Raw genomic sequence first — 57,671 nt, forward strand, 5'->3', positions numbered from 1 at the left:
TATTCACTCCAGGAGGGGCTTTAGAAAGTCTTGTATTTAAGTTTGAAATTCCAGGTCTGCATAATCTAGTAATGAAAGCAGAGCCAATTGTAAATAAACCAACGCCTTACGAGGCAATTTTGAAGTTTGATGTATTATCGGCAACCGGAACAGCGATTTTAATTGCGTGTATCATTTCCATGTTTATTTTGAAAATGAATGTAAAAGATGCAGTAGTGACATTTAAAGAAACGTTAAGCGAATTAAAAATGCCAATTCTATCTATCGGATTCGTACTAGGGTTTGCATTTATCGCAAACTATTCTGGTCTATCTTCCACGTTAGCGTTAGCATTAGCCGGAACTGGCGGCCTATTCCCGTTCTTCTCACCATTCTTAGGCTGGATTGGCGTATTCCTAACAGGGTCTGATACGTCTGCGAATGCACTGTTCTCAAATTTACAAGCCATTACAGCGCAGCAAGTCGGCGTATCTGAAGTGCTTCTCGTTGCAGCAAATACAACAGGCGGTGTAACAGGTAAAATGATTTCCCCGCAGTCGATTGCGATCGCTTGTGCAGCGGTTGGTCTTGCTGGAAAAGAATCGGATTTGTTCCGTTTTACAGTGAAGCATAGCTTATTCTTCGTAATTATTGTTGGTATTATGACGTATGTGCAGGCGTATTATTTAACGTGGATGATTCCGTAGAGAGCAAAAGAAATAAACTTTGAATTTTTCAGATTATGGTGTATGATGGGAAAGTATTGAAAATTAAATCAGTGATAAACTAGGGGTGCCTAACGTATGCGTAGGCTGAGAGAGAAGCGCGTGAACTTCTTAACCCTTTGGACCTGATCTGGCTCGTACCAGCGTAGGGAAGTTAACGGCTTTACATAATGATGTCTTTATGAGCCAGGTCCTTATTTTTTTATGGACCTGGCTCTTTTTATTTTGGCATGCGCTGGCCATATCTCGTCCTTGTCACGAACAGGGGGGCAATAAAATTTATGAAACAATCTGTTTCAGCTGAGCAAATTGAATTGAAATCGAGTTTACCAGGGAGTAAGAAAGTATATGTGGATGGACCACGAGAAGGCATGAAAGTACCGATGCGTGAGATTGAACAAAGCGAAACAAATGGCGTTCCAAATCCGCCAATTCGTGTGTATGATACGAGCGGCCCTTATACGGATCCTGAGTATAAAGTGGAGTTAGAAAAGGGGATTCCAACGCCGCGCCATTCTTGGATTATGGGGCGTGGTGATGTAGAAGCATACGAAGGGCGTGAAGTGAAACCAGAGGATGACGGTGTGAAAGTGGCTTCGAAACATACACCTGTTTTCCCGCAAATGGATCGCCAGCCACTTAGAGCAAAGCAAGGTGCAAACGTTACGCAAATGCACTATGCACGTAATGGCATTATTACTTCTGAGATGGAATATGTTGCGATTCGTGAAGGGGTAGAGCCGGAGTTTGTTCGTAAGGAAATCGCAGAAGGCCGCGCTATTTTACCAGCGAATATTAATCATCCAGAAGCTGAACCGATGATCATCGGGCGTAACTTCCATGTGAAGGTAAACGCGAATATCGGAAACTCAGCTGTATCTTCTTCGATTGCAGAAGAAGTAGAGAAGATGACGTGGGCTACTCGCTGGGGTGCAGATACGATTATGGATTTATCTACAGGTAAAAATATTCATACGACGCGTGAGTGGATTATTCGTAACGCGCCTGTACCAGTTGGAACTGTACCGATTTATCAAGCACTGGAAAAAGTAAACGGAATTGCAGAAGATTTAACGTGGGAAGTATATCGTGATACGTTAATTGAGCAGGCGGAGCAAGGCGTTGATTACTTTACAATTCACGCTGGTGTATTGCTTCGTTACATTCCAATCACGGCAAAGCGTACGACAGGTATCGTTTCGCGCGGTGGTTCGATTATGGCGCAGTGGTGTCTATTCCATCATAAAGAAAACTTCCTATATACTCACTTTGAAGAGATTTGTGAAATTATGAAGCAGTACGATGTTTCGTTCTCTCTTGGAGATGGATTACGTCCAGGGTCTATTGCAGATGCAAATGACGAAGCACAGTTTTCTGAGCTTGAAACACTTGGCGAATTAACCAAAATTGCTTGGAAACATGATGTGCAAGTTATGATTGAAGGACCTGGACACGTACCGATGCACTTAATTAAAGAGAATATGGAGAAAGAGCTTGATATTTGTCAGGGCGCGCCGTTTTACACACTTGGGCCGCTAACGACAGATATTGCACCAGGTTATGACCATATTACATCTGCAATTGGAGCTGCTATGATTGGCTGGTTTGGAACAGCGATGCTTTGTTATGTAACGCCGAAAGAACATTTAGGTTTGCCAAACAAAGATGATGTACGCACGGGTGTTATTACGTATAAAATTGCAGCGCATGCGGCTGATCTTGCGAAAGGACATAAAACGGCTCATCAGCGTGATGATGCACTTTCAAAAGCACGCTTCGAATTCCGTTGGCGCGATCAATTTAATTTATCTTTAGATCCTGAACGTGCGATGGAATATCATGATGAAACGTTGCCTGCAGAAGGGGCAAAGACAGCTCACTTCTGTTCAATGTGTGGACCGAAGTTTTGTAGTATGAGAATTTCGCATGATATTCGTGAGTATGCAAAAGAAAATGATTTAGAAACGACAGAAGCAATTGAAAAAGGAATGAAAGAGAAAGCAGAAGAATTTAAAGAAGCTGGTAGTCATTTATATCAATAATATGTTACACCTCTTTACTTGATTGATCACACTGTAGTACCTAACTTTATTATAGAAGAAGCCCCATTTGCTAAGACGGTAGCAAATGGGGCTTCTGTTGTTTATAAGGCAAAGAAGAGATGTACCCAGTAGAATAAGAGGAATAGTGTGACGACTGTTGTGAGCGGGATAACGATAAGGGATACACTTAAATAGTCTTTCCATTTTACTTTAATTTTGTTTTGTTTCAGAATATACATCCAAATGAGTGAAGCTAGTGTACCAATTGGTAGTAATAGTGAACCGATGTCACTACCAATGATGTTTGCAAGATAGATTGTTTTTAATGTGACTGGATCTAGTCCCATTTCTGTTAATGTGATTGTACCAATCATAAGGGCAGGATGGTTATTGAAGACGTTAGAGAGGATGGATACAAGTCCGCCCATTGCAAAGCTAGCATAGAGTAGATGCTGATTCACAATTGGCTCGAGCCATTGTACAAGTGCAGCTGTTAATCCTGCGTTGTGGAGTCCGTAAATAATGACGTACATAGAGAAGGCGAAAATTAAAATGTGCCACGGTGTCTTTTTCAAAATGTCGACAGGATTTGTTCGTAAGTAGTACCATCTCCAAATGAGAAGAACGAGTGAACCAAGTACTGCAACGATTTCAATTGGGATGGATAAGAAGGATGCAACGAATAGAAGACAGCGCATCAGGAAGACGAAACCTAATACTTTTAACATGAATCTTGTCCGTTTTTGTTTCGTATCAACAGAATTATTTCCTTTTAGTGGATGGAAGTTTTTCGTGAAGAAAATTTCTTCAATATCATATGAAGAAACAGGTAATTTTTTCGGAAGTTTTTTCTTCAAAACTGTATACATGAGCCATGACATAAATAATAAGCCTAATGTTGCAGGTACAAACATCATAGCAGTATGCATATAAAGAGTCATATTAACGATATTTAATGCAATTAAGTTTACGATATTACTTACACCAATTGGTGCACTAGATGCGGTAGCGATTAAAGCTCCGCTTAATAAATAAGGAATTTGTTGATGTGGTTTTAATTGAAGGTTTTTTAGAAGAAGAATTAAAATGGGAGTTGTAATTAAAATACTACCGTCGTTATTAAATAAAAGAGTCATAAGAAAACATAATAATTGAATATACCAGTATAGACGGCGTCCAGAACCTTTCGCTAGATTTGCCAGTTTCGCTGCGGACCAATGGAAGAAGCCGAAGCTTTCTAATATAACTGCCATAACAATAGTTGCTAATATTGTTATGGAGGCCCCTCCTATTTTACTAACAATATCTATGACGTCTGGTTTTGACACAAGTCCAGTAATTAGGATAATGCCAGCACCGATTGCTGCTGGCCACGCCTCATTCAAACCTCGAGGCCGCCAAAAGATAACAATCATCGTTAAGAAGAATACAATAATAGTAATCCATATTTCAATGCTCATATTTTGCCTACCTTTCTATTTTCCCTTGAACAGATGTAGCTTGTCTCAAGTTTATATTGGTAGTATATTCAGCAAAAAATAAGAAGAACTAGACGTATAACGAGATGAACCGAATATGTGTTTTTCATGCTAAAGGACAAGTGTCACGAATAGTGAAATAACTATTATGAGAGGAGTCTATAAATTATTGGGGCAGTAAAATAGTAAATGAAATTTATATGGGCAATTATGGAGATATATTGGCGCAACTTAAAATATATCAGCGATTATTGAAATATATTGGCGATTTTTAAAATATATCGACTTATCAACAAAACATGACAAAAGGAGTCTATTCCAAAATGCCTTTTGGGACAGACTCCAAGACTATATTATTTTTCCTTCAAAAAAGTACGATCCTTCAAGAATAAATTCCAGAAGAAAATAAATCCTGGTAATAAAATTGCAATCCCAATTGCGTATAGAATGAGCAGTGCATAGAACGTTTCTGTCGTTGTGAAGCTTGTAAATACAGTTACGTCAGGATAAATAATATACGGTAAATGCGCGACGCCGTAAGCGTAGCTTGCAAATGCATATTGAGCGACGACAGCTAAAACGGCAATGCGAGGGTATCCTAGTGTATTGTATTTTTTGTTTGTCCACCAAAGGGACGAGTATCCGATAACGAATAAAACAATAGAAACTGTAAACCACGGGAATTGCTTTATTAATCCTTGCATAAGCCAATGTGTTTCTGGGTCCATTACAACGAGGGCGATGATTGCTGTAACGAGCGTTGCAGGACCAAGAATGATAGCATTTCTTCTATAAATTCTATACGTATCTTCTGAACTTTGTTCTCTCGCAAAATCAGCAAGAAAGAGAGAGGAGAGAAATAGTTCAGACGTTAGTCCGAAGAGCATATAACAGTAGATAACCGGGCTAGAAAGAAGTTTTCCATACAGGAGTACTTCTTTTCCTTCAGACATTGTAATATAGGCTCCCTCTGTAACGGGTAAAACGGTAATTAATAGTGCTGGAATTAAGAGACCAGTAATACCTGAAATAACCCGAAGAAGGTACTGATATTTTGGTAAGGAGTAAGCAAATACCATAAACGTACTACGTACTGCAACGAGCACTAAAATTAACATAACTGGTACGAACATTACTGTCGCAAGAGTAAAGGCCGCTTTCGGAAAGAAGCCGAGAAATGCGACAACGACGAAAACAAGAAACGTATTTGTTACTTCCCAAGTGGGTGATAAGTACCGATTCGCAAGTTTGGCAGCGAGAGTTGGATGTTTGGCGTATACCATGCCCCAAAAACCAGCTCCAAAATCGATGGACCCTAATATACTGTATACGAAAATAAGGGCCCATAAGATGATGATTGCAATACTTTCCTCATGCATGAGAATCGCCTCCTTGGTGTTGTAAATCATTCTTTAATGGATGTCTTCTAAAGAATGTCCGTAGAACAATGACTGTTAAAATAGCGAGTCCAATATATAAAATGATGAACAAAACAAATAAAGGACCGACGAAATCGGCGCGTGTAGATGCATCGACGGTACGTTGCATACCATAAATTGTCCATGGTTGACGACCGCTACAACTGAAAATCCATCCGAATTCAATACCGAGCATCATAATTGGTCCGCATGCGGCAGCCCCCCAAAGTAGCCACTTCGGTAGTTCTGTTCCCTTTTTTCGGTAAACGAAGTACCAATATAAGAGTGCAATTGCTGCAACTGCAAAGGTAAACGCAGCGGTGCCGACCATTAAGTTGAATAGTGTATGTGTATAAAATGGTGGCCATGTTTCTTGTGGGAATTCATTTAGACCTTTTACGACAGTGCTAGGGTCTAGTCCCACTAATAAGCTAAGCATGTTTGGGATTTCAAGTGCATAGTTTAGTTCAAGTGTATTAGGATCCACAACCCCGCCAATGGATAGCGGTGCGTGTGATGTCGTTTCAAATAAAGCTTCAGCAGATGCAAGTTTTTCAGGTGAGTGTTTATGTAGGGCGATTGCCGATTCGTGCCCTGAAAGCCACATCGTAGCGCCTGTAATAAATGTCACGACAAGCCCTAATAGTAGCCCCTTTTTATGATAAGCAATTTCACGTGTACTTAAATTTTTCTTCAATAATTTAAATCCAGCGATAGAAGCAATGACAGCCGCACCAGTTGCATAAGCCGTAATAACGACATGGAATGCACTTGTGCCAAAACTCGGATTAAAGAAAGCTTTCCAAGGATCAACGTTAAAAACAGATCCATCTGGATTCATTGAAAAGCCTGCTGGTGTATTCATCCATGTATTTGCTGATGTAATGAGCACGGCGGATGCCGTGGCACCAAGCATGACGAAAAATAGCGAGATTAATCTCATAAATGGAGGAAGTTTATCAGCTGCATATACGTAAATCGACATGAATAAAGCCTCCAAAAAGAAGGCAAAAATCTCAATTTGGAAGGGAACAGAAATAACTTGCCCAACAATTTTGGCGAAACCAGGCCAAAGAAGTGAGATTTGCACACCAACAATTGTTCCAGTTGGAATTGCTACACCGAGAAGAATAGCAAACGCCTTTGTCCATCTTTTCGCCATAATGGCATAGTCGGAGTCTTTCTTCCAGTGATAGAGTATTTCGCTTATAAAAATCATCAATGAAAGACCGACCCCAAGTGTTGCAAAGATAATGTGGAATGCTAATGAAGAACCAAAAAATGCTCTTGCTAATGTTACCGTATCCATATGTAAACTCCTCTTCTTTTTTGCCATTATTTTCTGATTGAATTGGAAGATTTATTCAAAAAAACTACCAAAAATATATATGTATTTAAAAAGTGAATATGATAATATAATGTTGTAATATTTTGAATAGAAAGAAATAAATAGTTGGTCATGTTTTGTTTGTTTTTTGCTCAGGAATCTTTTATAATCTTTTATGCGAACATAAGTTCTGTTTTTCGGAATCAAGAAGTTTATGTGAAATGGAGAGGGTGTTTTATGTATCCTGAAGTCATTAAAAAGATGGCATTTTCAAAAGAGCATAGAGATTTATTATTGAAGCTATATAATAAAGAAATTACACGTCGTGAATATGATCGACTTGTACAATCGCTATATAAACCTTCTAAAGAGGTTTGCGGGGGATAGAAATGCGGGAGACAATCTAATAGATTGTCTTTTTTAAATTTATGTATGTTCTGATAAAATTAAGGTTAGCCTTACTAGGGAGGTGAAAAGATTGCGGAAACGTTTATATATAGGGATTGGAGTTATCTTCTTAATCGCTTTAGGTGGAATTGTATTTTGGTCAGCTTTACAAGGAAACCGTACAGAAAATTTTATTTTAAGACATATGGTGAATGACAATGGAACACTTGCCACGTATCGTTTAGTAGATACTAAGGCAGGTACGGGTGAAGCTAAGGGACGTGAAGCTTTATCAGAATCGGCGGGATTATGGTTACAGTATACACTTGATAAAGATGATCAGGCGTTATTTGATGAGCAAGTAAAGGTTATTCAAGATAATTTCATATATAAGAATCATATCGTTTTATGGAAACTCTCTGAAAAGGGAGAGAGGCAGTCAGCTACAAATGCACTTATAGATGATCTTCGTATTATAGAACAATTATATCGTGCTTATGAAATGTATAAGGAAGAGCGTTATAAAAACCTTGCCGATCAATTAAGTGATGCTGTACTTCGTTATAATAAAAAAGATAATTATTATGTTGATTATTATGATGCAGATGCAGGAAAACAAAATAATTTTGTAACAACATCATACATAAATCCGCGTGCATTCTCCTATATGAAGAAGTACGGCAAAGTTTCTGCTCAGCAATATCAGGAAGTCGTTCAATTTTTAGCAGATTATCCAAGGCATGGCTGGGCATTCCCAAAAGAGTATAAAGAAGATGGTACATTTACGTACGATAAAGAAGTGAATCTTATTGACCAATCATACGTTGCATATCATCGAAGTTTAGGTGGTCTTTCATCAGCCGCTTATTTGGAATTTATAAAGAAGAAGTTCCAGGAGGATGGAAAGCTATACGGTCGTTACAATTTAGAAACGGGAAAACAAACTGTGAATTATGAATCGCCGGCCGCGTACGGACTAACGATTTTGTACGTACTACAAACAGGTGATACAAAGTTTGCGAAGGAATTGTATGATCATATGGCCACATTCCGAAATGACAATGTATTTAGTAGATATTACGGTGGATATGTAACAGGTGAAAATAATAATACGCATATTTTTGATAACGTATTGCCGCTTTTAGCTGAAATGGAATTAAAAAAGAGTGAACAATAAAAGGTGCCACCATATGAGGGTGGCACCTTTTATTTGTTCATATAATTTTATGTCCTAATATTAGAGAAGTAGTCAATCACGAATTCACGGAATTGCTGAGCTGTTTTTGATAAGTAGCGTTTTTTTGACCAACTTAATCCGATGGTTCGCTGACAAGTGGGTTCAATAATACGCAACTTGCTTGATGCTAAAGTAGAGTTTTTTAATAAAGTTAAACTTGGAACAAAAGCGATGCCGAGACCTTGCTTAATGAGGTCGCTAATTACGGTCGGTTCATCGACTTCAAAAGCAATATGCGGAGTGAAACCAGCTTCTTTACAAAATTCATCTGTTAAGTGCCGAAATCCATAGCCAGTGTTCATACTAATGAACGGTTCGTCCTTTACTTCATGGAGGTGGATATTTTCTCGGCCTGATAAACGATGGCCTGAAGGGACGACTAAGAAAATTTCTTCTGTAATAAGTGGTTCCCAAACAATTTCTTCTCCTTCAATTGGCACAGAGGAGATACAAAAGTCAATTTCTATATTATCTAGTTGTCGTTTCATAGAAGGAGTGGATGCCAGAAATTGTTGGAACCGAACGTTAGGATGTTCTAGTAAAAAAGAGCCAAGTAGTTCTGGCAATATTCTCGGAATAGAAACGGCTAGTGTAATAGAGCTTTGTTGTAATTCGGCTAAATCTTTAATTTCTCGTTCCCCTTCGCTTAATTCATGAAAAATACGCTCTACTCGTTTCAAAAATACTTTTCCGAAAGAATTTAAAGTAATCTGTCGACCTTGGCGATCAAATAAAGGGACGCCTAAATCCTTTTCGAGTCTAGCGATTGTTTTGCTGAGTGAAGGTTGTGCGATATGCAATTCTTCAGCTGCCTTTGTCATATGTTCTAGTCGTGCCACTGTCTGAAAGTATTTTAACTGGAGCAGTTCCATTTCGAGTCTCCTTTCTATAGACCAAAAGGAATGAATTAATAATTAAAGATGTATTATACAGTATGGAAAGTGACGTGTATAGTAAATCTGTTAAACCATTCTAATAGTGTTAAATTCGGAGAAGGAGTATGTTTCATGAAGGGAATTCAACTTGTATTTAAAGATTGGAAAGCGATGTGGCACCATAAACATGGACGTATCGCTTTAATTTTTTTATTAATCGTTCCGTTAATTTATTCAGGATTCTTTTTAGCCGGATATTGGGATCCGTACGGAAAATTAGATAAATTACCTGTTGCGGTTGTGAATTTAGATAAAGGTGCTGCGATGGATGAGAAAACAATTCATGCAGGAGACGATTTTGTAAAAAATTTAAAGGAGAATAAAGAACTGGCTTTTCATTTCGTATCAGAAAAAAATGCTGATGAAGGGCTAAAAGAAGATAAGTACTATATGGTTGTTACGATTCCAGCTGATTTCTCTAAAAAGGTAAGTACACTTATGGATGAGAAACCAGAACCAGCACAATTGCAGTACAAAGTAAATCCGGGTAAAAACTTTGTAGCAGCGCAAATTGGAACGACAGCTGTTGAAAATATGAAAACAAAAATTTCAAATAGTATTACGAAATCTTATACAGAAGGTGTGTTTTTAAAGTTTCAAGACTTAGCACAAGGGTTGAGTGATGCAAGTAATGGTGCTGGGAAGTTACATGAAGGAACGACAGATGCAAGAAATGGGGCAAATCAGCTTGCAGATGGTATTCATCGTTTAAGTGACGGGACATCAAAAGTGAAAGAGGGAAGTGAAAAACTTGCTTCTAGCAAATCAGCCTTAACTGACGGAGCGAATGAGCTAAGTCAAGGAGCAACTTCACTTCATAGCGGTATGGAGTTATTAGCACAAGGTGAAAAAACGTTACAATCAGGGGTTAGTGAATTAAGTGCTGGTACAAATGAATGGGTGAGCGGAAGTGAGAAGCTTGCTGAAGGCCAAGTAAAAGCGGATGGTGCAGCTAATAGTATAAAACAACAATTAGAAGAGTACGTGAAAAATCATCCAGAAGTGCAGCAAGATCCCGCTTTTCAAAAAATTGTTGCTACGTCTGATGGACTAGCTAAAGCAACAAATACTTTAAATAATAGCCAACAACAATTGACACAAGGTGCGAAGAAGATTGCTGACGGTCAACATAAGATTGAAGAAGGCATGAATACATTCGGAGTTAAGTTAAATGAAGCTACTGCTGGAACGAAAAAGGTAGCAGATGGTGCATCGAATTTGGCTGATGGATTTACGAAGTGGGGAAATGGGTTTACATCATTGCAAGAAGGTGTAAATCAGCTTGCGAGTGGTGGAACGGAGCTGAATAACGGTGCTGGTAAATTAACAAATGGACTTGTTAAACTTGATGATGGTGCGAAAGAACTTTCTACGAAATTGGGAGAGGGCGCAGAGAAGATAGCGGATGTTCGTAATGATGATGCACGTAATACGATGTTCTCAGAGCCAGTTCAGTTAGTGAAGTCAACAGTTTCTGACGTGCCTAACTACGGTTCAGGCATTGCGCCATATTTCTTATCACTTGCATTTTATGTTGGCGGAATTATGGCATCGAATATTTTACCTCTTGGCCGCAGACAAAATATGAAGGTAAGCGGAACGGTACATTTTATTAATAAACTAGGATTGGTATATTTAATTGGACTTATTCAAGCGCTACTCGTAGATGTAGTTGTGCTAGGTGTTATGAAATTAGAAGTCGCAAGTGTGCCACTCTTTGTTTTATCAAGTATTGTTATTTCCTTTACGTTCATGACATTTATTCTTATGTTAGTAACAGTATTTGGTCTTGTTGGAAAGTTCTTAGCGGTAACCCTTCTTGTCCTGCAATTAGCGACGAGCGGAGGTACTTTCCCAGGAGAATTAAACATAGCTGTTCTTAGCAAAATTGGACAGTTTCTCCCAATGTCTCATTCTCTTAGAGGATTACAAGATGTTATCTCTTTAGGAGATTGGTCGCAATTACAAATGCAAATTTTAATGTTGTTATGTTATCTCGTTGTTGCCGGTGGAATTGCTTGGATCACGAGTCATATACAGCATAGAGAAACGAATGTAGAACAAGTTTCTTAAGATGAAATAAGCTATCCGATTTTTTCGGATAGCTTATTTTTTATTTACGTTCCATTACTGCAAAGTAATTATTTTCATTATCAGCAAAGTTGAATGCTCTACCAGTAGGTAAATCTACAACCTGTCCAACTGTGACATTTTTCTCAGAAAGATCTTTATATAGACGGTCTAAGTCATTTGAGAAGAACATAAGTGAAGGTGTATTTAGGTTTAGTTCAGGTTGCATCTTCGCGATTAACGCTTTATCGTGAAGGACGATGCTTGTTCCTGCTTCTTTCGCCGGTGCAATTTCAATCCAGCGGAAGCCATTTCCGTTATTTTCTTCCGCAATGATTTGGAACCCTACTTTTTCTGTCCAAAATTGTACTGTTTCGTCTTGGTTATTTACATATAGCATAATTTGTCCAACTTGATTAATCATAGGTGTCTCTCGCTTTCTTTTTATATGCGTATCATTATATCAAATATATGGCTTGAATAGTTTTTTATGATTTTTTCGGAATACAACCTTCGTCCATTTCATCTTTGTTGTAGGAGAAGGACCTGTAATCCAAGTATGAAATGGTATTGTGCTACAAATGACCATTGTTGAAATAGAGATAATAGCCGTTAACACAAATAGTAATAGGCTATATAATATAGTATTTTCTTGCAGTGTGAATAAAGAAAGAAACTTTGTGCATAGTTGCAAGAAGAATAAGTGAGCTAAATAAGCACCATACGTGTAATTTCCAATGAAACGTAACGTTTTATATAAGAAACCACGACGCTGTACTATCATAATAGATAACACATACAGTATGATAATTTCGCATACGATATATAAAAACATAGATGGTTTTAAATAGGTAGAAACAGTTAAATGAATAGAGTTTGCTCCGTAAAAACTAAACAACTCATAATTGATGAATAAAAATAAGATGAAAAATAATATTGTTATAAGCGGGATATGTTTCATGACGAATAGACGCCAAGTTTTTAGTGCTACAGCGGCAATGCCACCCATAACGAAATAGAATGAGTAGAATAGAAATGATCGATCTGTATAATGTAAAATTGTTGAGCTTGTTAATTTTTCTCCATTAAAAATATAGTGAGAAGAGAACCACATTAATAGAAAATATAGGCAAGCGAAAAAGGTCATATATTTATATATGTCTTTTTTATTTTCTGTTCGTTTTTGAAACCAATAAAAAAGTGTGCATAGTAAAGGGAACAATAAGTGAATTTGGAACATCATAATAACGTACCAAAGATGGGGCGCGGCTGTTCCGAGTAATAAACTTTTTATTCCGCCTTGTAATGTAATAAGATCATTTGTTGTTAATAAGTAAAGAATAGACCAAAAGAAATAAGGAATGAGTAAGTGTGTCGCTTTTTCAGAAATATATTCTTTATATACTAATTGCTTCGTATAGTGACGAATTAAGTGAAATCCAACGATAAATATGAATGCTGGTGCTGAGAATTTTGCAAGATTAAATAGCATGCCCATAATGAGGGATTGCTCAAGTAAGACATTTCCTTGATTCATTGTATATAATAAGGAACTTTGCAAAACGACAGCGAGAAATGCAATGCTTTGCAAAACTTTAAATTCAGGTGCGCTTTGTGTCATCGTTTCCATCTCCTTTTCCATACATGATTATAGTACGGAGAATGGATAATGGATGTGGAATATTTGTGAAGATTTTAACAAATTTGTGGCGAGAGAGAATGAGTGGTATCGACTAATCAATAAATAAAGACAAAAAGAGGATGCTCTAAACGAGCATCCTCTTTCTATTAAGCAAATTTGTTTTTGATCCAATTCTTACCTTCTACAAGGCGAGCTGTCATTACCGCACAAGCGTTATCTGCTGTTACGTTTAACATCGTTGCAGGTGGATCAATGATTGTACTAATTGCTGCGATAATTGGCAGTGCTTCTGGCGGGAAACCGTATAGAGATACGATTAACATTTCACCAATCATACCACCGCCTGGAATAGCACCCATTACTGTTCCTACTAATAAAGAAACAACAAGTGCGATTGCTAATGTTTTCGGCCCTTCGAATTCCATGTTGAAAATACCGAATAAGAAAGCAATTTTTAATACGCCACCTAAAACAGAGCCGTCTTTATGAAGTGTAGAACCAAGAAGGACAACTGTTTCACGAACGTCTGAAGAAATACCCATTTTCTTCGTTGCTTCTAAGTTCGCTGGAATACTTGCGGCACTACTACAAGTTGCAAGTGATGTAACTGTAGGAGAGACCATGTTCTTCCAAAATACTTGTACACCTTGCTTGCGACCTGCAAGGTATGCATAGAATGTGAAGAATACAAAGAAATAAATTAGAGAAGCTGGATAGTATACCATTGCCGCTCGGAAGTAAGTTCCAAGAAGTTGTGGTCCGAATTCACCAACTAATGCTGCGAAGTAAGCAGCAAGTCCGATTGGGGCGTAGTACATAATGAAAGATACAACCTTCATTGAAATCTCTGCACCAGCCTGTAGGAATGTAGCGAATGGCTTTCCTTTTTCGCCAACTGCTGAAGTTGCAATCCCCATTAAGATAGAGAAGAAAATAAGAGCTAACATATTTTCACGAGATAGTAACTTCGAGAAGTCAGATACTGTTAAAATACCGACGATTTGATCTGCAACACTAACAGCTTTGCCGGCTTTGTCAGGTTGTGTTAGTTCTAGTACAACACCTTGTGCTGGCGGGAATATTTTCACAACAATAATCATAAAAATAGCAGCTAAAATACTTGTAAATAAGAAAGTCCCAGCCATACTAGACATAATTTTACCGAAACGTTTTAATCCATCCATATTAGCAATAGACGATGCGATGCTAAAGAACACTAGAGGTACAACAATCGTAAACATTAAGTTTAAGAAAATGTCACCAAGCGGCTTTAAAGCAACTGCATCGGCACCCATGAAATAACCAATGAAACCACCAATTAGGATAGAAGATAATAAAATAAGTGGAAAGCGATATGCCTTCATAAATATATCCTCCTATCAATTAAAAAAAGTCATACTGAATCATTATAGCGAGTTAGAGTTCTCTTTACTAGGAGAATACGGATAGATGGAATAGCGCGAAAACCAAGAAATTTTTGTTTTTAAGCTCGGCATACAGCAGGAAATCTAGACATATATATTTGTAACCTAGTGGTGGCAAGGAGTGCACCATAATTTAGGTAGAGAAAAAAGGGGAGGGAAGCGGGATGAATATTTTACTTTGCTGTGCAGCGGGAATGTCTTCCAGTTTGATTGTTACAAAGATGGAGAAAGCAGCAGAGGCAAGAGGGATAGAAGTGAAAATCTGGGCAGTATCAGGTTCTGAAGTGAATAGTCATATTGATAAAGCTGATGTCCTTTTACTTGGACCGCAAGTACGTTATTTATTACCGAAAATGAAAGAATTATGTAAGGATAAAGGGATACCTGTTGATGTCATTCAATCCGTTCATTACGGACTTTGTAATGGAGAAGCTATCTTGCAAGCAGCTTTGTCAATGAAACCATGAGGAGAGTGGGATAGATGATACGGTTTTTAGAGAAGTACGTGATGCCAGTAGCAGGGAAGGTTGCAGAGCAGAGGCATTTACAAGCAATTCGAGATGGAATTATTTTAACGATGCCTTTCTTAATTATTGGATCGTTTTTCCTCATTATTAGTGCACTGCCAATACCCGGATATAACGAGTTTATGGCAGGTTTGTTTGGTGAGAATTGGCAGAGAGCTTTAGGGTATCCAGTTAGTGCAACTTTTAATATAATGGCTTTAATAGCTGTTTTTGGAATCGCTTACAGGCTTGGAGAGTATTATAAAGTGGATGCTTTAGCATCCGGGGCATTGTCGCTTGTGACGTTTTTACTTGCGACGCCATTTCAAGTTGCATATATTATACCAAGTACAAAAGAAAGTGTACTTGTAGAAGGCGCTATCCCAGCTGCATTAATGGGAAGCCAAGGGTTATTTGTAGCAATGATTATTGCACTTATATCTACTGAACTTTATCGATTTATTGTACAAAAAAAGATAATCATAAAGATGCCAGAGACAGTTCCACCAGCTGTCACGCGTTCATTTGCGGCACTTGTTCCAGGATTTATTGTTGTAACAGTTATTTGGATTTTACGCTTAATTATAGAAAATACTTCTTTTGGCAGTATCCATAATATTGTAGGACAAATTTTACAGGAACCACTTAGTGTACTTGGTGCTAGTCTTTGGGGCGCAATAATAGCAGTTATTCTCGTTCATGTTCTTTGGTCGTGTGGAATTCATGGTGCTACTATTGTTGGTGGTGTAATGAGCCCCGTTTGGTTGTCGTTAATGGATCAAAACCGAGTCGCTTTTCAAGCTGGGCAAGATGTACCAAATACGATTACGGCACAGTTTTTTGACTTATGGATTTATATGGGCGGTTCTGGTGCAACGCTTGCTCTAGTTGTTGGAATGTTACTATTTGCACGAAGTCAACAATTAAAAAGTTTAGGGAGATTGTCAATTGCACCTGGTATATTTAATATTAATGAGATGGTAACTTTTGGTATGCCGATTGTGATGAACCCACTTTTACTAATTCCATTCATATTAGTTCCAGTTGTGTTAACAATTGTTTCGTACTTTGCAATGGAATGGGGATGGGTCGCACGTCCGAGTGGGGCCGCTGTACCTTGGACGACACCTATTCTTTTTAGTGGATATTTAGGATCGGGCGGGAAAATTTCAGGTGTTATTTTACAACTTGTTAACTTTGCGCTAGCATTCTTCATTTATTTACCGTTCTTAAAAATATGGGATAAACAAAAACTGGCGGAAGAAAAGGGGGAGTAAAGAACTAAAATGGATACGATAGAGACGAAAGCTTTTCATTTAATCTTGCATGGGGGAAACGCGAGAAGTTGTTCAATGGAAGCAATTGATTGTGCGAAGCGTGGGGAGTTTACAGAAGCTGAAGCTAAATTACAAGAAGCACTAGAGGAATTAAAAGAGGCGCACCGTGTACAAACGGAGCTTATCCAGAAAGAAGCTGGTGGTGAAAAGACCGAAGTTACTCTTTTAATGGTACACGCACAAGACCATTTAATGAATGCAATTACGGTGAAAGAATTAGCGAGTGAGTTTGTAGAGTTATATAGGAAGATGTCGGCGGATGAATGAACCTTGCTTATGCAAGGTTTTTTTATCTCGAATTAACGGGCAGTAAAACTCCCACTAATTAAAATTTCATTTTATGTATGTGCCTGTACCATCAGTGGAATGTTCATCCCACTGATGGTATTTTACAATCCTCCTTTTTTCGGATGAGTAAGAGTTATAATTAATCGGCAGTAACAATTTCTCCTATACCACGAATTAATCTTTTTATATGCATCCGTTCCGGTTTTAATATATTTACGATATAATCAATCGCTATTTGTGGTTCAACGGTTGTACCGCAAGTATAACAGTCAATAGCCGCAAAATTTTGTTCCGGGTAAGTGTGAATGGAAAGATGGCTTTCTGATAATAACACTAATACAGTAACACCATATGGCTGGAACTCTTTTTTACTTACGTTTAAAACATGGGCACCAGAGCAATCTGCAGCGTTAACTAAATGGTATTCTAAAAAGTGAATATCATCTAATAGGGAAAAATCCACTCCCCATAAATCCACTATTATATGCTTGCCAAAGGTAGAGTATTCCATAGGGCAGCACTCCTTACTATTAATATCGTCAAAACTTCATTTCCTGTTTGTAGCATTGATGTAAGATAAGATTTGATTCTGAATTTAAAAGAGCGAGGTTACGTTGTTCTAGATGTTCTTCTTTAAATTGAAATAAAGGAAAAAGAATAGCAGGCAATGTTCGAGGAGTTGTTACTACATATAATTGTTCAATTTGATCGAGTACATGTGCAGAATTAGCAGCGATATGAAATCCCCAATCAGTTCCGAAAGAAGGGACTATTGTATGATAGCTTTTTACAGTTAATCCAGCGTGTTCAATTGTATTACCGATACTCCAATATACTAGAGGTGCATCAGCAGGTGAATTAGATTGACAGACAAAAGCACCATCTTTTGTTAAGAATGTAGCTATACGAGCAAATAGTTCGCTTGTATATAAAGTACTTAACAACTCTGTCGCTGGATCTGGAAAATCAATAATGATTACATCGTATAAAGATGAAGGTGAATTTAGAAATTCTTTTGCATCGCATACGTGTGTATTTACACGATTATCAAAAAATGCACTTTTGTTTAAAGAAACTAATTCTGGAACATTACGAGCCATATCAATCATCAATCCATCTAAGTCAACAAGGTCTACATGTAGTACAGTTTCATATTTTAAAACTTCTCGCAGGGCAAGACCATCGCCACCGCCTAATATGAGAACACGTTTTGGATCAATTACTTTTGACATAATTGGATGTACAAGTGCTTCATGATAAATTTGCTCATCGACGGAGCTGAATTGTAGTTGCTTGTCCAAGTATAAGCGAACATCGTTTACTTGGACTAAATTAATATTTTGGTAATTACTCTTTTCTTTAAATAAATTTGTATGTTCACCAGCTTGTATTTCTTTTAAAGAAATTTCATCCCATACATCTAAGTTGTGTGAACTTGTTTCTATTATGGGTTCCAACTGTTCTTGTTTATTTTGTTTTTCCTGTTTACCATGTTTGTCTTGCTTATTTTCTGTTTCCTGCTGTTCTAGTTTAAATTTGTCAGAGTCTAATTCAGAACGCTTGTCCTTTTTATAGCTTGTTATTCTATAAATCTTTATTTTGCTTTGTTTTCTATGTTTTGGCATAGGAATCCCCTTTCGAATTGTGTTATTTTATTCTATTTTATTTTATGTAATCTAGTAGAGTTTGCTTGGACAATAGAATAGATGGAAGACTGAGCCCAAGAAAATGTTGTTTTTTACTAGATTCCTACGATAAAAAAGTTTTTTTAGTGTTTTTTCATATTAAACACAACTAGACAACTAAACACTAATCTATTTTCATACAGTTATGTGTTAAAAGCGTGTTGTTTTATAACACACTGTGTGTTTTTTGAACGACACACTAATTGAAAGCGTTAACACACAAAGAAAACAGTCGAAAAAGCACTGATTTTAGTGGTTTTAAAAAGTTGGCACGCTAATTGCATTAATAAATAGCGTAAAGAAAAATAAATAAAACATAAATTTTTTATACTACACAAGGGGGATTTTCAAATGAATATTTTATTATGTTGCTCAGCAGGGATGTCTACAAGTTTACTAGTTACAAAAATGGAAGCGGCTGCAAAAGCTCGCGGTCTAGAAGGAAAGATTTGGGCTGTATCTGGGGATGCAGTAAAAACAAATATCGATCAAGCAGATGTATTATTATTAGGACCACAAGTTCGTTACATGCTTTCTTCAATGAAAACGCTTGCTGATGAGAAAAACGTTGGAATCGACGTTATCAATCCAATGCACTACGGCATGATGAATGGAGAAGCAGTTTTAGATCACGCATTAACACTTAAAAAATAATTAGGGGGGAAGCGAAATGCAAAAGTTTATTGCATTCATGGAGAAATATATTGTTCCTGTCGCTGGTAAAATCGGGTCGCAACGTCATTTAGCTGCGATCCGTGACGGATTTATCGCAGTTATGCCACTTATTTTAGTTGGTGCACTGGCATCACTAATTAATGGTTTTCCATCTGAGGCTTTCCAAGATTTCATGAAAGGTTTGTTTGGTGAAACGTGGAAACAAGTTGGCGGTGGAATGTGGACTGGTTCTTTCGCGATTCTAGCACTAATCATAGCATTTACAACAAGTTATAACTTAGCAAAATCTTACGGCGTTGATGGTTTGTCAGCAGGTATTATTTCATTTGGTGCGTTAATTATTCTTACGCCAACAACACCGAAAGAAGGCGGATTGAACTTAGCTTGGACAGGTGCACAAGGGTTATTCGTAGCAATTATTGTGGCACTCCTTGTTACTGAAGTATTCCGTTTCTTCGTACAAAGAAACATTACTTTTAAAATGCCTGATGGAGTACCACCAGCAGTTTTAAGATCTTTCGCAGCTATAGTTCCAGCATTTGTTATCTTAACAGTAGTTGCAGGTATTCAATTAGCAGTGAAATTAGCTGGTACAAGTGTTCATGAATTTATCTTTAATACGATTCAATCACCACTGCAAAGTTTAGCAGGGACATTACCAAGTGCAATTGTCATTGTACTCCTTGTTCATCTTCTTTGGTTCTTCGGTTTACATGGTCCAAATATCGTTGGTGGTATTATTGAGCCGTTATACTTACCAGCATTAGAGAAAAATATGAAGTTATTCCAAGGTGGCACATCTGCATTTGATGTTCCAAACATTGTTACAAAACCATTCTTTGATACTTTCGTATATCTTGGTGGTTCTGGTGCAACATTAGCGTTCTTAGTAGTTGTATTACTTGTAGCAAAAAGTGCACAATTACGCGGTGTATCCCGCTTATCAATTGGTCCAGGTGCATTCAACATTAACGAACCAGTAATCTTTGGTACACCAATTATTTTAAATCCAGTTTTATTCTTGCCGTTTATCATAACACCAATTGTATTGGTAATTACTTCTTATACAGCTATATCTATTGGTTGGGTACCAAAAACAGTTGCAATGATTCCATGGGCAACACCACCAATTATTAGTGGTTATCTTGTAACAGGTGGGCATCTTTCAGGTGCAATTCTACAGTTATTCAACTTTGTAATTGCGATGGTAATCTACTATCCATTCGTTGTATTGTGCGATCGTTCTGTTGTTCGTACTGAAAAAGCAGCAGCACAAGGAAATAACAACTCTGTACCTATGTAACACAGTAATTGTTCTCACAGATAACACTATCTGTGAGGACAATCACCTTTATATCATGTTCAAAAAGATGAAACTCATCTACAAGAACACCAAACTATCATTCATAAAATAATAATGTAATAGAAATGTTCAAACTGAAGGGGTATTTAAATCGGTTGAACCTTATAGAGAGGGCGGTAATTATGATGACTACAGCAGAACAAATTCCATTCCAATTGATTTTAAATAGTGGTAACGCACGAAGCTTTGCGATGGAGGCACTTCAATTTGCCAAACAGGGGAAAATGGTAGAAGCAGATGAAGCGATGGTAAAGGCAAAAGAAGCGATTAATGAAGCGCATCATTTCCAAACAGAGCTCATACAATCAGAAGCAAGAGGAGAAAAAACAGAGGTTAGTGTTCTTTTAATTCACGCACAAGATCATTTAATGAATGCGATTACAGTGAAAGAATTAGCAGCAGAGTTTATCGATCTTTATAAAAAGCTTGAAGCGAAAGGGGAATAAAGCATGACTGGAATTAAAATTGCTACAATCGGCGGTGGATCTAGTTATACACCAGAGTTAATTGAAGGATTTATTAAGCGTTATGATGAACTGCCTGTTCGTGAAATTTGGTTAGTAGATATTGAGGCAGGAAAAGAAAAGTTAGAAATCGTTGGTAACTTAGCGAAACGTATGGTGAAAAAATCAGGTTTACCAATCGAGGTACATTTAACACTTGATCGTCGCGAGGCATTAAAAGATGCTGACTTCGTAACAACACAACTTCGCGTTGGTTTATTAGAAGCACGTGCAAAAGATGAAGCAATCCCATTAAAATATGATGTAATCGGTCAGGAAACGAATGGTCCTGGTGGTTTATTCAAAGCGTTGAGAACGATTCCTGTTATTTTAGATATTTGTAAAGATATGGAGGAGCTCTGTCCGAATGCATGGTTAATTAACTTTGCAAATCCAGCTGGTATGGTAACAGAAGCTGTTCTTCGTTATACAAATATTCAAAGAGTAGTTGGTCTATGTAACGTTCCAATCGGAATTCGTATGGGTCTTGCAAAATTACTTGAAGTAGATGCGAGTCGTGTTCACGTTGATTTCGCAGGTTTAAATCATATGGTATATGGATTAGACGTATATTTAGATGGCGTGAGTGTAATGGACCGTGTGTTAGAGCTTGTGACAGATCCAGAAAAGCAAATTACGATGGAAAATATCGCAGCGCTTAACTGGGAACCAGACTTTATTCGAGGACTTCGTGCAATTCCATGTCCATACCACCGTTACTACTACAAAACACGTGAAATGTTAGAAGAAGAGAAAGAAGCTTCTGTTGAAAAAGGTACACGTGCAGAAGTAGTAAAACAATTAGAAAATGATTTATTTGAGTTATATAAAGACCCGAACTTAGATATTAAACCACCACAATTAGAAAAACGTGGCGGAGCTTATTATAGTGATGCAGCATGTAGCTTAATTACGTCTATTTACAATAATAAAGGTGATATCCAGCCTGTTAATACACGAAACAACGGAACAATTGCAAGCTTACCACATGATTCAGCTGTTGAAGTGAACTGTATTATTACGAAAGAAGGCCCAAAACCAATTGCAGTGGGAGATCTTCCAGTACCAGTTCGCGGTTTAGTACAACAAATTAAATCATTTGAGCGCACAACAATTGAAGCTGCTGTTACAGGGGATTATCATAAGGCGCTGCTTGCTATGACAATCAATCCACTTGTACCATCAGATAAAGTTGCAAAACAAATTTTAGATGAAATGTTGGAAGCACATAAAGAGTATCTTCCGCAGTTCTTCAAAAAGGTAGAGAAGTAAAAGCGGCGCTATTTAGCCCGCTTTTTTTATTCTATTAGGAGGTATTATGATGATTAAGTTAATTGTAAATGCAGATGATTTCGGTCTTACAGAAGGTACAAATTACGGCATTATTGATGGGCATATAAATGGACTTGTAAATTCAACGACGATGATGATGAATATGCCAGGAACAGAGCATGCGGTACGCTTAGCGAAAGAGTACAACCTACTCGGAGTAGGCGTACATCTCGTATTAACGGCAGGAGAACCACTGTTAAAGGATGTACCGTCACTCGTAGGGGAAAACGGATCGTTTCATAAACAAAGTGTTGTAAGGGAAGGGAATATAAATCCAGAAGAAGTTGAGAGAGAATGGACTGCTCAAATTGAGAAGTTTTTATCTTACGGATTAACACCAACTCATTTAGATAGTCATCATCATGTGCATGGTTTACCGATCTTACATGATGTTCTTGAGAGATTAGCGGCTAAATATAATGTTCCGATTCGTCGTTGTGAGGAAGATAGAGCGGTGCATCCATTTTCTGATGTGTTTTACAGTGATTTTTATGCGGATGGTGTGACGGAAGATTACTTTGTGAAGTTAAAAGAAAGAGTACAAGGTGAACAAACGGTAGAAATTATGGTTCATCCAGCATATATTGATCCAGAGCTTGTGAAGCGTTCTTCTTACGTAATGGATCGTGTGAAGGAATTGCGTATTTTAACAGAGAGTGAGTTGCCAGAAGGCATAGAGCTTGTGAAGTTTTAATAGAAAAAACGACGGCTACATCATGCCGTCGTTTTTTATTTATAAAATGGACAGAATATATCCGCCAAAGGCTCCCAGTATAACGATAACCCAAGGTGGTGTTTTCCAAAAAGCTAGTAAGCAAAAAAGAAGCGAAGCGAAAACGAAATCTGAAGCATTTATAACTGTACTTGTCCAAATAGGATCGTAAAAAGCGGCAATTAAAATACCAACAACTGCGGCGTTAACACCAAGTAGTGCGCCTTGTATGAATGATATTTTTCTCACACTGTTCCAAAATGGTAAAACACCAATAATGAGTAAGAAAGCAGGGAGGAAAATCGCAATTGTTGCGAGTGTTGCCCCAAGCGTCCCGTTTAATACTGCTCCTATATAAGAGGCGAATGTAAATAGTGGTCCTGGTACTGCTTGTGTTAATCCGTATCCAGCTAGGAACTGTTCTTTCGTCATCATTCCGTTTTGTACGAACTCACCTTCAAGAAGGGGCAGCACGACGTGTCCTCCTCCAAATACAAGTGCGCCAGAACGATAGAAACTATCAAATAAAGCGATGTAATAAGAAAACGGTCTTAATATCGGTAGCAGCAGTAATAGTCCAAAGAATAAGACGAGACAAGAAACTGCTATCTTTTTTGAAATAGGTACTTTTATATTTTGTGATTGGCTAATTGGTTGGTTGCGATATAAAAACCAGCCGATAAAGCCACATATTATAATAAGGATGACTTGTGTCCAACTACTTGGCCATAATAAGGCAATTGCGGCAGTTACAATCGCAATCGTCGCACGGTTGCGATCTGGAGTTAACTTTCGCGCCATTCCCCATATGGCATGAGCGACAATAGCTACTGCTACAAGTTTTAGTCCATGAATCCAGCCAGCACTTCCAAGATCGAACTGATTAAGGAATGAGGCGAAGAAAACCAAAACAAGTACAGACGGTAAAGTGAATCCAATCCATGAAATAATAGCTCCTAATAGTCCGCCTCTTAATAATCCAACCCCCATACCGACTTGACTGCTGGCAGGACCAGGAAGGAATTGACATAGCGCTACTAAATCTCCATAGCTTCGTTCATCCATCCATTTTCTTTTTTGCACGTATTCGTGGTGAAAATAGCCGAGATGAGCGACAGGACCGCCGAATGAAGTAAGTCCTAATTTAAATGAGACGAGAAAAATCTCTAATAATGTGTGAAAGATGTGTTTGTTTTTTTTCAAAATAACCTCCTATAATGTTTTTCTATGTGCATTATACAAGAGACTTTCAATCTACAGGAACGATTTTAATGTAAAGATTTTGTGAATCTTTTCTTTGTAATTAAAAATTGAAAAAGTCATAAATGATTATGTCTAAACCATAAAGTAGTAGAAGTAGTGCTGGGAAATTTATATAAGGAGAATGCCTTATGACAACACATTTCTTTGCCAGGTTAACAGGTAAGAGGGAAGTGCCTCCTGTAAATACAGAAGCTTTTGGGGTAGCAGAGTTTATTTTTAGTGATGATTTAACGAAATTGCATTACAGAGTAATACTAAAAAATATAGAAAAGGTTACATCGTGTCAAATTCATTTAGGGAAGTCTACTCAAATTGGTCCTGTTGTTTTATATTTGTATGGTCCACTGGAGCAAGGGATTAGTTTGAACGAGGGAAGTATTACTGGTGTAGTGAATGTAGAGGATTTTGAGGGACCTTTACAAGGGAAATCATTTGTACATTTACTTCAAGAAATTATTCAAGCAAATGTATATGTTAATGTCCATACGAAATCACAAAAAAGAGGAGAAATAAGAGGGCGAGTTAGAAAAGTAAAGAAGTAGATGAAAAGGCTGTCCATATGTTGGAACAGCCTTTTCTCATTATATAAGGTGCTAGTTTTAGCGATTATTGTCGGTAAATCGATATGTTTTGAAAATCGCCGATATAACTCACGTTACGGTCGATATTTTTAAAAACGGCCTCAATTAATTTTTAACAGGCTGATTTTTAATAAAGAAGTCCATAACGTAAAATACTTCGTCATCAGGTATTTGTATTTCAAATGTATTTTCAATCGGTTGCAATGCTTTTTTTACTTTCATATACATCCAGTATTCATCTTGTCTTCTTTTCTCTTTATCAGGGTGAGGAAGAAGGCTTTCTCCTTTTTGAAGACGGTCAACCATACAGCTCATATGCAGAATAACCCCCATTAAGCTATCAGGAGTTAGCTGTAAGGAAATTAATTCTTGAATTGTATTTAATGCGTAACGAATTGTTTTAATAAGTAATGCCCCATCGTTACGCTGCATTTGTTGTTCAAGAATATCCGCCATTTTTGCATATGTTTCTTCATACGTAATTAATTCTTGAATGGGCTGAATTGCTGTGTAGTTTACGATGTCTTGGAAATGATATGTTAAGCACGGCACTTGCACATCGAAATTCGTGACGATACAAATGATATTACGCTCTTTTTTTATGTTCTCGATCATTTTCGTTAAATCTTTTTCATGGACGATACTAATCGGAATAATTTCAATTAAGTCTTTATCAAATCGTAAATAGTTCTCTAACATTTTTTGAATAGCTAAAGCACTTCCTTCACCAGTTAAACAAGCTGTTAAAATAACAGATTTCATTGGAGAGAGAGGTTTTTTCTTTTCTTCTTGTACGTTTAAGTAAAACGGTGTTAAATTTTTTACTGTTTCATACAGCGCATCTAATGAATAACCGAGCTGAGCTTTTCGAGCTGCTTCTAGTGCATGTGGTGTGCTCGTCATCGAGAGAACACGTACAGGGATTTTGAACTCAGTTTCTAATATGTCACCGATATAAGCAAGTGACCCCATATCGACAAGTAAGAGAAGCCCATTTACATTTTGTAGTGTTTTCATATACACTTTCACACGTTCCAAGAAATCTTTCGGTGATTCGTGTAACGGCATATCAATACCGGTTACTTCCTCAATACCGAGAAGTTCGTTTGCAACGTTTGCCATTTCAGTTGCGATGCCATTACCGTGTGCTAATATTAATACTTTTACTTCTGTTTGTGAGGCAGGAATTGGATCAACAACGAAGAACATTGTTAAAAAGCCAGCTTCATCAATAGGCATTGTTATTTGTAATTCTTCCTCCAATAGTTGAATGCATTGCATAGCTACGGAAAAAGCTTCTTTATATTTCGTACGAATTTGATTTAATTGTGGGTGATGTATTTGTTTTCCGCTTTGTAAACGTTGTAGAGTTGTCTGTACATGTAAACTTAAAGCAAGAAATACTTTTTCATCAAACGTCTTAGATAAATGCTTTTCAGCAAGTTCCGCTATTTTTTCACATACGGAAACGATATTACGATCCACAATTTTAAAAACATTTTCATGGCTTGTTTTTTTGGATATTTGGTTAAAATATTGTACGAAAAAGCTTTGAACATCATTTTCTATTAGTAATTCTAATTCTTCCTCTTCAATACCACGTGCTTGAAGTTCTTCGTATTTATAATCAATATAATCGTAAATAGAAGAGCGTTTTTCATCTTCTGTTTTATGATTACTCCAACCTTCCTCACCTGTAAATACAAATGTTTCATTTGGTATTTGGTATAAGTGACGGCTCTTTCTTTCAATGAACAACCCTTCTTTCATATACCAAGGTAAATCTGTACTTGAAACATAGACAGAATCACGTTTCTTTGTGACCAAATCAGAATAGGCTTTCGCACATGCAATTTGAACATCTGTTTTTAATTGACCGATGTTATTGGGACAATTGTAAAAGACGAAAGCACGCATTGCATTTGGGCTAACGTGAATGTCTTTTCGCAGACGAATTGCTTCATTTGTGAAAAATAGCTGTAGTAAAGCAAAGCGCTCTTTATGTGTACGCTCACGAAGTGGTGGCAGCGTAACAGTCATCGGTATACGTCTTGTAAATGTTTTTAATAAAAATGAATTTGGTTCTTCTGTTGTTGCAGTAATGATTAATACTTGTGCTTTACGTTCGTTCTCTGTTTCTCCAAGGCGGCGGTATACTCCGCGGTCAATAAAGGTGAAAAGCATTTCTTGTCCCTCTGGAGGCAGGCGATGTACTTCATCTAAGAAAAGAATTCCTTCATGTGCTTTTTCAATTAACCCTTTTTGATCACTTGCTCCTGTATAAGCTCCTTTTTTAATCCCAAATAATTGCCCGAGTAGTAACTGGGGATTATTTGCATAATCAGCACAGTTAAAGACGATAAATGGTGCATCTTTGGGAAGCTGTTCAACTTCAATTGCATATTCGTGCATTAAAGAAGCAAACATAGACTTTCCGACCCCTGTTTCTCCCAGTAGTAAAGTATGCATACCGTTTGGAGGATAGAGAATAGAAGCTTTCGCTTTTTCAATTGCAATTTTAAGGCTCGTATTTTCAATTGCAAATGTATCTAATGAAGTTATGCCTTTTGAATGCGTTTCCAACGAAGTGTTCGTTTCTATGTAAAAACGAACAGGTCGCGTATTTGTTTTTAATAAACGTTTATCTTTTACAAGTTTGTTTAAATCGCTACTTACATTGGCGCGATCTAGTTGCAGAAATGTAGCGAGTTCTGATGCGGTTACACCTTCTGTATAATTGCCTTTTTGTATTGCGTTGAAAATGAGATCTATTCGTTTCATTTCTATTCACCTCGAAACTTCATCACTATTTAAAATTTTACACAAAAATGGGAAGGGTGGGAAGAGAAAAATAAAACAGCTTTAGCACATAGGCACTAAAGCTGTTACAATCTTGTGTCTTTCCAAAAATTTACCTTGAGATGAGAAGAAGGATTATAGGGAAGAAGTTTGTATCCTTGTGACTGTAAGTAATCAATTACTTTTGGCAGTATTTGTACGGTTACACTCGAATCATGCATTAAAATGACTTCGACTTGTTCATCACTTTGATTACGTACTCTTTCGAGTATGGCAGAAGGATTGTCATAGCTTTTCCAGTCGTATGTATCGATCGTCCAATCCCACATTTTATACTGGGCCGATACAAGTGCGTCACGGTAATTCTTCTTTAAATAAGGCATACTACCATATGGAACGCGAACGAGATGTGTATTTAATTTCGTAACTTGCTGGACAATGCTTTGTGTTTGCTCCATTTCTGCAATTAAAGTGGAAGGGTCACCAGTGTAAAGGCGTTTTACATCATGTGACATACTGTGAAGTCCGATATAATGTCCGTCTTTAATTAATCGTTGCATTGTCTTTTTATAATGTGGTACTTTTCCACCAATAACAAAGAAAGTTGCTTTTCCGTTCTTTTCTTTTAAGATGTTTAAAATTTGTGTAGTATATTTGTTTGGTCCGTCATCAAATGTTAAGTACGCAATTTTTTGTGTAGGAGAAGTTGTTTCAGTATTTGGATGATATTCAGCAGGAATAACAGTTGTTGCTTCAGTATTAGATGATACGTACATAGTAATCGTTAAAAATAAAATAATACATTGAAATACTCGCTTGATCATAACATTCACCCTCAGTTTCACAATCAAGATGTAAAAAAGAAAACTTGATACTTTTCTTATTATGTATATCTTTCTCCAATAGAGGAACTCTCAAACAATCTATATTTTGGAAATATAAAATGAGAATAAAAAATAGCATCCTCTTATAAGAAAGAGGATGCTATTTGAATATTTCATAATTGAAAAGGCTATACTACAATTAGTCTTCGCGTTTTTTCACTTTTTTATAAAAGGAAATGATTGGTTTGTAGCGTTCATGTACAAGCCCGATTATTTCAGCGATGATTTCTGTGAAGAAAATCAAAGCGAAAAGAAGAATAATGGATAACCATAACGTTGCAGTAGTAAAAATAATGGCATTTACACTAAAGAAAATACCGAATGCGTATATAATTAGTACCGTTTTGCGATGAGAGAATCCCATTGCAAGTAAGCGGTGATGTAAATGCGATTTATCTGGTGCTGAAATAGGTTTTTTATTTACGATACGACGGATGATTGCAAATATCGTATCAAATATAGGTACACCTAAAATGATAATTGGAACGATAAAACTGAATAACGTTACACTTTTGTATAATCCAAGTAACGATATAACAGAAATACAGTATCCTAAAAATAGTGCTCCTGTATCTCCCATGAAAATTTTTGCTGGATGGAAGTTGTAGAATAAAAATCCAATTGTACTTGCTAATATAATTAATGCAAGTGGCAAGATAATAGCTGTTCCAGTACCCCATGGGCTAGTGAAGGCCATATATGCTAGCGTTGCAAGTACGATAGATGAAATCCCAGCAGATAATCCATCTAAGCCGTCAATTAAGTTGATTGCATTCGTAATACCTACAAGCCAAAATACTGTAATTGGATAAGCAAGCCATCCAAGTTCAGTATCCCCAATGAATGGGATATATAATACTTGCACTAATAATCCACTTTTTACAATCATAATGGCAACTAACAGTTGTCCACCGAATTTTACTCTCGCAGATAACTCGTACATATCATCTAAAATTCCGATGATTACAATGATAATTGCACCTAGCGTTATCGATAACATTCTTTGCTCATATAAGCCACCGACAACAAATCCTACAGCTACACCAATAAATATTGCTAACCCGCCAAGACGTGGCATAATCTTTTGGTGCACTTTACGTGCGTTTGGCTTATCTGTCGCTCCTATTTTAAAAGCTAATTTAATAACTAAAGGAGTAACGACAAGTACAGTGATGAAAGATGCCAAAATGGCATAAATCACTTGTGAGTCCATTAATACCCCACCCTTTATAGTCTAACGTAATTTTTTTTTTTGAAAATATATTTATCTGAAAATTATGATGTTTGTTTACAGGCTCATAACATATGGTATCACAAAAAGATTAGAATTCAATCTTTTTTTCTTTTTACGGTTAATGGAAGCGAATAAAATATATGACAATTGTATATAGAATGTTGAATCATATAAGAAGGTTAATCGTACTGGACTTCGGAATGTGACATTTTCTCTTTTTCTTCGATAGTGAATACTTTTATTTCAGTATTATAAGTGTTGCACGTAGAAATGAGTAAGTCTCGTGTTAAAATGTGGGAATTTATTACGCGTAAACTGGCAGCCTCATTCTTACTGATTAAGTTTTACTTTATAGTGCATTTAATTTTACAAAAACTTTAAAAAAAATAAGAGAAGTAATTCATATAATGAAAAAGGAAAAGGGTTTTCTCATTTTTAATATGAGAGGGGGAAGCGCAGGGAGAGTTCTATATTTCATATCTTTTCTATTGTAAATTCCTGTGCGAAAAAGAAATGAAAATTACGATAGTAGGTACTGGATATGTTGGATTGATTACAGGAGTAGGATTGGCAAAATTAGGGCATTCAGTTACATGTTTTGATATAGATGATGAAAAAATTGAACGGATAAAACAAGGGGATTTACCTATTTATGAGGTTAGATTACATGAATTAATAAATTATGCATATGAGAATAATGCTTTAATTTTTACATTAAATAAAGAAGAGGCATTTGATGATGTAGAGTTTATATTTATTGCAGTTGGAACACCACCTTTATTAGATGGGACGGCAGATTTAACGTATATTCAGAGTGCTTGTAACGATATTGGATTATACGCGACGAACGATATTATTGTTGTTACGAAAAGTACAGTTCCAGTAGGTACAAATGATGTAATGAAGGGATGGATTGAGGAGAAGTTAAAAGGGAGGCATACAGTACATATCGTATCGAATCCAGAGTTTTTGCGTGAAGGTTCAGGTATTTATGATTTCTTTCATGGAGATCGTATTGTAATTGGAGCGGATAGCGAGGAAGTAGCAAGAAGAGTAGAGAGTTTGTATAGTGAATTATATTTAGAAACGTATGTTACAGATATTAAAAGTGCAGAGATGATTAAATACGCGTCGAATGCCTTTTTAGCTACAAAGATTAGTTTCATTAATGAAATTTCAAATATATGTGAGAAGGTAGGCGCGAATGTATTGGATGTTGCCAAAGGGATGGGAATGGATAAGAGAATTGGTGCATCTTTTTTAAATGCGGGCATTGGCTACGGAGGGTCGTGTTTTCCGAAAGATACGAAAGCGCTGGTGCAAATTGCGGGAAATGTTGCTCATGATTTTCGTTTGTTAAAAGCGGTTATTGAAGTAAATAATAAGCAACAGCTGCTATTGATTGAAAAAGCGAAAAAAGTTATGAACATGAGTAAAAAGCGGATTGCAGTTCTTGGCGCATCCTTTAAACCGAATACGGATGATATTAGAGAGGCATCATCTCTTATTATAATAGAAGCATTACTTAATATAGGTGCAGAAATTGTTCTTTACGACCCAAAAGCAATTCAATATGTAAAAAATATATTTGGAGATGCTATACAATATAGTAGATGTATAGATGAATCGATTAGAGATGCGAGTGCGGTTTTTATCGTAACAGAATGGGAAGATATTCAAACTTATCCGTTAGAAAAGTACGTACAACTTATGAGGGAGCCTATTTTATTTGATGGGAGAAATTGTTATACTGATGAAGATGTTAAGAAACAAAAGATAGATTATTACTCGGTGGGAAGAAAAAGTATTTGTAATAGACATGTTTCTATTATGCGTTAAAAAGGGATGTACTCATGCATATTTTTATATGTCATAATAGAAGCTGTAATTAGTGAAAGAAAAGAGGCAATCACATGACTGAACGTTTAAAAGTAATGACAATTTTCGGGACACGTCCAGAAGCAATTAAAATGGCACCTCTTGTATTAGAGTTGCAAAAACACCCAGAAAAAATTGAATCGATTGTGACTGTAACAGCACAGCATCGCCAAATGTTAGATCAAGTATTAAGTATCTTTGGAATTACGCCAGATTTCGATTTAAATATCATGAAAGACCGCCAAACTTTAATTGATGTTACAACGCGTGGTTTAGAAGGTTTGGATAAAGTAATGAAAGAAGCGAAGCCGGATATTGTACTTGTACATGGTGATACAACAACAACATTTATTGCAAGCTTAGCTGCTTTTTATAATCAAATTCCAGTAGGTCATGTTGAGGCGGGCCTTCGTACGTGGGATAAGTATTCTCCATACCCAGAAGAGATGAATCGTCAATTAACAGGTGTAATGGCGGATCTTCATTTCTCACCAACAGCAAAATCAGCAACGAACTTACAGAAGGAAAATAAAGATGAGTCACGTATTTTCATTACAGGAAATACAGCCATTGACGCGCTACAAACGACTGTAAAAGAAACATATAGTCATCCTGTACTAGAGAAACTTGGAAATGATCGTCTTGTACTTATGACAGCTCACCGCCGTGAAAACTTAGGTGAACCGATGCGTAATATGTTCCGTGCAATTAAGCGTCTTGTTGATAAGCATGAAGATGTACAAGTTGTGTACCCTGTTCATATGAACCCTGTTGTTCGTGAAATAGCAAATGAAATTTTAGGTGAACATAACCGTATTCATTTAATTGAGCCGCTAGATGTAATTGATTTCCACAATGTTGCAGCTCGTTCATACTTAATGTTAACGGATTCTGGTGGTGTACAAGAAGAAGCTCCATCACTTGGGGTACCAGTTCTTGTTCTTCGTGATACAACAGAGCGTCCTGAAGGTATTGAAGCAGGTACGCTGAAATTAGCAGGAACAGACGAAGAGACAATCTTTGGTCTTGCTGATGAGTTGTTATCAGATAAAGAAGCTCATGATAAGATGGCGAAAGCATCTAACCCTTACGGTGATGGTCGTGCATCAGAGCGTATTGTAGAAGCGATTTTACAACACTTTAATAAGTAAATAAAAAAAGGCTCAATCGGATAGATTGGGCCTTTTTTTACGGCTGATTGCGCATAATCCACTCTGCATGAGCATTTGTAGAAGGTGGCGGATCAGTTGGTGTTTTATTTTGGTTTGTCTCTTTTTTTGTTTGTTCGTTAGAGTTAGAACTTGAATCAGGATTTGAGTTGTTTTTTGTAGTTGGATTTTTTGCTTTTTCTCCTAATTCTTTTTCAATTTCGTTACGCACCGTTTCTATACTGATTGGATCTGGAAGGAAGTAATAAATACCGCCTATCTTTTTGTCTTCGCCTTCAAGCTTTAACGTTTGCATTGTAGAAGGATCAAATCCAGAAAGTTTATTGTAAAGAGCAAGTCCGTCTGAAATAGGAATGTCGGTTTTTATATATTTTCCAACGACAGCTGTTAAATCTTTAATTTTAAATACAGTAGAGGTAGAGTTTAGTTTATGAGCAACAGCGGCCAGTAATTGTCTTTGTCTAGCAGCTCGACCATAATCGCCATTTGGATCTTGCTTTCGCATACGGACGTAAGCAAGTGCTTCTTCACCGTTTAAGTTTTGCTGTCCTTGCTTAAATTGAATTTTTTTGTAGTAATCCACGTCAGAGCGCTCCCAGAAATCGAAGGGTACGTCAACGGTAACGCCGCCAACAGCATCAACGATACCTTTAAAGCCTTGGAAATCAATTTTCAGATAATGGTCTACAGGAACTTTTAGAAAGTCTTCGACAGTTTTGATTGCCATTTCTTCTCCGCCGTAAGCATGGGCAGCGTTAATTTTGTCTTCCTTATTTTTGCCAACAATTTTAACTCGAGAATCACGAGGAATACTCATAAGTGAAATCTTTTGCGTTTTTGGATTGACTGTTGCAAACATTAATGAGTCTGTACGACCATTTTGACCATCTGTCGCATAATCTTCTATACCCATAATGAGAATTGTAAAAGGTTCTTTTGTAATTTCTACATCTTTGTTTCTTAAATCTGATTTTTCACGAGTAAAACCACTATACATCCCCATAAGAGAAGAGTAAGAATTTAACACATAAACTCCTATGCTGCCAAATAAAAATGCGAAAATAAGGAAGAAGAAAAGTTTCCTTCTTCGCTTCTTTTTTATTCTGCTATTTTGGAGATGATAATAACGTTCTTCCATATATAATCTCCTTAGTTCGTTAGTTCATTTGTAGGGAAGTAATTCACTACATTAATCTTTGAAGGTGATAAATGGGTTATGCTTAGATAACATCTTGTTCTAAGTACAACATATCTCCTTCTGTAATTGTACATTTCCCGTTTGTTAATTCAATCATCCAATCTGTAAATGCTTGTTTGCCGTCTTCTTCTACATACGTATCAAATGTGACATTTTCTAGATAATGAATATCTTTAATGGCATATTTTGAATTGCGTAATTCATTTTCCACTTTGCCAAGTAATGTGTAATCAATCTCGGTTTGCATCACACGCATTAGTTTTCGCTGGACAACACCGACATGATTAATGCCTTCGCTTGTACACTTTCCATATGCACGAATTAATCCACCTGCACCAAGTTTAATGCCACCAAAATAGCGTGTTACAACAACAACGGTATCTTTTAGTCCACGTTTTTTAAGTACTTCCAGCATTGGTACGCCAGCTGTACCGCTAGGCTCGCCGTCATCATTTGCTTTTTGAATATGATCTTGTTCGCCAATTAAATAAGCGGAACAATTATGTGTTGCATTCCAATGTTGTTTTTTTATTTTTTGTATAAATTCTTGAGCCTCTTCCTCAGTCGTTGCTCGGCTAATATAACAAATAAATCTTGATTTTTGAATGACGATTTCGTGTTCGCCGTAGTCTTTGATTGTTAAATATTGTAATAGCACTTGTGTACGCCCCTATCTATCAAAATGACTAGTACTATCCATTTTAAAAGCGAGCCTTTTTATATTCAAACATTTTTTCTAAATATGCTGAAGTTTTTGGTGAGTATTTTATCTTTTTGTTGTAATTTGTCGAGATGGTAGGTATAATTTCAACCGGCATTTTCATGTATGGATGCACCATTTGTAGTTTTCGTGTAAAATTAGGAAATAAAACTTTTTATAAGGCAGGTACGAAAATGAAAATAGCTATTGTTACTGATAGTACGGCATATATACCGAAGCAAATTCGTGATGAACTCAATATATATATGATTCCATTAAACGTTGTGTTTGGAACAGAATCTTATCAAGAAGAAGCTGAAATTTCAGCAGATGATTTTTATGTGAAAGTACGTGAACAAGAGGAACTTCCAAAAACTTCTCAACCAGCAATCGGAAAGTTTGTTGAGCTATATGAAGAACTAGCTAAAGATTATGATGCAGTTATTAGTATTCACCTATCAAGTGGAATTAGTGGTACATATCAAACATCAACGACAGCTGGACAGATGGTAGAGGGTATTGATGTATACACGTATGACTCTGAAATTAGTTGTGAAGTACAAGGATTTTATGTGCGTGAAGGTGCAAAGTTAGCAAGTGAAGGAAAGAACCCAAAAGAGATTATCGCTCGTTTTGATGAAATGAAGAAAACGATGGACGCCTATTTTGTAGTTGATGATTTACATCATTTACAACGTGGTGGTCGATTGAATAGCGCGCAAGCTTTCATCGGCAGTCTGTTACAAGTGAAGCCAGTTTTATATTTTAGAGATAAAATCATTATTCCGTTTGAAAAGATTCGTACACGTAAAAAAGCATTAAAACGTATCATTGAAATTTTTGATGAGCAAGCAAGTAAAGGTGTACCTATGGAAGCAGTTATCATTCATGCGCAACGTGAAGAAGAAGCGAATGAATGGAAGAAAGAATTAGAAGCAAAATATCCTCACGTCACAATTCGTACAGGTTATTTTGGAGCTGTAATTGGTACGCACTTAGGTGAAGGTGCATTAGGTCTTGGATGGTATACGAAGTAATAAAGATATAAAAAGCTCTCTTTTTAAGAGGGTTTTTTTACGGGTATGTTACGTTTAGTTGACAAGTTAATATTTGGAAATGGTAAAATGTACGTAAAATAAAATAATGAGGAAAGTTTTATAACTTACTTTTTACAAGAAACTATATTATAATAGAAGAGAGGTGAAACATATGGAGCATAATTCTTGTTTATGTCCAAAGTTTGAGTCAGCTTTTACTCTGCTTAGTAAGAAGTGGACTGGCTTAATTATTAAATCTTTGCTTGAAGAGTCGAAACGTTTTAGAGAAATCGCAGATATTATCCCAAATATGAGCGATCGTATGTTGTCAGAGCGTTTGAAGGAATTGGAAAGCGAGGGCATTGTAGTTCGTAATGTCTATCCAGAAGTACCAGTTCGAATCGAGTATGGCTTAACTGACAAGGGAAAAGCGTTAGAAAGTGTTATGGATGAGGTCCAAAATTGGGCTGAGAAATGGATGAAGTAGCATTTCATTTGTATTCGTATATTTAATAAAACGTAAGGGATTCCTTACGTTTTTTCTTTGTTTATAGAAGTGAGAAAAGTATGTAAATTTCTACACATACATACAAAAATATACGCATTTTGCGCTAGAGCTACATATAATATTACATTTGTTTTACAAAAACGTAACATTAGCAAAAAAAATCCCGAATTATGGTATAAATTTTATAGGTTATATACGGAAAAAGAAAAAAGAAAGCGGTGTAAAAAATAAAATGAAAAAGCTAAAAATGGCATCTTGTGCATTAGTTGCAGGATTAATGTTTTCTGGGCTAACACCAAATGTATTTGCAGAAGATAAAATTTCTGACGTGAAATCACAAATTAACACACAAAATGACACTTTACATAAACAACAACAAGAACGTGATGAATTACAAAAACAAATGAATGACTTAAACAAAACAATTCAAGGTTTAGATAAATCTGTTCAAGAGAATGCTGCAAAGCTTGATGAAACAACGAAAAAAGTTGCTGATACTGAGCAATTAATTGAAAAGAAAAATAAAGATATTGCAGAATTACAAACAAAGATTGCAAAACGTGAAGAACTATTAAGAAAGCGTTTAGTTGCACTTCAAGAACAACCAAATACGAACGTTGTAACAGAAGTTCTTGTAAACTCTAAAAACGTTGCAGATTTAGTTGATCGTTTAACTTCTGTTTCTAAAATTCTTGAGTCTGATGAAGATATCATGAAAACACAACAAGAAGACCAAGCTAGTGTGAAAAAAGATGTTGCAACGGTAAAAGAAAAACAAAAAGAATTAAAAGAAGCGCAAGCTCAAATTGAAACTGCTAAGAAAGAACTTGACGCTGAAAAAGAGAAAAAAGCAACAGCGGTAAACGATTTAAGCGGTAAAATGGATACAGTTGTAACTTCAATGACAAGCACGGAAGGTCAATTGAAAGAGCTTGAGAAACAAGCATTACAATTACAACGCATTGCCGAAGAAGAAGCACAAGCAAAAGCTGCACAAGAAGCTGCTGCTCAAAAACAAGCTGAGCAAGCTGCTAAAGCTGCGCAAGCTCAACCAGCACAAGCACCTGCAGAGCAAGTTGCACCAGCAAACAATGGTGGACAAGCTCAAAAAGAAGAGCCTAAAAAAGAAGAACCAAAAAAAGAAGAGCCTAAGAAAGAAGCACCTAAACAAGAAGAGAAAAAGCCAGCTTCAAATGTGGGTGGCGTAATTGGTAAAGCACAAAGCTACTTAGGTTTACCATATGTTTGGGGAAGTGCATCTCCATCAAACGGTGGTTTTGACTGTAGTGGATTCATTTCTTACATTTTTGGTGTAGGTCGTCAAGACGTTGCAGGTTACTGGAATTCAGTTTCTAAAGTAGGTAGCCCACAACCAGGAGACTTAGTATTCTTCCAAGGTACTTATAAAGCAGGTCCATCTCACATTGGTATTTACGTTGGTAATGGCCAAATGATTCATGCTAGTGATAAAGGAATTGCATACGGTGATATTAACAGTTCGTATAACAAAAAACATTTCTTAGGATACGGTCGATTCTAGGATTTATAAAAGAATAAAAAAAGTGTATAAAGTCGATAGCTTACTATTTTATAAGTAGGTTATCGGCTTTTTTGAGTTTTTACGAAATGATGAGAAAGGTTTATAGTAGTGCTGGAGGTGATTGTTGATGGTAGCGGGGAAACAGTTGCTATTAGAAGAACTTTCTTCAGACTTACAGAGGAAATTAAACGATTTGAAAAAAAAGGGAGAGATCGTATGTGTACAAGGTGTAAAAAAGAAGAATTCTAAATATATGTGCCAACGCTGTGGAAATGTAGATCGGCGGCTATTTGCGTCGTTTTTATGTAAAAGGTGCAGTAAAGTGTGCACATATTGCCGGAAGTGTATAACGATGGGGAGAGTAAGTGAATGTGCTGTACTTGTTCGCGGGATTGCTGAAAGAAAGAGAGAAAAGAATTCAAATTTGTTACAGTGGAACGGGACGTTGTCTACTGGTCAGAATTTGGCGGCGCAAGGAGTTATAGAGGCTATTAAGCAAAAAGAATCATTTTTTATTTGGGCTGTATGCGGGGCTGGGAAAACAGAGATGTTGTTTTACGGTATTAACGAAGCGTTTCAAAAAGGAGAAAGAGTTTGTATCGCAACGCCAAGAACGGATGTTGTTTTGGAATTAGCACCGAGATTACAAGAAGTATTTCCATATATAAAGGTAGCGGCTTTATATGGAGGGAGTGTAGATAAAGAAAAAGATGCAGTACTAGTCGTTGCGACCACGCATCAATTATTACGTTATTATAGGGCGTTTCATGTCATAGTTGTAGATGAGATAGATGCTTTTCCATATTGTGCAGATCAAATGTTACAGTACGCGGTAAAACAAGCGATGAAAGAAAAAGCGGCGCGTATTTATTTAACTGCGACTCCAGATGAAACGTGGAAGCGAAAATTTAGAAAAGGTGAACAAAAAGGTGTTATTGTTTCTGGACGATATCACCGTCATCCGTTGCCAGTTCCCCTATTTTGCTGGTGCGGAAATTGGAAGAAAAGCCTCAACCGTGAAAGAATTCCTCGAGTTTTACTACAATGGTTAAAGATGTACTTAAACAAAAAGTATCCTGTTTTTTTATTCGTTCCCCATGTACGATATATAGAAGAAATAAGCTCGTTATTGAAATCATTGCATAATAAAGTTGAAGGGGTACATGCAGAAGATCCGATGAGAAAAGAGAAAGTCGCAGCGTTCAGAAAGGGAGAAATCCCATTATTAGTTACAACGACAATTTTAGAGCGAGGCGTAACGGTGAAAAATTTGCAAGTTGCAGTTTTAGGGGCGGAAGAAGAAATATTTTCAGAAAGTGCGCTCGTACAAATTGCGGGCCGAGCAGGGCGGAGCTTTGAAGCACCGTATGGAGAGGTCATTTATTTTCACTATGGCAAGACAGAGGCGATGGTGCGCGCGAAAAAACATATTCAAGGTATGAATAAAAATGCGAAAGAACAAGGATTGATCGATTAATGCATTGTTTACTTTGTGATGAGTGTTTTGTAAAAAAGGTTAGTTGGTACACTTTTTTTGTAAAGTGTCATAGAAAATATATATGTGATAGATGTGAGCAGAAACTTTCCTATATTATAGGAGAAATTTGCATGGAGTGCGGGCGACCTTTAGAATTTGTTCCTGCCTCATTTCAAGAAGACGGTATTTGTATAGATTGTATAAGGTGGATGAAAGAGGAGAAGTATCGTTCTTTTAAAAACCGTTCGTTATATATGTATGATGATGAGATGAAAGAAATAGTAGCGCAGTTTAAGTTTCGGGGGGATGCAGAGTTAGTGCACATTTTTTATCGTCCTTTTCGAAGTTTATTTCAAAAGTGTTTTGCCAATGTCTCAACCGTTATCGCTGTTCCGCTTAGTAAGGAAAGGGAAGTTGAACGTGGTTTTAATCAAGCTGAGTTATTAGCAACTTGTTTGCCTGTCAAAATTTCTTATCCATCATTAAGAAGAAGGGAAACAGAAAAGCAAAGTAAGAAGACACGTAAAGAAAGGGTGTCAGGAAGCAATCCTTTTTATTTTCAGGGAGAAGAGATGTTTTCTGGGCAACATATTTTACTCGTTGATGACGTGTATACGACAGGGATTACAGTTAGGCAAATCGGAAGTTTGTTATATGAAAGAGGGGCAAGGGAAGTATCTAGTTTGACACTTTGTAGAAGTTAATATGACAGTGTCGAAAGCGATAATAAAAAGGCGATAAGTCTTCTTTGACTTCATATGTTGTCATTCGTTATAGTCAAAATATGGGGCGAATGCCCTGATTTTTAGAGTGAAGGGAATGGAATGAACATGCAAGGAAGAGTGAAATGGTTCAATGCAGAAAAGGGATTTGGGTTTATTGAGCGTGAAGATGGTGACGATATATTTGTCCATTTTTCTGCTATTCAACAAGATGGGTATAAGTCATTGGAAGAAGGGCAACAAGTAGAGTTTGACATTGTAGATGGAGCACGTGGACCACAAGCAGCTAATGTTGTGAAACTGTAGGGTATATTGTTTTGGGAAGAGAAAGCTGCGTTTGTGGCAACGTTATATATATGTAGTAGAACCTCTTGTTTTTCGCAAGGGGTTTTTGTTATAGGGTAAGTTGTCAAAAAGTTGTTTCTTTTCTGTAACGAATTGTCCACAGAAATATTCGTTATTCACGATGTTAATAGGATAAAATAAAGATAGAAACGATGCATCTTTTCATTTCAACAAAAAACGATAAAAAAATCGCAATTCCACTAATTTTTTTAAAAAAGTTAGAAGGAGTTTTTAAGCCAATGTCGAAATTATAGTACATAGGCTTGAAAGGAGGAATTCATCTATGAAATTCAACATTCGTGGTGAAAATATTGAAGTAACTCCAGCATTAAAGGAATATGTAGAGAAAAAACTAAGTAAGTTAGAGCGTTATTTTGATACATTCCCAGAGATTAAAGTTAATTTAAAAGTATACTCTGACAAGCAACGTGTCGAGGTAACAATTCCATTTACTGATTTATTACTTCGTGCAGAAGAAACTAATAGCGATATGTACGCTGCTATCGATTTAGTAGTTGATAAAATTGAGCGACAAATTCGTAAACATAAAACAAAAGTAAATCGTAAGTTACGTGAGAAAGGTTCTATAAAAACGAACTTTATCCTTCCGGAAGCAGTAGCTGTTTTGGATGAGGTAGAAGAAGATGAATTAGAACTTGTACGTACAAAACGATTCGATTTAAAACCGATGGACGTTGAAGAGGCAATCCTACAAATGGATATGCTAGGACATAATTTCTTCGTCTTCACAAATGCTGATACAAACGAAACTAATGTTGTATATGGCCGTAAAGATGGGAAATACGGTTTAATCGAAACTAAATAATAATTCGAAAGCGCAGCCGAATGAGGCTGCGCTTTTTTTGCTGAAAATAGATTTTTAAAAAACTTTTCTTAATTTAGAACGAGACAATCGGCCGATTGTTGTCATAGTTATAAGACAAGTGTTACAATTATCATTAGGTATATACATTTTAGTTTTTTTAATTAGGAGAAAAATTGGCATAACATACATTTGATTTTTATAACGACTGATTGTAATAGAGAAAAAGAAAAACAATCGGAAGTTTTATTTTAATAAAAAGAGGAGCGTATTTCCTATGATCGGTATTTTAAAAAAGGTGTTTGATGTAAATCAACGCCAAATTAAACGTATGCAAAAGACAGTTGAGCAAATTGATGCATTAGAGTCATCTATTAAGCCACTAACTGATGAACAATTAAAAGGAAAGACGCTTGAATTTAAAGAACGTCTAACAAAAGGTGAAACAGTAGATGATTTACTACCTGAAGCTTTTGCAGTTGTTCGCGAAGCGGCAACTCGTGTTCTTGGAATGCGTCCATATGGCGTACAGTTAATGGGTGGTATTGCCTTACATGAAGGGAATATTTCTGAGATGAAAACGGGTGAAGGTAAAACGTTAACATCTACATTACCTGTATATTTAAATGCTTTAACAGGAAAAGGTGTTCACGTTGTTACAGTCAATGAATATTTAGCACAACGTGATGCGAGCGAAATGGGACAACTTCATGAGTTCCTTGGCTTAACGGTAGGAATTAACTTAAATAGTATGTCACGCGAAGAGAAACAAGAGGCTTATGCTGCTGATATTACGTATAGCACAAATAATGAGCTTGGATTCGATTACTTACGTGATAACATGGTTTTATATAAAGAGCAGTGCGTTCAACGTCCACTTCACTTTGCTATTATCGATGAAGTCGATTCTATTTTAGTCGATGAAGCACGTACGCCGCTTATTATTTCAGGACAAGCTCAAAAATCAACAGAGCTATACATGTTTGCAAATGCATTTGTTCGTACGTTAGAAAATGAAAAAGATTATTCATTTGATGTGAAAACGAAAAATGTAATGCTAACAGAAGATGGTATTACGAAAGCAGAGAAAGCTTTCCATATTGAAAACTTATTCGATTTAAAACATGTAGCACTTCTTCACCATATTAATCAGGGGCTTCGTGCACACGTTGTTATGCATCGTGATACAGATTATGTTGTACAAGAAGGCGAAATTGTAATTGTAGACCAATTCACTGGTCGTCTTATGAAAGGTCGTCGTTATAGCGAAGGATTACACCAAGCGATTGAAGCAAAAGAAGGTGTAGAAATTCAAAATGAAAGCATGACGCTTGCAACAATTACATTCCAGAACTACTTCCGTATGTATGAAAAATTATCTGGTATGACTGGTACAGCGAAAACAGAGGAAGAGGAATTCCGTAACATTTACAATATGAACGTTATTGTAATTCCGACAAACAAACCGATTATTCGTGATGATCGTGCCGATTTAATCTTTAAATCAATGGAAGGTAAGTTCAATGCTGTTGTTGAGGATATTGTAAATCGTCATAAAAAAGGGCAACCTGTTCTTGTAGGTACAGTTGCAATTGAAACTTCAGAGCTTATTTCAAAAATGTTAACGCGTAAAGGTGTACGTCATAACATCTTAAATGCGAAAAACCATGCTCGTGAAGCAGATATCATTGCAGAGGCTGGTATTAAAGGTGCTGTAACAATCGCGACGAACATGGCAGGTCGTGGTACAGATATTAAGCTTGGAGACGATGTGAAAAACGTTGGTTTAGCAGTTATCGGTACAGAGCGTCACGAAAGTCGTCGTATTGATAATCAGTTACGTGGTCGTGCTGGTCGTCAAGGGGACCCTGGTGTTACGCAGTTCTACTTATCGATGGAAGATGAATTAATGCGCCGATTTGGTTCAGATAATATGAAAGCAATGATGGACCGCCTTGGTATGGATGATTCTCAGCCGATTGAAAGTAAAATGGTTTCTCGTGCGGTAGAATCTGCACAAAAACGTGTTGAAGGAAATAACTATGATGCACGTAAGCAGTTACTGCAATATGATGATGTACTTCGTCAGCAACGTGAAGTTATTTACAAACAGCGTCAAGAGGTAATGGAGTCTGACAACTTACGCGGCATTATTGAAGGTATGATGAAATCTACAGTAGAACGTGCTGTTGCTCTTCATACACAAGAGGAAATTGAAGAAGATTGGAACATTAAAGGTCTTGTTGACTACTTAAATACAAACCTTCTTCAAGACGGAGATGTAAAAGAAGAAGAATTACGTCGCCTTGCTCCTGAGGAAATGAGCGAGCCAATTATTGCGAAATTAATTGAGCGATACAATGAAAAAGAAAAGCTTATGCCAGAAGAGCAAATGCGTGAGTTTGAGAAGGTTGTTGTATTCCGCGTTGTAGATACGAAATGGACAGAGCATATTGATGCGATGGATCACCTTCGTGAAGGTATTCATTTACGTGCTTACGGTCAAATCGATCCACTTCGTGAGTACCAAATGGAAGGGTTCGCGATGTTCGAGTCAATGGTTGCTTCTATTGAAGAGGAAATTTCTCGTTACATTATGAAAGCTGAAATTGAACAAAACTTAGAACGTCAAGAAGTTGTTCAAGGTGAAGCTGTTCATCCTTCTAGCGATGGCGAAGAAGCAAAGAAAAAGCCAGTTGTAAAAGGTGACCAAGTGGGCCGCAATGATTTATGTAAATGTGGTAGTGGTAAAAAATATAAAAACTGCTGTGGTATCGTTCAGTAATATAGGACGATAGCTTTGGCTGTTTTGCAAACTTTTATATCAAAAATGTATAATTAAGAAGGATTAAACTCTCTCCGTAATAAGTGGAGAGAGTTTCCCTTGTTTTCATACGAAAGTAACAGCAATTACATAGAGGTGAAGGAAATGGAATTAGTAGAAATTAGACAGGAATTAGAGAAAATGGCTAAGCGATTAGCGGCTTTTAGGGGGTCTCTTTGACCTCCCTACTAAGGAGAAACAAATTGCAGAATTAGAAGAGAAAATGATGGGCGCAGGATTTTGGGATGACCAACAAGGCGCACAAGCTGTAATTAATGAAGCGAATGCGTTAAAAGATATGGTTGGAAAGTTCCGTCAGTTAGATGAGACGTTCGAAAATTTAGAAATCACGCATGAGCTTTTAAAAGAAGAGTATGATGAAGATTTACATGAGGAATTAGAATCAGAAGTAAAAGGCTTAATTCAAGAAATGAATGAGTATGAGCTTCAGTTACTATTAAGTGATCCTTATGATAAAAATAATGCGATTTTAGAATTACATCCAGGTGCAGGTGGAACTGAGTCACAAGACTGGGGTTCTATGCTATTACGTATGTACACACGCTGGGCTGAAAAACGCGGATTCAAAGTAGAAACGGTTGACTATTTACCAGGTGATGAAGCTGGTATTAAGAGTGTAACTTTATTAATTAAAGGTCATAACGCTTACGGTTACTTAAAAGCAGAGAAAGGTGTACATCGTCTTGTACGTATTTCACCATTCGATTCTTCAGGGCGTCGTCATACATCATTCGTATCTTGTGAAGTTGTACCAGAGTTCAATGATGAAGTTGAAATCGAAGTACGTACAGAAGATTTAAAAATTGATACGTACCGAGCAAGTGGAGCTGGTGGACAGCACGTAAATACGACAGATTCAGCAGTTCGTATTACACATACACCGACAAATACGGTTGTAACATGTCAGTCGGAGCGTTCTCAAATTAAAAACCGTGAGCATGCGATGAAAATGTTAAAAGCGAAATTATATCAAAAGAAACTAGAAGAGCAACAAGCAGAATTAGATGAAATTCGCGGAGAGCAAAAAGAAATCGGATGGGGTAGCCAAATCCGTTCTTACGTATTCCACCCGTATTCTCTTGTAAAAGACCATCGTACAAATACGGAGGTTGGTAACGTACAAGCTGTTATGGATGGAGAGATTGATCCATTTATTGATGCTTACTTACGTTCTCGCATCTAATAAGCGAAAAAAGCCAACGAAATTGTTGGCGCATGCTGAGGACAATAGAGGATATAAAGAATTTGATTTTATTTTTATAGATGAAGTAAAGAGGAAGAGAAGTTGGAAACGACAACTTCTCTTTTTGATGGGATTATATGTAGATTACAATGCTGTATATTGTTTTGTAAAAAGTAGAGAATAGTAAAATAGAGCGGTAATATGGTAAAGATTTATATAGAACTTTCTAATTTTCCTTTTAAAAAGGATGCTTTATAGGAGTTTTTTAAGTTGTTCACAGAATTGAAACAACTTATGAAAGCATTATTTTATCAAGGTTCTCACTGTATTTTTGAGGAATATGAAATACACCTTAGTTTTTCTATATAAAGATAATGCTTATAATGAAAATGAGTGTGTTAGGAATAAAAAGAATATCAACAATGGGGAGCGATAGAAGTGAAAAAGAAATTGTTGGCTATTGCGCTAGGGACATCGGTTGTTTTTGCTTTAGGAGCATGCGGAAATAAAGAAGAGAGTAAGTCTTCGAAACAGTCTGCAAGCACAGACAGCGCAGAACAAATTTTCCAAAGAAGTTGTGCGGGATGTCACGCAACAGATTTATCAGGGGCAACTGGACCTGATTTAAGAAAAGTAGGCGGTAAGTACGACGCTGCAGATATCGAAGAGATTATTAAAAAAGGCCGCGGTTCAATGTCACCAGGACTTATTCAAGGTGAAGATGCGAAAAAAGTGTCTGAATGGTTAGCTGAACATAAATAAAAAAGGTGAAATGGACGAGTTGATAATATAGTCAACTCGTTTTCCTTTTTTCTGGTATGTAACATAACTGTAACAAAAATGTATCCAAATTGGAAACCGTTTGATGTTACAATGGGGTTTGTAGAATTTTGCTGAAATATATTACATAGAGTGGTATTGCTTATGAGAAAGCATAAGTAAACTATCTTCAACAAGGATGACTAAATGAAAATGAAGGATGTCTTTTGTTTTCAGATGTACAGAAAAGTATTTCGAAAAAAATCATTAAGTATTGGGTGATAAATAATGATAAAAATGACGAATGTTTATAAGGAGTACCCGAATGGTATGAAAGCCATTGCTGGTCTTACAGTTAACATTAAACAAGGTGAATTCGTATACGTAGTTGGACCGAGTGGAGCCGGAAAATCTACATTTATTAAAATGATGTATCGTGAAGAGAAACCATCTACAGGATCTATTAATGTAAATGGACTTACTATCGAAACATTGGCAGAAAGAGATGTTCCGTATTTCCGTCGTCAATTAGGCGTGATTTTCCAAGATTTCAAATTGCTACCTAAATTAACGGTATATGAGAATGTTTCGTTTGCTTTAGAAGTAATTGAAGAAGAACCGGATGCAATTCGTGAGCGTGTAACAGAAGTTCTAGGTCTTGTAGGCCTTGAAGATCGTGCAGACGCACTTCCAAGTGAGCTTTCGGGCGGGGAGCAACAACGTGTGGCTATTGCAAGAGCAATTGTAAATAGACCAAAGGTTGTAATTGCCGATGAGCCAACAGGTAACTTAGATATTGAAACAGCTCTTGATATTATGAATATTTTTACTCGCATTAATGAGCGCGGCACAACGATTGTTATGGCGACGCATAATGCAGATATCGTAAATACAATCCGTCATCGTGTAATCGCGATTGAAGGCGGAAAAATTGTTCGAGATGAGATTGAGGGAGGATACGGATATGAAGGCTAAGACCCTTAGTCGACATTTGCGAGAAGGTGTAAAGAATCTATCACGTAACGGATGGATGACATTTGCTTCTGTTAGTGCAGTAACAGTTACATTATTACTTGTAGGTGTCTTTTTAACAGCGATTATGAATATGAACCATTTTGCGACGAAAGTAGAGCAAGATGTAGAGATTCGTGTACACATTGATCCAGCTGCAAAAGAAGCGGATCAAAAGAAATTAGAAGAAGATATGAGTAAGATTGCAAAAGTAGATTCTATTAAATATTCTTCTAAAGAAGAAGAGTTAAAACGTTTAATTAAAAGCTTAGGTGATAGTGGAAAAACGTTTGAGTTATTTGAACAAGATAACCCACTTAAAAACGTATTCGTTGTAAAAGCGAAAGAACCAACCGATACAGCGACAATCGCGAAGAAGGTTGAAAAAATGCAGTTTGTTAGTAATGTTCAGTACGGAAAAGGGCAAGTTGAACGATTATTTGATACTGTAAAAACTGGTCGTAACATTGGGATTGCGTTAATTGCTGGTCTTTTATTCACAGCGATGTTCTTAATCTCTAATACAATTAAAATTACAATTTATGCTCGTAGTACAGAAATTGAAATTATGAAACTTGTTGGTGCAACAAACTGGTTTATTCGTTGGCCATTCTTGCTAGAGGGATTATTCTTAGGAGTATTAGGATCAATTATTCCAATTGGCCTAATTCTAATTACGTATAATTCGTTGCAAGGTGTGTTTAATGAAAAACTTGGCGGAACAATTTTCGAGCTTCTACCATACAGTCCATTCGTATTCCAATTAGCTGGTTTACTAGTGTTAATCGGTGCTTTAATCGGTATGTGGGGAAGTGTAATGTCAATTCGTCGCTTCTTAAAAGTATAAAAAGTTGCAAACATAATTCGTACAAGCTTATCATATAGTAGAAATAGGTAAAGGCATCACACAATGTGTGATGCCTTTTGCTACACCACCTGTGTGTTTTGGAAAGGGGAATTCCGCATTGAAACGTAGAGTTGCAATTATTGGAATGGTTGTTGCATTTTTAATTGGTGCTGGCGGAATGTTTGCAGGCATGTCTGTATTTGGGGTTAACCCATCAGAAGTAACGCAAACAATTTCGAGTGGGAATGCTAGCACTGCCCAAGGGAATTTGGCAAAAATTAATGAGGCGTATGCACTAATTGATTCACGTTATGTGGAAGACGTGAAAGATGAAAAGTTAGTTGAAGGTGCAATACAAGGTATGTTGTCTACGCTGAAGGACCCTTATTCCACGTATATGGATAAAGAAACAGCCAAACAGTTTAGTGAATCGCTTGATCCCGAATTAGAGGGGATTGGGGCTGAGGTGAACAAGACGGACGGTAAGCTTATTATCGTATCGCCAATTAAAGGTTCACCAGCAGAAAAGATAGGAATTAAACCGAATGACCAAATTTTATCTGTAGATGGAAACAGTGTGAAAGACTTATCACGTGAAGAAGCAGTATTAAAAATTCGTGGTAAAAAGGGAACGACTGTCGCAATTGAAATTAAACGTGCGGGAGTAACTGATCCGATTGTATTTAAAATTAAGCGTGAAAAGATTCCGATCTTTACAGTGTTTAGTTCTGTGAAGCAAGAGAGCGGAAAAGATATCGGTTATATGCAAATCACTTCTTTTGCTGAAAATACAGCGAAAGAATTTAAGGATCAGTTAAAAGAGTTAGAGAAGAAAAATATAAAAGGCTTAGTTATTGACGTGCGTGGTAATCCTGGTGGCTACTTAAATAGTGTAGAAGATATACTAGGGGAAATTATGACGAATAAAAAGCCGATGCTACAAGTAGAGCAGCGAAATGGTGAGAAGAAGAAATTCTCTACGGAACTGAAAGAGAGAAAACCATATCCAATTTCAGTATTAATTGATAATGGAAGTGCTTCTGCTTCAGAGATTTTAGCGGGTGCGCTAAAAGAAGGAGAAGGATACGATTTAATTGGTGAAAAGACATTTGGTAAAGGTACTGTCCAGCAAGCTGTTCCATTTAAAGACGGCAGCAACATTAAATTAACGATGTTTAAATGGTTAACACCGGATGGGAACTGGATTCATAAAAAAGGAATCGCGCCAACAGTAGAAGTGAAGCAACCAAATTATTATCATGCGACACCAATTCAAATTGAAAAAACACTTTCATACAATTCAAATGATGTACAAGTAAAACATGCTCAAGAAATGCTTAAGAGCTTAGGTTATGTACCAGGTCGTGAAGATGGATACTTTAGTAAAGAGACAGAATCGGCTCTGAAAGCATTCCAAAATGCAAATGAAATGGAAGCGACAGGACAGCTTGATAAAAAGACAGCTGAAGCGATTCAAACTAAAATTATCGAAAAAATCCGTTCTGGAGAAAATGATCTACAATTACAGTCAGCATTAAAATTAATGGCAAAATAAGAAGAAATACAGGCAGTTTGCTGCCTGTATTTTTTTGTGTTAAACAAACGTTTGTTTAGTTATGATAATATAAAAAGAAAGAATGATATAAATGGTGGTGAATGAGTTCGTGGAGGCGTGGATTTTTGAAATAATGCGGGCAGTTGGACGTTTTTTCTTACACCCTGCTGTCTATATATTTGTAATAAGTAGTATCTTCGTTGGATACTTACGTATGTTAAGAGAACGAAAAGATTTTTCTTTTAAAGTTTATGATATTTGGTTTGAACTGCGAACCTCTCTATTTGCAGGGATTGGATACGGATTAGTAGTATCTATTATTACGATTGGGCTTGGACTTGTTGTTTCTAAAGCAAGCTTATGGGCCATTTTAATTTGGACGTTACTATTTGGATTAACGGCTATGTATCGATATTTATCGGCGGCTTATACATTTAGCATTGCGATTGTATGTGTTCTATTATCTTCTAAGCTACCAGTTTCCTTTTTACAGCTTCGAGAAGGTGAAGAGAGTACCATTGTATCCCTTGTTATTTTACTAGGCGTTATGCTTATTGTAGAAGGCTTATTGATTTCTAAAAACGCAGTAGGATATTCGACGCCGAGGATTAGGCAGGGGAAGCGTGGATTAAAGATTGGTTTACACGAATCAAAGCGTTTATGGATCGTTCCTATTTTTATTCTTGTACCGGGTGATGCGGTAACGCAGTTTATTTCATGGTGGCCTGTCGTTTCAATAGGTTCAAATACATATTCTCTATTCCTCGTTCCATTTTTAATTGGATTTATGAGAAATATTAAAAGTTATGAGCCGACGGAAGCTTTATTATTTACAGGAAGACGGGTTTATGGGTTAGCAGGACTTGTGCTCGTTTTAGGAATCGCAAGTTACTGGTGGCACGTACTTGCAATTATCGCGATGGGAGTCGCTATGCTTGGGCGTTTCACAATTTCGATGCAAGAAAAAATTGCCGATGAAACAAGACCAGCGTATTTTGCTGCACGCAATGATGGGCTCGTTGTACTAGATACAATTCCAAATACAATTGGAGCAGAGCTGAAATTACTGCCTGGAGAAATTATTACGAAAGTAAATGGAGTCATTCCAAAAAGCGCCGAGGAATTTTATGATGCGCTTCAAACGAAGACGACAGGAGCATTTTGTAAATTAGAAGTATTAGATACAAATGGTGAGCTTCGTCTTGCACAAACTGCATTATATGCTGGTGGACATCACGAATTAGGTATTGTATTCGTTGAACAGGAGCATGAGTGGGATTCGGAAGCGATGTAATAGAAGGAATGGTATCACCTTGTGGTGGTACCTTTTTTTGTTTTTGGGGGAGGGGAGAGTAGTTAGTAAATGAAGTTTATATCAGCGCAACTCGAAATATATCGGCGATTATTCGAATATATCGACTTTCCAGCAAAAAACGACAACTATCGCAAAGCTTATTTTCAGTTTCATAGACGGATAACTTGAATAATTATTTGATAATGGTTATCATTTAGGGAGTCTTTTTAATTTTGGAAAATGGAGGTAAGATATGCTGCGTAAATTTTTCTCGTACTATAAACCGTATAAAGGTTTATTTATACTCGACTTTTCTTGTGCGGTTGTCGCAGGATTATTAGAACTCGGCTTCCCGCTTATCGTAAATCAATTTATTGATAAGTTATTGCCAGGGCAAAACTGGACGCTTATTTTATGGGCTTGTTTCGGTTTACTCGCAGTTTATATGTTAAATGCAGGCTTACAATATGTCGTTACATATTGGGGACATATGCTTGGTGTTAACATTGAAACAGATATGAGGCAGAAATTATTTGATCATATTCAAAAGCTATCATTCAGATTTTTTGATAATAATAAAACAGGTCATTTAATTTCACGCCTTACAAACGATTTAATGGAAATTGGAGAAATTGCTCACCATGGACCAGAAGATTTATTTATCGCCGTAATGACTTTAGTTGGGGCATTCTCATTTATGATGATGATCAACTGGAAGTTAGCGTTATTAACGTTCTTCGTCATTCCATTCCTATTATGGTTAGCGCTGTACTTCAATAAAAAAATGACAGGTACATTTAGACGTTTATTCTCAGATGTTGCTGATTTCAATGCATGTATTGAGAACAACGTTGGTGGTATTCGCGTTGTACAAGCATTCGGAAATGAAAAGTTTGAGAAAGAGCAATTTGCTGTGAACAACGCTCGTTTCCGTACAACGAAATTAATGGCGTATAAAATTATGGCGTTAAATTCGTCGATTAGTTATATGCTCATGCGTCTCGTAACGCTCTTCGTCTTAATATGCGGTACATGGTTTGTTCTGCAAGGAGAATTAACGTACGGTGGATTTATCGGATTCGTTCTATTAACGAATATTTTCTTCCGCCCAATTGAAAAAATTAACGCGGTAATCGAAAGCTATCCGAAAGGAATCGCCGGTTTTAAAAGATATGTAGAGCTTCTTGAAACAGAGCCTGACATTGTAGACTCTAAAGATGCAATGGAAGTGAAGCATGTACACGGTGATATTCAATATAACAACATTACGTTTGGATATGAAAACAAAGAACCGATTTTAAATGACATTAGTTTGAAAATACATGCAGGTGAAACAGTTGCGTTCGTTGGACCATCAGGAGCTGGGAAAACGACGTTATGTAGCCTATTACCACGTTTTTATGAGCAATCATCTGGATCGATTCAAATTGATGGAATTGATACGAAAGATATGACATTATCTTCACTTCGTAAGCAAATTGGAATTGTGCAGCAAGATGTGTTCTTATTCTCAGGAACAATTCGTGAAAATATCGCTTACGGAAATTTAAAAGCATCAGAAGCTGAAATTTGGCAGGCAGTAAAACGTGCGCAATTAGAAGATTTAATTTACTCACAGCCGGACGGTTTAGATACTGTTATCGGTGAGCGCGGCGTGAAACTTTCAGGTGGACAAAAGCAGCGTCTAGCGATTGCTCGTATGTTCTTGAAAAACCCTCCAATTTTAATATTGGATGAAGCAACTTCTGCATTAGATACAGAGACAGAACTTGCGATTCAAAAATCGCTTGCGGAGCTATCTGTTGGCCGTACAACATTAGTTATCGCTCACAGACTTGCAACGATTAAAAATGCAGATCGCATCGTCGTTGTAAATAAAGATGGTATTGCAGAACAAGGTTCACATAATGAATTAATTGAGCAAGACGGAGGATACAGTAGGTTATACGAAGCTCAGTTTAGTTCGTAAATATAATTTGTACTGAATTAGTGCACCATAAGTAGGTAAAAATCTCATATGGGAGGCTATAAAGTATGATTGTAACAACAACTTCTACAATTCAAGGGAAAGAGATTATTGATTATGTCGATATCGTGAATGGAGAAGCGATTATGGGTGCAAATATCGTTCGTGATCTTTTCGCTTCTGTCCGTGATGTTGTCGGTGGTCGCTCAGGCGCTTACGAAAGCAAATTGAAAGAAGCACGTGACATCGCAATGGAAGAGATGAAAACTCTTGCAAGACAAAAAAATGCGAATGCCATCGTTGGTATCGACGTGGATTACGAAGTAGTTCGCGAAGGGATGCTAATGGTTGCTGTGAGCGGGACTGCTGTCCGTATCTAAAGTGAGAAGCCGTGCTGATGCACGGCTTTTTGTATTCTATGTCGAAGATTCAATATTTCTTGGGAAATGTGGAATGCCCCGTCGATATATAGGGAAGACATTAGAGTGCTTCTTTACATTTTTGAATTTGAGTTAATAATTTTGCGTATTCTTGTTCGAGAGATGTGATGTCATCGTGATGATTTGGAATGGAAATCCGGCCGATGACTTCTGTTAATTTTGTTTGTAATCGTAACAATTCTTGCTCAGTAACGTTTACAGAATCTCCGGTGGTTCTTTTTGTGTATTGCTCGTAATTACCGTGGAAGATTCTTGGTTCACTCTCATCTACTTGTAGAATATGGTCTGCAACAGAGCGAATAAAGGCACGGTCATGGCTAATGAAAAGTATTGTGCCAGGATATTCTTGTAACATGGTTTCTAATTCTTCTTGCGTCGCTAAGTCTAAATAGTTTGTCGGTTCATCTAGCAGAAGCATATTATAGTTTCCCAAAAATACTTTTGCGAGTGCAACCTTCATTCGTTCACCCCCGCTTAGAACGTGCACAGGTTTATGAACATCCTCACGGCGGAATAGAAGTCGTGCAAGTATTGTGCGAACGAATGCTTCTGTATAGTTTGTTTCTTCTAGAACATTTTCTAAAATGGTTTTATCTGTTTTTAAAATAGATAATGTTTGTTCGAAGTATCCAATTTTACAACTTTTCGATAGCTGCATGCCACGCTCGTTTGTGAGAAGCATGTTGAACAAAGTGGTTTTGCCGCTTCCATTTGCCCCTAAAACGGCAAGCTTTGCACCAGGGGCAATAGTTCCATTCATATTTTTAAATAGTATACGGTCGCCTATTTTCTTTGTTGCTTTATTGAATTGTACTGCCACCTTACTATGAATGGGTGTATGGTATTGCACGTCAAATTGAGCTTGAGAAAGATACTTTGGCTTTTCCTTCTTTTCTAGTTTTTCGAGACGTGTCTCTAATGCTTTCGCTGCTTTACTAACCTGTTCTTGGCCATGAGCCCCACTTAACCTATAAAGTCTAGATTCAGATGAACTGAACCGTGTTGGGATTTTTTTCATGTTAGAAGCACGTTGCTTTCTTTGTAGAATGGACTGTTCTAAACGATTTTTTTCTTGTATATATTGCTCATATTCTGCTTGTTTTTGTATTCGTTCACGTTCTTTTTGTTTTCGATAGTTTGAATAATTACCTTTGTACTCTTGAATAATACCGTCTTCAATTTCAATAATTTTGGTACATATATTATCTAGAAATTCACGGTCATGCGATATTAAAACAAGTGCCCCTTTATAAGATGAAAGTGCCTTTTCTAATTGCTCTGTACCGACCATATCTAAGTGGCTTGTTGGTTCATCAGCGAATAAAATGCCTGCATTTTGTTCGAGAGCATGCGCAATCTTTAGTCGCATTCGTTCACCGCCGCTCATTGCGTCGGTAACGTTTGAAATACTCCATTTTCCTTTTGCGAGAGAAGAAGCGGTTTCCGGTAGTTCTTCGCTGAGCTGAGGAATGATGGCGATAGAACTATGATGAGTTACTATGCCTCTGTCAGCTTCTATTTCTTTACTTAATATTTGCAATAACGTAGATTTACCAGCTCCGTTGACTCCGACAATTCCTATGCGATCCTGTGCTTGAATTTCCAGTGATGGTAATGTAAATAGTGTGCAATCACCAAAGCTCTTTTCGATATTACGTGCGAATAAAATAGTCATAAAAAAACCTCCCTAGTTTCACTAGAGAGGATAAACGTCGCCCTTGTATGTAAAAAATCGTACATAAATAAACGATTTTTTACATGATCGTTTCGAAAGAAAGTATCGACAAATGGACAGACTAATCCCCTGCTAGTTTTCATCATTTTTGTTCACTATTTGTGATGGATGAAATAAATAAGAGAATTAGAACTTCATTGGTTAAAGTACCTTCCTTTCATAATATTACTTTTATTGTATGCGCATACAAAAGGGTTTGTCAAACTTATTTCTGTTCGCTATTTTTAAATTTATTATTATACAATTGTGCTTTTGCCAGCGCCTCAGCATCGTTTTTAATTTCATCCAGTCCATTCGCATCTCCAATAACATAACCTTCAAATGAAGAACCAACAAAATCAAAGATATATTGGAATTGAGCAATAAGCGGTAATGCTTTTAGCTTTGGATTATCCCCGCCAACGATGACAACATACATTTTTTTGCCTTTCATTTTTTCTTTGAAATGAAGAGATGTATCGCGCAAGCTTTGTGACCAGCGATCAACAAAGTTTTTCATATGTCCACTCATTCCGTACCAATATAATGGTGTAGCAAAGATAATCGTGTCGTGCTCTAGCATGCGTTTGGTTAACTGCTCATAGTCATCATTTACGGATTGGAATCCTTCTGCATCATGACGTTGGTCTGTAATAGGATAGACGGTATGATCACGCAAATAAATTTGTTCTGTTTCAATGTCCTCTATCATCATATGTGTTAAAGCTTCTGTATTTCCGTTTTGTCTTGAACTGCCATGTATAACAAACATGTAATCATTCCTTTTCTTTTGCTTGTTTTAGGAGTGAAACGTGTTTTTGCAAATTCGCTTGGATGTTGGAAAGTAATGTGATTTGCTTTGTTACTTCATTGAGTTTATCTTCGTAAAGCGTAAGGATACTGCTACACGGATTGTCGTACAGGTGCGGTTCAATTTCAAGGCAGCGCAGCATCCTTGCCGTCTCTTCTAAATTTAAGCCAATTTGTAAGTACATTTGAATAAGCTCCACTTTTTCGATGGCACTTTCATCAAAATCACGGTAACCATTTGCAAGGCGCTTAGAAGGGAGTAAGCCCTTTTCTTCGTAATGTCTTAGTGATCTTTCACTAACGCCAGTTTCTTTTGATAATTCTCCAATTCGCAATGCGTTTCACTCCTTCTACATGTATTGTAAACCTTCACACTAATGTGAGGGTCAACTCTGTTTTTTCGCAAAAGAATCTACATGATTTAAGAACACTTGAATGGCTTTAGATGGAATGAAATATTTACCGCGTACGATGGAAAACGGACGGATTAGTTGTTCATTTGGAACTTCGACGTGGAATAGTTCTTTTGCTAATAGCTCTTTCCGTACAGTCCAATCAGAAAGGATAGCGATGCCAAGCCCGGCACTAACAGCTTCCTTTACGCTTTGGATACTACTGAATGTAAAGAATCGTTTCATTTTTAAATGGTGTTGATGAATAAAGCGGTCACTATAAGCGCGTGTACCAGAACCACTTTCTCTTAATACCCATACTTGATCTTGGAGTGTACTTTCATTTATTTCATTTGTGCGGAGTAATGGATGATTTGGCGGGACGACGAGCTTCATTTCATCTTGCATAAATGTTTCAACATCTACGTCGGCGTATACGACTTGTCCTTCCACTAGGCCGATATCAATTTGATTAGAGCGAAGGCTTTGCAAAACGTCTTCTGTATTTGAGATGAAAGTATGAACTTCGACGTGTGGATTTTCATTCGCATAGTTAGCCAGTATTTTTGGAAGTAAGTATTCGCCAATTGTAAAACTAGCACCAATGCGAAGTGTTCCTGTTACAACGTTATGTAGTTCATTAATTTCTTGTTTAGCATCTTCGTAAAGAGAGAGCATTTGCTTTGCATGTATATATAATATGTTTCCAGCTTCAGTAACTTGGACGTGCTTCGGGGAGCGTTGAATAAGTGTAGTGCCAAATTCGTTTTCTAAGTTGCGTATATGCATACTTACTCCAGGCTGTGAAAGGTTTAATAATTCTGCTGCACGGGAGAAGTGTTTCTGTTCAACGACAGTAACAAAAATTTTTAAAATGTCTACGTTCATATAATGGGCTCCTTTCTTTTTCTATCATCTTATCATAAGTATTTCTGATGATAGAGATTTGGTATTGGTATTAAACTTATTATAGAAACTCTCTTATAATGTAAGTAGAAAGAACATGCATGTTCCAATACGATTATTGGAGTGGTTCAAAATGGAACAAACACTTGTTATACAAAAGAAGAAGCGTTTTGGATTTTCGCAAGGAATTGGGATTACATTATTAATCGCAATTGCCGCGAAATATTTAGCAGAGCTTCCATTTTTAAATATTATGGGACAATTAGTAATTGCTATTCTAATTGGGATGGTTTGGCGCGCTGCAATTGGAGTTCCTCACGATGCGATAGCAGGAACGAACTTTGCGAGTAAGAAGTTGCTGCGCTTTGGGATCATCTTACTTGGAATGCGATTAAATCTTGTTGATATTGCGAAGGCGGGACCGAAAGTATTGGTCATCGCGGCGGTTGTTATTACATTTACTATTTTTGTTGTATACGGACTAACGAAAGTATTTAAAGTAGAAAAGAAACTTGGGATTTTAACAGCATGCGGTACGGCAATTTGCGGCGCAGCCGCGGTCGTGGCAATTGCACCGCAAGTCAAAGCGAAGGACGATGAAACAGCAGTTGGGGCAGCAATCATCGCGATTTTAGGTACCATATTTACGCTTATTTATACGTTATTATATCCAGTGCTTGGTTTATCTCCGTACGGTTATGGTGTATTCTCAGGTGCGACGCTTCA

General features: G+C 36.9%; 53 protein-coding genes and 1 riboswitch (2 of these 54 running past the window's edge). Of the genes, 34 read left to right on the plus strand and 19 right to left on the minus strand.

Translation table 11 applies throughout. From position 1 onward, the window contains the following. Both lldP and thiC read left to right on the plus strand, forming a co-directional pair. Window positions 1-686: the end of an L-lactate permease gene (gene lldP / locus ACTFRM_RS22745; RefSeq protein ID WP_173600707.1), read on the plus strand. The gene continues 976 nt to the left of window position 1, outside the view; 686 of the gene's 1,662 nt are visible here — the last part of the coding sequence; the start codon falls outside the window, past its left edge; its stop codon occupies window positions 684-686. Window positions 687-757: 71 nt separating this feature from the next. After that, window positions 758-873: riboswitch (TPP riboswitch) on the plus strand. Window positions 874-985: 112 nt separating this feature from the next. Then, window positions 986-2,746 carry a phosphomethylpyrimidine synthase ThiC gene (thiC, locus tag ACTFRM_RS22750; RefSeq protein WP_000814485.1) on the plus strand — a complete coding sequence of 587 codons (1,761 nt, stop codon included), beginning with the start codon at window positions 986-988 and terminating at the stop codon, window positions 2,744-2,746. 101 nt (window positions 2,747-2,847) lie between these two features. Here thiC and ACTFRM_RS22755 read toward each other — a convergent pair whose 3' ends face one another. From ACTFRM_RS22755 to cydA, 3 genes are all read right to left on the minus strand, one after another. Then, window positions 2,848-4,206, minus strand: a complete 1,359-nt coding sequence (locus ACTFRM_RS22755; RefSeq protein ID WP_000021127.1) for an arsenic transporter — start codon at window positions 4,204-4,206, stop codon at window positions 2,848-2,850. A 371-nt stretch (window positions 4,207-4,577) separates the two neighbouring features. Further along, window positions 4,578-5,603, minus strand: a complete 1,026-nt coding sequence (locus tag ACTFRM_RS22760; RefSeq protein ID WP_000544187.1) for a cytochrome d ubiquinol oxidase subunit II — start codon at window positions 5,601-5,603, stop codon at window positions 4,578-4,580. Continuing rightward, on the minus strand, window positions 5,596-6,951 hold the full coding sequence (gene cydA / locus ACTFRM_RS22765; protein WP_000381985.1) for a cytochrome ubiquinol oxidase subunit I: 1,356 nt from the start codon (window positions 6,949-6,951) through the stop codon (window positions 5,596-5,598). Before cydA ends, ACTFRM_RS22760 begins: the two co-directional genes overlap by 8 nt. A 255-nt stretch (window positions 6,952-7,206) precedes the next feature. On the opposite strand from cydA, the gene ACTFRM_RS22770 reads away from it, so the two are divergent. Beyond that, the gene (locus ACTFRM_RS22770) at window positions 7,207-7,356 is read left to right on the plus strand and encodes a hypothetical protein (RefSeq protein WP_000283180.1); all 150 of its coding nucleotides are present in this window, start codon (window positions 7,207-7,209) and stop codon (window positions 7,354-7,356) included. A gap of 91 nt (window positions 7,357-7,447) precedes the next feature. After that, complete coding sequence (locus ACTFRM_RS22775; RefSeq protein WP_001231662.1) at window positions 7,448-8,533, plus strand: hypothetical protein; 1,086 nt, start codon at window positions 7,448-7,450, stop codon at window positions 8,531-8,533. A 47-nt stretch (window positions 8,534-8,580) separates the two neighbouring features. On the opposite strand, the gene ACTFRM_RS22780 is transcribed toward ACTFRM_RS22775, so the two are convergent. Then, on the minus strand, window positions 8,581-9,465 hold the full coding sequence (locus ACTFRM_RS22780) for a LysR family transcriptional regulator (RefSeq protein WP_000421926.1): 885 nt from the start codon (window positions 9,463-9,465) through the stop codon (window positions 8,581-8,583). A gap of 135 nt (window positions 9,466-9,600) precedes the next feature. Here ACTFRM_RS22780 and ACTFRM_RS22785 point away from each other — a divergent pair, with 135 nt between their 5' ends. After that, complete coding sequence (locus tag ACTFRM_RS22785; protein ID WP_440043605.1) at window positions 9,601-11,601, plus strand: YhgE/Pip family protein; 2,001 nt, start codon at window positions 9,601-9,603, stop codon at window positions 11,599-11,601. 40 nt (window positions 11,602-11,641) lie between these two features. Here the strand turns inward: ACTFRM_RS22785 and ACTFRM_RS22790 are convergent, their stop codons facing one another. The 3 genes from ACTFRM_RS22790 to ACTFRM_RS22800 all read right to left on the minus strand — a co-directional run bounded on the left by ACTFRM_RS22790 (window position 11,642) and on the right by ACTFRM_RS22800 (window position 14,604). Then, window positions 11,642-12,022 carry a VOC family protein gene (locus ACTFRM_RS22790; protein WP_000610162.1) on the minus strand — a complete coding sequence of 127 codons (381 nt, stop codon included), beginning with the start codon at window positions 12,020-12,022 and terminating at the stop codon, window positions 11,642-11,644. Between the two features lie 39 nt (window positions 12,023-12,061). Further along, the gene (locus ACTFRM_RS22795) at window positions 12,062-13,219 is read right to left on the minus strand and encodes an acyltransferase (RefSeq protein WP_000194332.1); all 1,158 of its coding nucleotides are present in this window, start codon (window positions 13,217-13,219) and stop codon (window positions 12,062-12,064) included. A 167-nt stretch (window positions 13,220-13,386) separates the two neighbouring features. Continuing rightward, window positions 13,387-14,604 carry a dicarboxylate/amino acid:cation symporter gene (locus ACTFRM_RS22800; RefSeq protein ID WP_000649362.1) on the minus strand — a complete coding sequence of 406 codons (1,218 nt, stop codon included), beginning with the start codon at window positions 14,602-14,604 and terminating at the stop codon, window positions 13,387-13,389. A gap of 224 nt (window positions 14,605-14,828) precedes the next feature. Between ACTFRM_RS22800 and ACTFRM_RS22805 the strand changes: the two genes are divergently transcribed. Genes ACTFRM_RS22805 through ACTFRM_RS22815 form a run of 3 tightly spaced genes read left to right on the plus strand, consistent with a single transcriptional unit; the run spans window position 14,829 to window position 16,774 of the window. Next, window positions 14,829-15,131: a PTS sugar transporter subunit IIB gene (locus ACTFRM_RS22805; RefSeq protein WP_001023543.1), complete on the plus strand. Its 303-nt coding sequence runs from the start codon at window positions 14,829-14,831 to the stop codon at window positions 15,129-15,131. 14 nt (window positions 15,132-15,145) lie between these two features. Further along, window positions 15,146-16,447 (plus strand): PTS cellobiose transporter subunit IIC, encoded by a 1,302-nt coding sequence (celB, locus tag ACTFRM_RS22810; protein ID WP_000617789.1) that lies wholly within the window; start codon window positions 15,146-15,148, stop codon window positions 16,445-16,447. 9 nt (window positions 16,448-16,456) lie between these two features. After that, window positions 16,457-16,774, plus strand: a complete 318-nt coding sequence (locus tag ACTFRM_RS22815; protein WP_000379643.1) for a PTS lactose/cellobiose transporter subunit IIA — start codon at window positions 16,457-16,459, stop codon at window positions 16,772-16,774. Window positions 16,775-16,934: 160 nt separating this feature from the next. Here ACTFRM_RS22815 and speD read toward each other — a convergent pair whose 3' ends face one another. After that, window positions 16,935-17,306, minus strand: a complete 372-nt coding sequence (gene speD / locus ACTFRM_RS22820) for an adenosylmethionine decarboxylase (protein WP_000456814.1) — start codon at window positions 17,304-17,306, stop codon at window positions 16,935-16,937. 28 nt (window positions 17,307-17,334) lie between these two features. After that, complete coding sequence (locus ACTFRM_RS22825) at window positions 17,335-18,420, minus strand: polyamine aminopropyltransferase (RefSeq protein WP_173600705.1); 1,086 nt, start codon at window positions 18,418-18,420, stop codon at window positions 17,335-17,337. Window positions 18,421-18,831: 411 nt separating this feature from the next. Between ACTFRM_RS22825 and ACTFRM_RS22830 the strand changes: the two genes are divergently transcribed. The 5 genes from ACTFRM_RS22830 to chbG all read left to right on the plus strand — a co-directional run bounded on the left by ACTFRM_RS22830 (window position 18,832) and on the right by chbG (window position 23,047). After that, the gene (locus tag ACTFRM_RS22830; protein ID WP_001023567.1) at window positions 18,832-19,134 is read left to right on the plus strand and encodes a PTS sugar transporter subunit IIB; all 303 of its coding nucleotides are present in this window, start codon (window positions 18,832-18,834) and stop codon (window positions 19,132-19,134) included. Window positions 19,135-19,150: 16 nt separating this feature from the next. Beyond that, a complete protein-coding gene (gene celB, locus ACTFRM_RS22835) occupies window positions 19,151-20,458 on the plus strand; it encodes a PTS cellobiose transporter subunit IIC (RefSeq protein ID WP_001168822.1) in 1,308 nt (435 codons plus the stop codon). A gap of 182 nt (window positions 20,459-20,640) precedes the next feature. Beyond that, a complete protein-coding gene (locus ACTFRM_RS22840) occupies window positions 20,641-20,964 on the plus strand; it encodes a PTS lactose/cellobiose transporter subunit IIA (protein WP_000989059.1) in 324 nt (107 codons plus the stop codon). A gap of 3 nt (window positions 20,965-20,967) precedes the next feature. Next, window positions 20,968-22,293, plus strand: a complete 1,326-nt coding sequence (celF, locus tag ACTFRM_RS22845; protein ID WP_000145750.1) for a 6-phospho-beta-glucosidase — start codon at window positions 20,968-20,970, stop codon at window positions 22,291-22,293. Between the two features lie 49 nt (window positions 22,294-22,342). Next, window positions 22,343-23,047, plus strand: coding sequence for a chitin disaccharide deacetylase (gene chbG / locus ACTFRM_RS22850; RefSeq protein ID WP_000593496.1), 705 nt, complete (start codon window positions 22,343-22,345; stop codon window positions 23,045-23,047). Window positions 23,048-23,086: 39 nt separating this feature from the next. Here the strand turns inward: chbG and ACTFRM_RS22855 are convergent, their stop codons facing one another. Next, window positions 23,087-24,268 carry a chromate transporter gene (locus ACTFRM_RS22855; RefSeq protein ID WP_440043606.1) on the minus strand — a complete coding sequence of 394 codons (1,182 nt, stop codon included), beginning with the start codon at window positions 24,266-24,268 and terminating at the stop codon, window positions 23,087-23,089. Window positions 24,269-24,456: 188 nt separating this feature from the next. Here ACTFRM_RS22855 and exsM point away from each other — a divergent pair, with 188 nt between their 5' ends. Further along, window positions 24,457-24,870: an exosporium regulatory protein ExsM gene (exsM, locus tag ACTFRM_RS22860; protein ID WP_000207046.1), complete on the plus strand. Its 414-nt coding sequence runs from the start codon at window positions 24,457-24,459 to the stop codon at window positions 24,868-24,870. Between the two features lie 144 nt (window positions 24,871-25,014). On the opposite strand, the gene ACTFRM_RS22865 is transcribed toward exsM, so the two are convergent. From ACTFRM_RS22865 to ACTFRM_RS22875, 3 genes are all read right to left on the minus strand, one after another. Next, window positions 25,015-27,690, minus strand: coding sequence for a PRD domain-containing protein (locus ACTFRM_RS22865; protein ID WP_000820971.1), 2,676 nt, complete (start codon window positions 27,688-27,690; stop codon window positions 25,015-25,017). Window positions 27,691-27,794: 104 nt separating this feature from the next. Continuing rightward, on the minus strand, window positions 27,795-28,532 hold the full coding sequence (locus tag ACTFRM_RS22870; protein WP_000597149.1) for a polysaccharide deacetylase family protein: 738 nt from the start codon (window positions 28,530-28,532) through the stop codon (window positions 27,795-27,797). 199 nt (window positions 28,533-28,731) lie between these two features. After that, window positions 28,732-29,805 carry a glycosyltransferase family 4 protein gene (locus tag ACTFRM_RS22875; protein ID WP_000378318.1) on the minus strand — a complete coding sequence of 358 codons (1,074 nt, stop codon included), beginning with the start codon at window positions 29,803-29,805 and terminating at the stop codon, window positions 28,732-28,734. 534 nt (window positions 29,806-30,339) lie between these two features. On the opposite strand from ACTFRM_RS22875, the gene ACTFRM_RS22880 reads away from it, so the two are divergent. Next, window positions 30,340-31,665, plus strand: coding sequence for a UDP-glucose dehydrogenase family protein (locus tag ACTFRM_RS22880; protein WP_440043607.1), 1,326 nt, complete (start codon window positions 30,340-30,342; stop codon window positions 31,663-31,665). 74 nt (window positions 31,666-31,739) lie between these two features. Next, entirely contained in the window at window positions 31,740-32,855 is a 1,116-nt protein-coding gene (gene wecB, locus ACTFRM_RS22885; protein ID WP_000140145.1) for a non-hydrolyzing UDP-N-acetylglucosamine 2-epimerase, read from the plus strand. Between the two features lie 37 nt (window positions 32,856-32,892). Here wecB and ACTFRM_RS22890 read toward each other — a convergent pair whose 3' ends face one another. Beyond that, the gene (locus tag ACTFRM_RS22890; protein WP_000392789.1) at window positions 32,893-34,011 is read right to left on the minus strand and encodes an LCP family protein; all 1,119 of its coding nucleotides are present in this window, start codon (window positions 34,009-34,011) and stop codon (window positions 32,893-32,895) included. Between the two features lie 82 nt (window positions 34,012-34,093). Beyond that, window positions 34,094-34,729, minus strand: coding sequence for a YigZ family protein (locus ACTFRM_RS22895; RefSeq protein ID WP_000926669.1), 636 nt, complete (start codon window positions 34,727-34,729; stop codon window positions 34,094-34,096). A 236-nt stretch (window positions 34,730-34,965) separates the two neighbouring features. On the opposite strand from ACTFRM_RS22895, the gene ACTFRM_RS22900 reads away from it, so the two are divergent. From ACTFRM_RS22900 to ACTFRM_RS22980, 17 genes are all read left to right on the plus strand, one after another. Beyond that, window positions 34,966-35,808 (plus strand): DegV family protein, encoded by an 843-nt coding sequence (locus ACTFRM_RS22900; protein WP_000684725.1) that lies wholly within the window; start codon window positions 34,966-34,968, stop codon window positions 35,806-35,808. Window positions 35,809-35,980: 172 nt separating this feature from the next. Next, complete coding sequence (locus tag ACTFRM_RS22905) at window positions 35,981-36,295, plus strand: winged helix-turn-helix transcriptional regulator (RefSeq protein ID WP_000400857.1); 315 nt, start codon at window positions 35,981-35,983, stop codon at window positions 36,293-36,295. A 148-nt stretch (window positions 36,296-36,443) separates the two neighbouring features. After that, window positions 36,444-37,856 (plus strand): C40 family peptidase, encoded by a 1,413-nt coding sequence (locus tag ACTFRM_RS22910; protein ID WP_060851522.1) that lies wholly within the window; start codon window positions 36,444-36,446, stop codon window positions 37,854-37,856. A gap of 127 nt (window positions 37,857-37,983) precedes the next feature. After that, window positions 37,984-39,333: an ATP-dependent helicase ComFA gene (gene comFA / locus ACTFRM_RS22915; RefSeq protein ID WP_173600703.1), complete on the plus strand. Its 1,350-nt coding sequence runs from the start codon at window positions 37,984-37,986 to the stop codon at window positions 39,331-39,333. Continuing rightward, window positions 39,333-40,037: a ComF family protein gene (locus ACTFRM_RS22920; RefSeq protein ID WP_440043608.1), complete on the plus strand. Its 705-nt coding sequence runs from the start codon at window positions 39,333-39,335 to the stop codon at window positions 40,035-40,037. The genes comFA and ACTFRM_RS22920 overlap by 1 nt, the downstream gene beginning before the upstream one ends. A 126-nt stretch (window positions 40,038-40,163) precedes the next feature. Then, window positions 40,164-40,361 carry a cold shock protein CspC gene (cspC, locus tag ACTFRM_RS22925; RefSeq protein WP_173600730.1) on the plus strand — a complete coding sequence of 66 codons (198 nt, stop codon included), beginning with the start codon at window positions 40,164-40,166 and terminating at the stop codon, window positions 40,359-40,361. A gap of 322 nt (window positions 40,362-40,683) precedes the next feature. Continuing rightward, a complete protein-coding gene (gene hpf, locus ACTFRM_RS22930; protein WP_000671185.1) occupies window positions 40,684-41,226 on the plus strand; it encodes a ribosome hibernation-promoting factor, HPF/YfiA family in 543 nt (180 codons plus the stop codon). A 274-nt stretch (window positions 41,227-41,500) separates the two neighbouring features. Continuing rightward, on the plus strand, window positions 41,501-44,008 hold the full coding sequence (gene secA / locus ACTFRM_RS22935) for a preprotein translocase subunit SecA (RefSeq protein WP_000579385.1): 2,508 nt from the start codon (window positions 41,501-41,503) through the stop codon (window positions 44,006-44,008). A 144-nt stretch (window positions 44,009-44,152) separates the two neighbouring features. Next, window positions 44,153-45,251, plus strand: a protein-coding gene (gene prfB / locus ACTFRM_RS22940; protein ID WP_096001716.1) for a peptide chain release factor 2 whose coding sequence is annotated in 2 segments (ribosomal slippage) — window positions 44,153-44,224 and window positions 44,226-45,251 — 1,098 coding nt in all. Because the reading frame shifts where the segments join, the coding sequence is not laid out codon by codon here. After that, window positions 45,226-45,435, plus strand: coding sequence for a hypothetical protein (locus ACTFRM_RS22945; RefSeq protein ID WP_173600696.1), 210 nt, complete (start codon window positions 45,226-45,228; stop codon window positions 45,433-45,435). Before prfB ends, ACTFRM_RS22945 begins: the two co-directional genes overlap by 26 nt. 254 nt (window positions 45,436-45,689) lie before the next feature. Continuing rightward, window positions 45,690-46,013 carry a cytochrome c551 gene (cccB, locus tag ACTFRM_RS22950; protein ID WP_000727971.1) on the plus strand — a complete coding sequence of 108 codons (324 nt, stop codon included), beginning with the start codon at window positions 45,690-45,692 and terminating at the stop codon, window positions 46,011-46,013. A 285-nt stretch (window positions 46,014-46,298) separates the two neighbouring features. After that, a complete protein-coding gene (ftsE, locus tag ACTFRM_RS22955; RefSeq protein WP_000594321.1) occupies window positions 46,299-46,985 on the plus strand; it encodes a cell division ATP-binding protein FtsE in 687 nt (228 codons plus the stop codon). Continuing rightward, on the plus strand, window positions 46,975-47,868 hold the full coding sequence (gene ftsX / locus ACTFRM_RS22960) for a permease-like cell division protein FtsX (protein WP_000645027.1): 894 nt from the start codon (window positions 46,975-46,977) through the stop codon (window positions 47,866-47,868). Before ftsE ends, ftsX begins: the two co-directional genes overlap by 11 nt. A gap of 118 nt (window positions 47,869-47,986) precedes the next feature. Beyond that, window positions 47,987-49,423: a S41 family peptidase gene (locus ACTFRM_RS22965; protein ID WP_000830313.1), complete on the plus strand. Its 1,437-nt coding sequence runs from the start codon at window positions 47,987-47,989 to the stop codon at window positions 49,421-49,423. Between the two features lie 91 nt (window positions 49,424-49,514). Further along, window positions 49,515-50,717, plus strand: a complete 1,203-nt coding sequence (locus tag ACTFRM_RS22970) for a PDZ domain-containing protein (RefSeq protein ID WP_033687181.1) — start codon at window positions 49,515-49,517, stop codon at window positions 50,715-50,717. 253 nt (window positions 50,718-50,970) lie between these two features. Further along, on the plus strand, window positions 50,971-52,686 hold the full coding sequence (locus tag ACTFRM_RS22975) for an ABC transporter ATP-binding protein (RefSeq protein ID WP_173600702.1): 1,716 nt from the start codon (window positions 50,971-50,973) through the stop codon (window positions 52,684-52,686). A 65-nt stretch (window positions 52,687-52,751) separates the two neighbouring features. Next, a complete protein-coding gene (locus tag ACTFRM_RS22980) occupies window positions 52,752-53,063 on the plus strand; it encodes a YbjQ family protein (RefSeq protein WP_000637521.1) in 312 nt (103 codons plus the stop codon). A 100-nt stretch (window positions 53,064-53,163) separates the two neighbouring features. On the opposite strand, the gene abc-f is transcribed toward ACTFRM_RS22980, so the two are convergent. The 4 genes from abc-f to ACTFRM_RS23000 all read right to left on the minus strand — a co-directional run bounded on the left by abc-f (window position 53,164) and on the right by ACTFRM_RS23000 (window position 56,927). Then, the gene (abc-f, locus tag ACTFRM_RS22985; protein ID WP_440043609.1) at window positions 53,164-54,798 is read right to left on the minus strand and encodes a ribosomal protection-like ABC-F family protein; all 1,635 of its coding nucleotides are present in this window, start codon (window positions 54,796-54,798) and stop codon (window positions 53,164-53,166) included. A gap of 265 nt (window positions 54,799-55,063) precedes the next feature. Continuing rightward, entirely contained in the window at window positions 55,064-55,609 is a 546-nt protein-coding gene (locus tag ACTFRM_RS22990) for a flavodoxin family protein (protein ID WP_000497611.1), read from the minus strand. A gap of 4 nt (window positions 55,610-55,613) precedes the next feature. Beyond that, the gene (locus ACTFRM_RS22995; protein WP_001219204.1) at window positions 55,614-55,982 is read right to left on the minus strand and encodes a MerR family transcriptional regulator; all 369 of its coding nucleotides are present in this window, start codon (window positions 55,980-55,982) and stop codon (window positions 55,614-55,616) included. Window positions 55,983-56,033: 51 nt separating this feature from the next. Beyond that, on the minus strand, window positions 56,034-56,927 hold the full coding sequence (locus tag ACTFRM_RS23000; protein WP_001099987.1) for a LysR family transcriptional regulator: 894 nt from the start codon (window positions 56,925-56,927) through the stop codon (window positions 56,034-56,036). 151 nt (window positions 56,928-57,078) lie between these two features. On the opposite strand from ACTFRM_RS23000, the gene ACTFRM_RS23005 reads away from it, so the two are divergent. Beyond that, window positions 57,079-57,671, plus strand: the 5' portion of a protein-coding gene (locus tag ACTFRM_RS23005; protein ID WP_000438432.1) for a YeiH family protein. The gene runs 430 nt beyond the window's last position; only the first 593 of its 1,023 coding nucleotides appear in the window; the start codon lies at window positions 57,079-57,081; the stop codon falls past the right edge of the window.

This window comes from Bacillus cereus group sp. MYBK227-1 (genome assembly GCF_051916325.1).
GTDB lineage: Bacteria > Bacillota > Bacilli > Bacillales > Bacillaceae_G > Bacillus_A > Bacillus_A cereus.

What these genes read in the sequence shown, in the direction of transcription:
- thiC (WP_000814485.1), top strand. Translation starts at nt 986, where the DNA reads ATGAAACAATCTGTTTCAGCTGAGCAAATTGAATTGAAATCGAGTTTA.
- ACTFRM_RS22755 (WP_000021127.1), bottom strand. Translation starts at nt 4,206, where the DNA reads ATGAGCATTGAAATATGGATTACTATTATTGTATTCTTCTTAACGATG.
- ACTFRM_RS22760 (WP_000544187.1), bottom strand. Translation starts at nt 5,603, where the DNA reads ATGCATGAGGAAAGTATTGCAATCATCATCTTATGGGCCCTTATTTTC.
- cydA (WP_000381985.1), bottom strand. Translation starts at nt 6,951, where the DNA reads ATGGATACGGTAACATTAGCAAGAGCATTTTTTGGTTCTTCATTAGCA.
- ACTFRM_RS22770 (WP_000283180.1), top strand. Translation starts at nt 7,207, where the DNA reads ATGTATCCTGAAGTCATTAAAAAGATGGCATTTTCAAAAGAGCATAGA.
- ACTFRM_RS22780 (WP_000421926.1), bottom strand. Translation starts at nt 9,465, where the DNA reads ATGGAACTGCTCCAGTTAAAATACTTTCAGACAGTGGCACGACTAGAA.
- ACTFRM_RS22785 (WP_440043605.1), top strand. Translation starts at nt 9,601, where the DNA reads ATGAAGGGAATTCAACTTGTATTTAAAGATTGGAAAGCGATGTGGCAC.
- ACTFRM_RS22790 (WP_000610162.1), bottom strand. Translation starts at nt 12,022, where the DNA reads ATGATTAATCAAGTTGGACAAATTATGCTATATGTAAATAACCAAGAC.
- ACTFRM_RS22795 (WP_000194332.1), bottom strand. Translation starts at nt 13,219, where the DNA reads ATGACACAAAGCGCACCTGAATTTAAAGTTTTGCAAAGCATTGCATTT.
- ACTFRM_RS22800 (WP_000649362.1), bottom strand. Translation starts at nt 14,604, where the DNA reads ATGAAGGCATATCGCTTTCCACTTATTTTATTATCTTCTATCCTAATT.
- ACTFRM_RS22805 (WP_001023543.1), top strand. Translation starts at nt 14,829, where the DNA reads ATGAATATTTTACTTTGCTGTGCAGCGGGAATGTCTTCCAGTTTGATT.
- celB (WP_000617789.1), top strand. Translation starts at nt 15,146, where the DNA reads ATGATACGGTTTTTAGAGAAGTACGTGATGCCAGTAGCAGGGAAGGTT.
- ACTFRM_RS22815 (WP_000379643.1), top strand. Translation starts at nt 16,457, where the DNA reads ATGGATACGATAGAGACGAAAGCTTTTCATTTAATCTTGCATGGGGGA.
- speD (WP_000456814.1), bottom strand. Translation starts at nt 17,306, where the DNA reads ATGGAATACTCTACCTTTGGCAAGCATATAATAGTGGATTTATGGGGA.
- ACTFRM_RS22825 (WP_173600705.1), bottom strand. Translation starts at nt 18,420, where the DNA reads ATGCCAAAACATAGAAAACAAAGCAAAATAAAGATTTATAGAATAACA.
- ACTFRM_RS22830 (WP_001023567.1), top strand. Translation starts at nt 18,832, where the DNA reads ATGAATATTTTATTATGTTGCTCAGCAGGGATGTCTACAAGTTTACTA.
- celB (WP_001168822.1), top strand. Translation starts at nt 19,151, where the DNA reads ATGCAAAAGTTTATTGCATTCATGGAGAAATATATTGTTCCTGTCGCT.
- ACTFRM_RS22840 (WP_000989059.1), top strand. Translation starts at nt 20,641, where the DNA reads ATGATGACTACAGCAGAACAAATTCCATTCCAATTGATTTTAAATAGT.
- celF (WP_000145750.1), top strand. Translation starts at nt 20,968, where the DNA reads ATGACTGGAATTAAAATTGCTACAATCGGCGGTGGATCTAGTTATACA.
- chbG (WP_000593496.1), top strand. Translation starts at nt 22,343, where the DNA reads ATGATTAAGTTAATTGTAAATGCAGATGATTTCGGTCTTACAGAAGGT.
- exsM (WP_000207046.1), top strand. Translation starts at nt 24,457, where the DNA reads ATGACAACACATTTCTTTGCCAGGTTAACAGGTAAGAGGGAAGTGCCT.
- ACTFRM_RS22865 (WP_000820971.1), bottom strand. Translation starts at nt 27,690, where the DNA reads ATGAAACGAATAGATCTCATTTTCAACGCAATACAAAAAGGCAATTAT.
- ACTFRM_RS22870 (WP_000597149.1), bottom strand. Translation starts at nt 28,532, where the DNA reads ATGATCAAGCGAGTATTTCAATGTATTATTTTATTTTTAACGATTACT.
- ACTFRM_RS22875 (WP_000378318.1), bottom strand. Translation starts at nt 29,805, where the DNA reads ATGGACTCACAAGTGATTTATGCCATTTTGGCATCTTTCATCACTGTA.
- ACTFRM_RS22880 (WP_440043607.1), top strand. Translation starts at nt 30,340, where the DNA reads ATGAAAATTACGATAGTAGGTACTGGATATGTTGGATTGATTACAGGA.
- wecB (WP_000140145.1), top strand. Translation starts at nt 31,740, where the DNA reads ATGACTGAACGTTTAAAAGTAATGACAATTTTCGGGACACGTCCAGAA.
- ACTFRM_RS22890 (WP_000392789.1), bottom strand. Translation starts at nt 34,011, where the DNA reads ATGGAAGAACGTTATTATCATCTCCAAAATAGCAGAATAAAAAAGAAG.
- ACTFRM_RS22900 (WP_000684725.1), top strand. Translation starts at nt 34,966, where the DNA reads ATGAAAATAGCTATTGTTACTGATAGTACGGCATATATACCGAAGCAA.
- ACTFRM_RS22905 (WP_000400857.1), top strand. Translation starts at nt 35,981, where the DNA reads ATGGAGCATAATTCTTGTTTATGTCCAAAGTTTGAGTCAGCTTTTACT.
- comFA (WP_173600703.1), top strand. Translation starts at nt 37,984, where the DNA reads ATGGTAGCGGGGAAACAGTTGCTATTAGAAGAACTTTCTTCAGACTTA.
- ACTFRM_RS22920 (WP_440043608.1), top strand. Translation starts at nt 39,333, where the DNA reads ATGCATTGTTTACTTTGTGATGAGTGTTTTGTAAAAAAGGTTAGTTGG.
- cspC (WP_173600730.1), top strand. Translation starts at nt 40,164, where the DNA reads ATGCAAGGAAGAGTGAAATGGTTCAATGCAGAAAAGGGATTTGGGTTT.
- hpf (WP_000671185.1), top strand. Translation starts at nt 40,684, where the DNA reads ATGAAATTCAACATTCGTGGTGAAAATATTGAAGTAACTCCAGCATTA.
- secA (WP_000579385.1), top strand. Translation starts at nt 41,501, where the DNA reads ATGATCGGTATTTTAAAAAAGGTGTTTGATGTAAATCAACGCCAAATT.
- ACTFRM_RS22945 (WP_173600696.1), top strand. Translation starts at nt 45,226, where the DNA reads ATGCTTACTTACGTTCTCGCATCTAATAAGCGAAAAAAGCCAACGAAA.
- ftsE (WP_000594321.1), top strand. Translation starts at nt 46,299, where the DNA reads ATGATAAAAATGACGAATGTTTATAAGGAGTACCCGAATGGTATGAAA.
- ftsX (WP_000645027.1), top strand. Translation starts at nt 46,975, where the DNA reads ATGAAGGCTAAGACCCTTAGTCGACATTTGCGAGAAGGTGTAAAGAAT.
- ACTFRM_RS22970 (WP_033687181.1), top strand. Translation starts at nt 49,515, where the DNA reads ATGGTGGTGAATGAGTTCGTGGAGGCGTGGATTTTTGAAATAATGCGG.
- ACTFRM_RS22975 (WP_173600702.1), top strand. Translation starts at nt 50,971, where the DNA reads ATGCTGCGTAAATTTTTCTCGTACTATAAACCGTATAAAGGTTTATTT.
- ACTFRM_RS22980 (WP_000637521.1), top strand. Translation starts at nt 52,752, where the DNA reads ATGATTGTAACAACAACTTCTACAATTCAAGGGAAAGAGATTATTGAT.
- abc-f (WP_440043609.1), bottom strand. Translation starts at nt 54,798, where the DNA reads ATGACTATTTTATTCGCACGTAATATCGAAAAGAGCTTTGGTGATTGC.
- ACTFRM_RS22990 (WP_000497611.1), bottom strand. Translation starts at nt 55,609, where the DNA reads ATGTTTGTTATACATGGCAGTTCAAGACAAAACGGAAATACAGAAGCT.
- ACTFRM_RS23000 (WP_001099987.1), bottom strand. Translation starts at nt 56,927, where the DNA reads ATGAACGTAGACATTTTAAAAATTTTTGTTACTGTCGTTGAACAGAAA.